Source organism: Flavobacterium zubiriense, assembly GCF_041729725.1.
Classification (GTDB): Bacteria; Bacteroidota; Bacteroidia; order Flavobacteriales; family Flavobacteriaceae; genus Flavobacterium; species Flavobacterium zubiriense.
This window is the reverse complement of record NZ_JBCFQL010000016.1, coordinates 57,672-99,110: the sequence shown is the minus strand read 5'-3', so window position 1 is coordinate 99,110 and position 41,439 is coordinate 57,672. Positions and strand designations below refer to the sequence as shown.

Sequence of the window (41,439 nt, the reverse complement as noted above, 5' to 3'; positions counted from 1 at the left end):
CTCTTACAGAATATTTATTAAAAAACAATGAAATAAATAAAGAACATCTTAAAGATTGGTTTAGAGTTATTAGAAATATTCTCTCACGAGGAAGTGTAGAAAAAGGAGGTAATAGACCGGATATTATTAGAAGTCCAGAAACATTTGATGGTGTTATTAATTTAATTTCAGAATTATCAGAAGGCTCAGGAGATATTTACAATCATTTAAGTACTAAGCAAAAATTAAATTCAACATTTGCAAAAGAACAAATTGAAGAAGAATTAGTTAAATCTAAACTAATTATTTTTTCATCAGATTCCAAAGATGACATAAACTCTATGGAAGACTTGAACTTTTTCAAAGGGAGAATTTCTTTTGCTTTGAAATGCATTCAATATGAAAACAATCCTGAAAGCTTTGATTTAATTAATTTTAATAAAGTTTATAATGTAATCAAAAAATATTTTGATGACGAAAGCAATGATAAAGTTTCAAATGACATTAGAAGAGCATTATTAACAATTGAAGTGGGTGGGAACTATAATTTTTATGGCTATTGGTGGTCATACTGGTATGTTGGTGATGCGAACAAAAGATGTTTAATTGATAACTATAGAGAACTAGAATATTACATATACAATACTGAGTATTCCGTTTATATGAAAAAATTAATTATTCAATTAACTAATGATGAAATTTCACAAATTATTGAAAAATTTAATCCTCCAACAAGTATGCCTAATTGGAAAGTTAGATTAATCAAAGAATCAGACCTCTTAGATAAAAAGAGTAAATCAAATTACATAGCTATTTCTCATGATGAAAAATTTTGCTATTTATTAAAAAGCAAAAGACCAAGGGATATTAAAGGCTGTGATAAAATAATATAAACCCAATCCCTAATGATAGGGATTGGGTTCTTTTTAACTCAAAAACCAAGAGTAGTTAGAACTACCACTTAGTGCATCTGAGACACCTTCAGAAAAGCTGAAGGCATTCACTCCTCTTTCAAGGAAAGTGTCAACATAACTGGTCTTATTAGAGCCAGTCAACAAATTATAAAACTCCCACATACTTATATCACCATTAGCGTTTCTGCAAAAACTTTCATCTTGGTAGTAATCCTTAGCTACTGTACTTATATGACCATCATTCAAGAGTAGCTCAGGTATTAGAGCCTTCTCTTTTTTAGGTAGGTAATTGTACAATCTTGCTTTGCCAATAATTTGAGCAAAATCCCTTTCAGAAAGAGAATAGTCAACTAGGCTTTTCATAGTGCTTAAATGCTGATTTGCATTATAACCCTGTATTACTTGAAGCATTTTATCCTCTAGGTCTAAATAACTCATGGCTCTAATCTCACTCTGGAAACCATCTGTGTTTACACAAAGATTACAGCATACCATATTTTGGAAACCTATGAAGAATTTAAACTTTTCATAAGTTTTCTTGTTATAAAGGTTCTCTAGGTTGTAGCTTCTAACACCTCCTATTGTGAGTGACAACTTGTTCCCATTTATGGTTTCAGTTATACCCGGAATTCTTACAATAAAAGCCATCCTCTCAAAATAAGAAGTTCTCTGATGCTCTTGCAAATCTTTAGCAGCAATATGTAAAGCATCAGGTGTTCTGCCTTTAATTTGGTGGCTTACTCTGATTTCAGGAGTGTCCACATTTTCATTTGGGAACATCTTACTAATAGCTGACAATGCGGTTTCTATAAACTCCTGATGGCTCAATGTAATTTCATTGTCTTTGGTGAATACAGGTATCACGCATTTTTCTTTTAAATGAAAAAGGCTAACCTCTTCTGTGTTAGCCTCGATGAAAGGTGATTTTTGTATACTATTTGAAAATTCTAGTGTAGCACCTGGAGCATTTAAATTAGTAATATCTACAGGTTCAAGAAAAACTTTTTCATATTCTCCAAAATTTGTACTTGTATTTTCTAAATTAGATTCAATAAAAGAAGTATTGGAGTGTGTTTGTGTAGATATTATATCTTTAGGGATTCCAGGTGAAATCGAAAGAGTTTCCCCTTTTCTAATTTCAGTGAGTTCTATTTCCATTTGATGATACTTTTGAAGTTAGTTCTTGTAAAAGATTTTTCTTGGCTATAAAGTCCTGTTCAATAGTTTTAGCCAACTCTAGGTTTTCATTATAAAGGACTAAAAGTTCAGATTGACTATTGCACTCATTTACTTTTACCTGTAGTTCTCCTTTAGTCATGTTGCTGTTGCACCAGTCTAAAATCTTTTTACCTGTATTCGAGTTAATAACAAATTGAGGCTTTCCTTCAAACAAGTTAGTCCTATCTTTAGAAGCAGTTGCAAAATGTTTATAATCGATGTCAAATACTATGGTAAATTCGTAACTAATCTCATCTCTTTGGATTGCCTTCAGACCTACTTTTTCAGGAACCATTTTCCCGTTTCTTTCACTCAACACATAGTCTTGTTTTACGCGCATTGTGCAAATGATATGAACATCACTTTGAAGAATTTTTTCTACAAATGCTTTTTGTCTTGGAGTTATTTTGTTCCAGTTTGTAAATGAGTTTCCAGTAAGGGAAGCATGATAATCCAATAAGAAATCCCAGCAATGGCTGATGCTATCAAGAATTATCACTTCCATCCCCGACTTAATGCATAAGTCTATTGCCTCAATATATCTTTCAGGAGAATGAGGAGACTCCAGGTTCAGAACATTGTAACTACCTATATGAGCATACAGATTACTTGAACCTGCTTCTGTATCTATAATAGCTACTTTAGAAAGGTTTCCATTGGTTAGACCTTGAGCTAATAATAAAGCACTGTAACTTTTCCCTGCCCCTGATGGAGCTTGCAAAGCCATTTTAATTTTGGCTTTGCTTCTTGCTGATTTTTTTAATTCCATGATTTATAATTTTAAAGATTAATATTTATAATTTTAAAGTTTGAAATGAAATAAGGTTCACTAAGCAGACACCCTTATTTTATTTTTTGCATTATAAATAGGTGAGGGTTCTTGCAATAGTTTTTCATTAGCATCATCAATAACATTATTGTCAAAATCTTTTAAATAAGCAGTAGTTATTCCAACATTTTGATGCCCCATAGATTGACTTATCATATCTATTGATACTCCAGATTCCTTAAGATTAGTAGCGTAGCTATGTCTTGCAACATAGCTTGTAACGGTACTTTCTATCTCCTGTATTTCAGCAATTTTTTTTAAGTCACTATTGAATTTTTTCAGCGTTTTTGCTTTTCTATTCTCAATCTGAATAGGTGTTAAGCCTTCCTTTAATAGTATGGGAAATACATAGTCAGTTTTGGTGTTTATATGCTTGTATTCTTCCAGAATGATTCTGACAGGTTCCAGGATTTTTACACTGAAATTACCTTTAGTTTTAGAACGGGTATAAACAATTCTTCCATTTTGTACATTACTCCATCTTAATTTCATAATATCAAAGAAATTGATGCCAGATGTATAATAAGAAAACAAAAAGAGTTTTTTTGACTCTGCTAAATGAGGATACTTGAACTCATCTAAATCTTCAATTTTTCGAATCTCAGCTCTTGATAGAGCTTTCTTTATTCCTGAACCTTTTAACTTTGAAACTTTGTAAGCTTTAAATGGATAGTGCTTTTCATCTACTATTCCTCTTTTAATTGCATCATTATACAATGCTCTCAATTCTCTCATTCTCACTCCAATTCCACCATCTTTGCTTCCAGTAGCTCTTAAGTGAGTTTCGTATTTGTCAAGCATTTCAACAGAAATGTCCCTAAATTTCAATTGATTGTTTTTAGCAAACTTGTAGAAGGAATTCATAGTGTCTAAATAGGCTCTTGCATTTCCAGTTCTTCCAGCTTTGTTTAAATCAGCAATCTTATCCTCCCAAAATGTTCTTACAGATGTATTACTATCTTTTTTACCTCTAAATTTGTTTTCAAATTGAGTAAGTGTAAAGTCAATTTCTTCAATATTGAATTCATCAATTACTTTAAAAGCTTTTTCTTTTAGTTTTAGGAGTACTCTGTTTCTTTGAACATGGTTTGGATGACTCTTTTTAAATTGTGCATTAGTTTCATCCCAATCTTTCTTTATGCATTCCATACCTAAGGAAATCAGTTTAGGTTTTCTGTCTTTTATGATTTTTAGAACTACAGGAAACAATCCTTCTTTTGATGCTTTGTCTCTCAATAATATTTTTATACTTGCCATTTTTTTATTTTTTTGTAATGTGACAAATTCCCTATATACAAAGTGTAGAATTTGTCACATTTTGAATTAATGATTAATTAGGTAAATGAATTTTTGGATTAGTAATTTTCGCAGATAACAATTTGTGTTCAACAAATCATTCTTTTCAAGAAGTCTTTCAAATTCTTTTCTATGTCTAGATTTGGTTTGCTGATGCTTACCTCTGATTTCTTCAGTCCAAAATATTGGGTTGGTATATCTGCTCAACTTATCATAGTCGTTTTTTTCTAAGATTGAAGCCTCATCAAAATCATCTACTATTGTTAACTCATCGAATCTTTTAAGTAAATACATAAAAAGTCTTCTAAGATTTCCTTTGGATTTTAAGTCTTCAAGATTAGATACCCCAAGAGCCTGAAACTCCTTAGCTTTAATAAATTTGATTTCAAATCTGAGTATGTTCTCTCCTAAGCCAAACTGTTTTCCTTTATCATAAACCTTTATAAAGTAATTATTGTGACTGAACTGTTTTAATTCACCTTTACCACGATAATCATTACTTGAACCTCCTTCAAGCTTGTGCATTAAGAAATTTCGTCTTACAAGTAATTCAGGCAGTTTGTCTATTACAATGTTAATCCCAAATTCTAATTGTGTCAGTTTTGTCGAATTTGCATCTACTATTTTTTTTGACAAAAAATCAATGGTGTCACATACAGTTGAATAACTGAAGTTGTTATGATTTTGCTCATCTCCAGTAGCATTGAAATTGTGCAGTTTATGCAATGAATTTTTTACATATCCTGAATTTTTAGAAATACCTACATCCATTGAACCTACATTAGTTGTATATGGATATTTAACTTCCCCAGTATGATAATCCATTACTGTATTAACTGTATTAAAATTTCCTTCGGATAAGACATGATTTTCTAATCTAAATTTGTCTCTGTAGAATAACCTTACAAAATCTATCATGACCTAGATTTTTTAGTTCTTCCCAAATAATTTTCTACTTCTAAATCACACTCGTTAACTGAGCTTACTTTACTATTGAGAACCCAACTATCAAGCTCAGTTCTGCGGAAATATATCTTTTTACCCCCTGGTACATAAAAACATATCTCTTTATTGCTTGTCATTTTATAAAGACAAGATTTTGATAATTGCAGATAAGCTGCCGCTTCTTCAAGAGATAAAATCTCTTTGCTTAAAATGTACTGTCTCTTAATTAAGACTTCTAATTTTTCTAATTTTTTTAGGATAATTTCCATCACTGTTTAGGTTATGGATATGCGCATATCTCTATTTATATTGAAGCAAATTAAGCGCATAAAAAAACCCTCATTCCAAAAGTGTAATGAGGGTGTAAGCAAAAGTGTAAGGTAAAATGTAAGATGGCTAATCAAGATTAAATATAGTATTCATGACAGCCTTAAAACAAAAGAATAGAACCCTTTAGATTAAAAATTGGTAATATTGCTTAAAAAAGCACTAACTACTTTGTCAAAGTTTTCTGTGGTTGAAACTTCACCTGAAAAAATCCAATAATCAAGTTCTGATTTTCTAAAAAGAATTCTCTTTTCTTCATTAGCATAGAATGGGATTTCATCATTAGAAATTTTGTCATACAACTTACTTTTTGATAAACTTAAATAATGCATTGCCTCTTCTAAATTCAACATCTCTTCTTTTAGATATTGTAACTTTCTTGACTCATCTTGAACTTTTTTCAATAATTCTAACAAATGTTCCTTAGAAAGGATTTCATTGTAAATTTCCATTGCTTTTATAGTTTATGGATATGATTAACATATCCTGATTAAGCCACAAAGAAATGCAATGAAAAAAGGGGCGTCAATGGAGTGTAAGGAGAGTGTAAGATGAAATGTAAGGTTATTTCAAATACTGCTTTTTAAGTAAATTGATTTCGTTTTGAATTTTGATAAGGTCAGTATTCTGTTTGTCTTTATTTCTTGAAAGTGCAGTATATAGATCGGTACTGGTCAAAATTTTACCTTGTTTATTTAAAAAACTCCTGCTTTTTTCAATTGTAGTTGAATTAAAGTTTTCAAAAAAAGATTCTATTTCTTTAAGAAAGAATGCAACATTTGCGTTAGGTTTAATAAAGTGAATTTTACTTTCGGGTTCTGGCTTAGTAGAGGTAAAAACTTCATTAAATAAATCTTCTGAAGTTTCGACATCATCTATTAAATCTAAACTTATAGCAACATCATAAAGTTTCTCAAAAAAAGAATTAGTAATTTCTGATTTAACTTGAAAAAAAGAAAATATGCTATCAGGATTGTTAGTAAGTTTTCTGAAAGCTTTATGGGTTAATTGGTAATGGGAGTATCTTATGTTAATGTAAGAAATTATAGAAATCAACTCGGTTCTTATTTCAGGATAAGTATTGTTTTCGTCAGTGTCATATTTTACTATCAAGGAATATAATAGATTCAATTGGTGGATAAGGAATTTATTCGCCTCCATCTCTTCCATTTTTACAAGTGATTTATTAAGTGAATCAAAAGCTAGTTTGGTATTGAATTTAAGAACTCTTGCTAAGTAATTCTCAATATGAATCATATCAGAGATATCATCTTTATGTACCCAAGCAGTAAATGTAAACTCACGGTTTTCTTCATTAATAAACTTATATCCCTTAGTGAATGAATTTTCAGTATAGAAACTACCTAGGACTAATTTGAGTCCATCAAAGAAAAGAAGTTGATTGAAAAATTCTAAAGGGGATTCTGTTGTACTTTCTGTAATTCCAAGCATACTTTTGATTTTGGAATAAATATAGAGAAAAAGATAAAGAAGAATTGGAAATGTTTGACCTATGTTTAACCTGTAAAAACAAAAAAGCCTTTACATTGCTGTAAAGGCTTTCTCTAGGAAGCTCCCTCTCTTGGGCTCGAACCAAGGACCCTCTGATTAACAGTCAGATGCTCTAACCAACTGAGCTAAGAAGGAAACTATATAAGTTTACATGTGTACAGGTATGTTTGTGTGCTTAGTAAGAACGTTGTGTTTGTTTGTCTAAGCGGTTGCAAATATAAGACGTTTTTTCAATGTAGCAAACAAAAAATGAAAAAAATTTCGATTTTTTTTACCTGCCTACAATCGCTTTATAAATGTCATTTCCATTAGCAAATACTAACAATGTGATAAGTAAAACAAAACCAACCATTTGTGCATTCTCTAGGAATTTGTCACTTGGTTTTTTACCAGAAACAATTTCGTATAATAAAAACATTACATGACCTCCATCTAGTGCCGGAATAGGCAATAAGTTCATTACACCAAGCATAATCGATAACAAAGCGGTAATGGTCCAAAACACTTCCCAGCTCCACGTACTTGGAAAAATATTATAAATAGCTGCAAATCCTCCTACTTGTTTGTAAGCTCCAGTATCAGGATTGAAAATCATTTTCAATTGTTTTCCGTAACCTACTAATTGATTTTTTCCTTTTTCAATTCCAACAGGTATAGATTCTATGAAACTGAATTTTTGAGTACTTACTTTATAATAGCCTAATTTCTCTAAAGAATCCATTCCTAAACCTCCAAGCTGTACGCCTAGCATTCCTTCTTTGTTTACTATAACGTTGACTTGTGTTTCTTTTTGGTCACGTAAAATAGTTGCAGGGATTGTTTTTCCTTTGTTGTTGTCAAGGATAGTTTTAGCTTCATCAAAATATTTTGTTTTTTGACCGTTTAATGAAAGCAAAATATCTTTGGGTTGTAAAGCCGTGTTTTTAGAATCTTCAGCAATAGCACCAATTACAAACGGCATTCTTATAGAAACGATTGATCCTTTTTCAAATTTAGATAATTGATCAATAAAATCAGTTGGCATTTTAATTGTTTGTTGCGCACCGTTTCTTTCAATAAGAATCTCTTTTCCCATTGCAATTTCCATGTTGATGTCATTATCAAATTTGACAATTTCAGTACCATCAACTGCAAGAATTTTATCTCCTGTTTTAAAACCCGCATTAATCATGGCAGGATTTTCAATCAAAAGTCCGTCTTTGAAATCTTCCATAGCAATATAAGTATCGCCATAAGCAAATGCCATCCCAATATAAATAATGAAAGCCAAAATAAAGTTGACTGTAACGCCACCCAACATAATAATCAAACGTTGCCAGGCTGGTTTAGAACGAAATTCCCAAGGTTGTGGAGGCAAAGCCATCTGTTCTTTGTCCATACTCTCGTCAATCATACCAGAAATTTTCACATAACCACCTAGCGGTAACCATCCAATTCCGTATTCGGTTTCACCAATTTTCTTTTTAAGCAACGAATATTTTACGTCAAAAAACAAATAGAATTTTTCGACTCTGGTTTTGAATAATTTGGCAGGAATAAAATGCCCTAATTCGTGTAATATAATCAGTAATGATAAACTCAATAGGAATTGAGAAAGCTTGATAATGATCTCCATTTTTTAGTTTTGGTTCTTAATATGATGCACAAAAGTAAGGTTTTATGTTTTAGTTGCAAAGGTTTAGAATTTTACTCCATAATAAATGTTTGTTAATAATTTTCATTTTGCTTTTCGAAGTGTAACTTTACGTTTCTCTAAAAAATAAATAGTATGGCTTCTCAATTATTTTCTCCTATACAAATTAAAGATACTACTCTTAAAAACCGAATTGTTATTTCTCCAATGTGCCAATATTCATCAACAGATGGTTTTGCTAACGACTGGCATTTGGTGCATTTGGGCAGTCGTGCCAGCGGCGGAGCGGGATTAATTATTCAGGAAGCGACTGCGGTGGCTCCCGAAGGCCGAATTTCGCCCGAAGATTTAGGAATCTGGAAAGACGAACATATCGAAAAACTGAAAGTGATTACCGCTTTTATCAAAAGTCAAAATGCTGTTCCGGGAATTCAATTGGCACATGCTGGAAGAAAAGCCAGTGTTTCATCCCCTTGGAAAGGAAATAAAAAACTCGATGCTTCACAAGGCGGATGGCAAACCGTAGCGCCATCGGCAATTGGGTATCATGATGATGAAACGCCAGTTGCTTTAGATAAAAACGGCATCCAAAAAGTGATTTCCGATTTTAAAGCAGCAACTAAAAGAGCAGTTCAGGCAGGTTACGAAGTACTCGAAATTCATGCGGCTCATGGCTATTTAAATCATCAGTTTTTATCGCCATTATCAAATAGCAGAACGGATGAATACGGCGGAAGTTTTGAAAACCGAATCCGTTTAACAATAGAAGTTCTTGAGGCAGTACAAACCGAATGGCCTGCTAATTTGCCTTTGTTTGTTCGAATTTCAGCCACTGATTGGGCGGAAGGCGGTTGGAATAGTGAAGAATCTATCGCACTTTCGAAAATCCTAAAAGAAAAAGGAGTTGATTTAATTGATGTTTCTTCGGGAGGAGCAGTTTCGCATCAAAAAATTACATTAGAACCGGGTTACCAAGTTCCTTTTGCTGAAAAAATTAAAAAAGAAACTGGAATTTTAACGGGAGCGGTTGGTTTAATTTCCGAAGCGTATCAGGCAGAAGAAATCCTAACGAGCGGAAAAGCCGATTTGGTTTTGTTTGCCAGAGAGTCATTGCGCGACCCTAATTTGGGATTAAATTTTGCAAAAGCATTAGCAACCGATGTTCCTTGGCCTCCACAATACGAAAGAGCAAAAAAGTAATCTGTGAATCTGCGGTAAAATATTTTAACCGCAAAGAGAGCAAAGGTTTTCGCAAAGTTTACAAAGATTTTAAAATAATTCGAGCATTCGTGGCTAAGAAAATCTATGTTAATCTGTTGAATCCTTTTAATCTGTGTTCAAATTGCAAGAAGAAATTGTCAAAAAAAATAATTAAATATATGAAAACAATAAAAGCAGCCTTACTTTCTTATGGAATGTCGGGGAAAGTATTTCAAGCACCATTTTTAGAATTACATCCCGGTTTTGAATTATTAGGTTCCTGGGAAAGAAGCAAAAAATTAATTCAGGTTGATTATCCTCATGTGAAGAGTTATGCGTCTATTGACGAAATTTTAGCAAACGACGAAATTGATTTGGTAGTTGTAAATACGCCAATTGATACCCATTTTGAATATGCTAAAAGAGTTTTGGAAGCAGGAAAACACGCCATTGTCGAAAAAGCATTTACTACAACAGTTGCCGAAGCTCAGGAATTAGCAACTTTAGCCCAAGAAAAAGGATTGAAGTTGGCCGTTTTCCAAAACAGAAGATGGGACAGCGATTTGAAAACCGTACGCCAAATTTTATTAGACGGCACTCTGGGTGAAATTGTAGAAGCCGAATTCCACTTTGACCGTTACAACCCTATTTTGAGTCCAAAACAGCATAAGGAAACGGTGAATTCAGGTTCGGGAATTTTGAAAGATTTAGGACCGCATTTAATCGATCAGGCTTTGTATTTGTTTGGTTTTCCAAAAGCTATTTTTGCCGATATTAGAACCACGCGTGAAAATTCGGTTGTGGATGACTGGGTAGATATTTTGTTGTATTATCCTGATTTTAGAGTGCGTTTGAAAGCAAGTTTCTTTGTACGCGAACCAAATCCTGCCTATGTAATTCACGGTAAAAAAGGTTCATTCTTAAAACCACGTGGTGATGTACAAGAAGACGATTTGAAAGTAATGAAGAAACCAAATTTAGATTCCTGGGGTACAGAACCGCTGGAAAAAGAAGGTTTTTTACACACCGAAATTGAGGGTAAAATCATGCACGGAAAAATCCCAACGCTTCAAGGGAATTATTATGATTTTTTTGATGGAGTGTATAATTCTATTGTTAATAATACTCCGGAACCCGTTACTGCTCAGGATGGCGCAAGAGTAATGCAAATTATAGAAGCTGCAATTGAAAGTAATAGGGAAAAAAGAGTGGTTGATTTGTAATATATTCTTCGATTAGAATTATTAACCGCAGATTCGCAGATTTTATTTAATCTGCGAATCTGCGGTTTCTGTTTTAAGAAATATAGTTCTTATTTACTAAATCTAATTGTCCTTAGCTTTCGCAGTCGAGTGTCAAATGTTTGAAGAATACGTAAAAAGAAAAGCTGTTTGATCCGCCGCGGCGGAGAGTTCTTTTCTTTTAGTATTCGAAAACTAATTTGACCGACGAGAAAGCGTAAGACTTGATTTTTTTGTTTCTTTTTTGATCAAGCAAAAAAGAAAATTATTAAACCATGAATTTATCATTTAAAATAACATATGATTAATGGGTAAAAATTAAATTCAAACTATTCTCAATGTTTTTGTTTAATGACCGAAAAAACATTCGAATTGACATTTTAATAATTAAAACACAAGGCAGTATTCCATAAACTTATAAACGATAACGATGTATTATTAGGTGCTATAAACCAAATAGTTAAAAACCAAGCTTCCTTTTCGTATTTTTGCGGCTGTAAATCCATAAAAACTCAAAGCCTTTGTTACGATTAAATTTTATAGGAAACTTTAGAGCGCAAGGAAAAATCAAGAAGAGTTTTAGAAATGCCAAACTCTCTTATCTTAATAGAGTGCGTATTGCGGTTTCGTCTTTTTATTTTGGCATGGGATTGTGTTTTGCAACCTGGGCGAGCCGAATTCCCGATCTTAAAATGACCTTAAATCTAAGTGATGCCGATTTAGGTTCTATTTTATTTGCGCTTCCAGTGGGACAATTGACCATGATGGCGTTTTCGGGGAAATTAGTTACGCGTTATGGAAGTCATCGTTTGGTTATTTTGTCCTTGGGTATGTATGCATTTTGTATGACTAATCTCGGTTTGGCTACCAATGCTTGGCAATTAGCTTTAGGTTTGTACTTTTTTGGAATTTTCGGAAACATGAATAATATAGCCGTAAACACGCAAGGCGTTTATACCGAACAACTTTTCAAAAAAACCATCATGGCTTCTTTTCATGGCGTGTGGAGTTTTGCAGGTTTTACAGGTGCTTTGGTAGGATTAGGAATGTTAGCTTTAAACCTATCGCCCTATCATCATTTTATTTTTGTTGCAATAATTACGGTATTGCTTATTGCTTTCAATTATAAATATTTGGTTAAAGCCAAAGAAAAACGAAAAGTTACGGAGAAGAAAAAATTATTTTCAAAACCTGATATGTCTTTAGTCTGGCTGGGAATTATTGGTTTTGGATCCATGGCAAGTGAAGGGATTATGTTTGACTGGAGCGGAATTTACTTTAAAGATATTGTCGAAGCTCCAGGGCCTTTAATCATTTTAGGATACACTTCTTTTATGATTATGATGGCAACGGGACGTTTTCTAGGCGACGGAATGATTAATAAATTTGGACGAAAAAGTGTCATACAAACCGGAGGAGCATTAATTTCGGCGGGACTTTTTACCGCAGTATTTTTTCCTTATTTAATTCCATCCACTATAGGTTTTATGTTAGTAGGATTAGGCGTTTCGACTATTGTGCCTACGCTTTATAGTATTGCTGGAAAACACCCAACAATTCCTCCTGGCGAAGCACTAACAGCCGTTTCCAGTGTGAGTTTCCTAGGGTTTTTAATGGGACCACCCGTAATTGGGTACATCGCTGAGTTGTTTGGTCTTCGATTTTCATTTGCTTTTATTGGTATCTTCGGAATTATCATTGCTTTTCTTGTTCCAAGAATTAAAGTGATTCAATAGCTTTTTATTAGGAGCTGTTTCCTGCTATCCGCTGCAATCTTGTTTGCCGAACTCCGGCAAACAAGGATTTCCACTTCTATCAGGGCTAGTGATGAACAAAGTTTATAATGTTTTGTTGTGATATGAATTCCTTATTAAATAGTTAGCTCTATGGAGTTTGCTGATTATTGCTATAAACGGAGAGTCCCGAAAAGACTTTAAATAACTCCGCGAGGAGATATATGTGTAGAAACAGATGTTTTTTCCATTGTTAGCTCCGTAGGAGCGATCTGTTTTAAAGTGTTCTTTAGGTCAGCCCAAGAAAAAAATAAAAAAACATCAAAAAAAATCTCAAGTTAATAATTTTTTCTTATTTTTAATTCGTTAAAAAGTGCTAACTGACTTTTATAAGTTGTTTAATACCACTACTTTTTATATTGGTTGAGTCGTTTTAGGCTTAATCCTATTTCCAAAAATAATAATCCATACTAATGAGAATATTCCTTTTTGGGAATGTTTTTTTATGCTTAGAAACTACTTTTTTTCTAGTTGTAGGATAGTGTAATGTTCTTTTGTAAACAAAGAATATTTGCAGTTAATTTTTTGGGTTTATGAAATGTTTTCTTGTTTTACTTTTGGGTATTGGTGCACTTCATTTAGGATTAGCACAAGATCAAGCTCGAATTTCAGCCAAGGTTTTAGATGCTAAAACACTAAAACCAATAGTTGCTGCCGTGGTTTCTATTCAAAACTCTAATTTTACCCAATTGACTAATTCTGAAGGAATTGTTGTTTTTGAGTCCATTCCAGCAGCCAATTATTTAGTGCTTTTTCATAGTCAAGGCTACAAAGATGCCTTGTTTCCCGTTTCAATTGAAAATACTTTAGCAATAGATTTGGGAACTATTTTATTAGAATTAGATCAGGTTTTAGACCAGCAAGCCGCTTTGATTCAGCTTTTTGAAGACGATTTAACGGATGACAACAGCAGTTCCGAAAATACTTCAGGATTATTGCAATCCTCCAGAGATGCTTTTTTGCAAGCTGCGGCTTTCAATTGGGGACAAGCTCGGTTTAGAATTCGTGGTTTGGATAGTGAAAATGCAACTACGATGATTAACGGTGTTACCATGAACAAACTCTATGACGGCAGACCACAATGGAATAATTGGGGCGGACTCAATGATGCTACTCGAAATCAGGAATTTTCCATTGGAACTGCTCCGTCCGATTATACTTTTGGAGGAATTTTAGGAACGCAGCAAATTAATACCCGAGCCTCTATTTACAGAAAAGGAAACCGAATCACATTATCAGGAACTAATACCAATTACACTGGTCGCATTATGGCTACGCATGCTTCGGGGATGAGTAATTCGGGTTGGGCTTATGTTATTTCGGCAGGAAAGCGTTATGCTCAGGAAGGCCATTTTGAAGGTACTAATTATGATGCAAATTCTCTTTTTCTAAGTATCGAAAAGAAATTAAACGACCAACATTCGATTAATATTTCAGGATTTTATACCCCAAACGAGCGCGGAAAAAATTCGCCCAATACCGCCGAAGTAACTCATTTAACCAGCGAGACCTACAATTCATATTGGGGTTACCAAAACGGAGAAAAAAGAAATGCCCGAGTAAGAACGGTGGAAGAACCTATTGTGATGTTGAATCATTATTTTAAAATAAACGATCATACTAATTTGAATTCGGCGGTATTGTATCAGTTTGGAAAAGTAGGCAATAGCAATATTGATTTTCAAAATGCCAATAGTCCTGATCCCACTTATTTTAGAAAAATGCCGAGTTATTATACGTCTTTGTATGCTGCTGATAATGGAGAATTCTCTGGTGCTTTTACTCCGGATTATGAGAATGCTGAACAAAGTAGAATAGCATTTTTGGCTAATCCTCAAATGGATTGGGAAGCGATGTACCGAGCCAATCAAAATCCTGTAGTGGATGCCAATTCGAACATTATTGGCTATGAAGCCGCTCAAAGTCATTATGCGTTGTATGAAGATCGAGCTGATGATAAAACCATGGCATTTAATTCTAACTTTAATTCTCAGGTTTCTGAAAATTTGATAGTAAACGCGGGAATTTTATTTCGGGATTTGAAATCGCATAATTATCAAAAGGTAGTGGATTTGTTAGGTGGTGCTTTTTTTGAAGATATTGATGGATTTTACAGCGGAACTCAAGCCCAATCTGATTTAAACAATCCAAATCGCCAAGTCAGGGTTGGTGATGCCTACGGTTACAATTATAAACTTTCGGCCACTGTTTTAGAAGCTTTTACACAATTTAAATTTTCGTACAACAACATCGATTTTTATCTGGCACAATCTTTTTCGAAAACAAATTACCAACGCCAAGGCTTGTATAAAAACGGAATTTATGAAACGATTTCTTTTGGCAAAAGTCCGAAAATAGACTTTGAAAATTTCGGTTTCAAAGGCGGAATTCTTTTTAAAATTTCAGGCAAGCAATCCTTAAGTTTTAATGCCGCTCATTTGATTAAAGCGCCTAATTTGAGAAGTAGTTTTTCGAATGCCCGATTAAATAATACGATAGTTGATGGTTTAGAAAGTGAAACACTCAACAGTCTGGATGCGACCTATGTTTTTAGAACACCAAAACTAAAAACAAGATTGACAGCGTATTATTCGACCATAAAAAATGCTACTAGAATCAGTTTTTTTTATGCCGAAGGAATTTTTGATAATGAAGCAGGATATACCAATACCAATGCTTTTGTGAGTCAGACGTTGACGCATTTGGATCGAAAAAACCTTGGAGCCGAGTTGAGTTTTGAATACCAAATTAATCCGACTTTAAAAACCACTTTTTCGGCAGGGTATGGACAATTTACTTTTGATAGTAATCCGAATGTGAGTATTAATAATGATGCGGTGGCTTCGGTAGAAAACACCAATCCGTCTTTTGATTTTGGTACGGCACTTTTAAAAAATTACAAACAAGCGGGAATGCCGCAACAAGCCTACAGTTTGGGGTTAGAATACCGCGATCCTAAATATTGGTGGATAGGTGCAAATGTCAATTACCTGGCGGAGAATTATATTGATGTTTCGCCTATTTCTAGAACCAATCGGTTTTATACCAATCCAGCCAGTGGATTTCCTTTTCCCGAAGCAACCGAAGCAAGAGCCGCGGAATTGTTAAAGCAACAAAAATTTGATCCTGTACAATTGCTCAATTTTATTGGTGGAAAGTCTTGGAGAATTAAAGGAAAATATTTGGGTTTGTTTGTGAGCATCAATAATGTATTGGATAGCAAATACAAAACAGGTGGTTATGAGCAGGCTCGAAATGCTAATTTCAGGCAACTCAATCAGGATGTTTCTAGCGGGACGCCTTCTTTTGGCAACAAATATTTTTATGGTTATGGTAGAACGTATTTTGTAAATCTCAATTTTGGTTTCTAATTTAAAATTTAGCTATTATGAAAAATAATATTTTTTCAGTTTTGTTAATGATTTTGTGGTTGGTACTTATGCAATCTTGTGCTAATGATGAGGTTCAAATTCCGGTGTTAAACTGCAAACAGCCTGATATTGCTGTCAACAAAACACTAGCTGAAATAAAGGGAACTGCTGCCGAAATTGTTGCCCAATATCCGTATGACGATGTGATTGAAGGCTATGTAGTTTCTAGCGATGAAAACGGGAATTTTTTTAAAACAATTTCGTTTCAAACCTTGGCTACAGCCACAACTCCTGCTCAAGGATTTTCCGTTCCTGTTGATGTGACCAATTTGTATGTAGATTACCGTCTGGGAAATAAAGTGTATATCAAGTTAAAAAATCAATACACAGACCTGAATTATGGTGGCTTGCGTATTGGTAGTTTGTATGTGAGTCCGTTTAATCAAGGCGGTGTGGGGCGACTTTCGCAAAATGACTACAAAAAAGTGTTGCAGGCTTCTTGTACGAATGTGAAAGAAGAACAGTTGCTGCGTACTATTGATTTGGGCGAAATTAACGATAGTCACTTGAATACGCTGATTGAATTATCGGATGTGCAATTTATAGAATCGGCTATTGGGCGTCATTATTTTGAAGAAACCAATAATGTGGGCGGAGCGACCAACTGGAATTTAGTCGATAAAAATGGCAATCAACTGATTTTTAGAACTAGTAGTTTTGCCGATTTTTCTAAAAATATTGTGCCTGAAGGAAGTGGAAAAGTGCGAGGCGTATTAACTAAATATGCCACCGATTATCAATTAATAGCTAGAAAAGAAACCGATGTTAATATGTCTGGAAAACGCAACATTCCTTTTTTTGTTGAAGATTTTCAGAGTGTTTCAGATGGAACTAATTTGAGTTTGCCTGGTTGGAGTAATATTATACAAGCGGGAGCTATAGTTTGGAAAGGTGGTATTACATCGACAAATGGTTATGCTGAATTTGCTATAACCGGAACTAAGGTAGTGTCGAATATTGTTTGGCTTATTTCGCCAAAAATTGACATGGATACACACACTAATGAAACGCTTTCCTTTAGAACGGCACAGCATCATTTAGACGTAGATTCGCCACTAAATACGCTTGAAGTTTATATTTCTACTAATTTTGATGGACATAATACTAACACAGCTACATGGATTCCGGTTGCAGCAAAAATTCCTAATCAAGCCACACCTTGGAATGAATTTATTGGTTCGGGAGCGATAGACTTGTCTGCTTATACTGGAAAAATTAATATTGCTTTCAGGTATGTTGGTTCAGGAAGAGATTTAGCTTTGGATGGAGCCTTTATGGTAGATGATGTTCAGGTTTATGGGGATTAGAGGCTGTTTGTATTTATTTTTAAAAAATAAATTTTGTTTTCTACCTTCCCTAAAGGATGGAAAGTTTTAAACAGTTACCAATTTGTTGATTGTTTTATAAAAAAAAACAGCTCGTATTTTTTACGAGCTGCCTTATTACTATTAACTCGTTGGGTGAAATTGTTTTTGGATATAAATTTTCGTCAGTTCGAGTGAATTTTCATAAAACGCGACAGCTTTTTCGGAAAATTTGTATCGAGAACAAGAAAATATTGAATAGAAAACGGTTCTCGATACATTTTTCGCTTCATTTCATTACGCAAAAAACACTCGAACTGACGTTTTTGATAATTTCACCCAACGGGTTACTATTAAAAAAATAGTAGCCTAATATTATTGATACGTATAACTCAAAATAGAACTGGAGTAGGAACCATTTTTATCAATAGTATTGATTTTTATTCGATAAATCGAATTTAATTTGGCGTCAAAATCAGCAACAGATGTCGCTGTTTGATTTGTTAAGGAAACTAGGATATTGTTGTCTTCTTTGATTTCGATATCATATTTTAATTCGTTTGTATTCGAATCCTCATCTTTTCCTATCCAGGAAAGTGTAGCCCTACTTGTATTGCTGTTTACATTAAAGTTGATTACGGCTGCATACGGCACATAATTTCCTACGGGATTTCCAGGTGTGATAAAAGAATGTGTAGCACTAGTGTTTTCACCATCGTTGTTTTTAGCAGTTACTGTCCAAGAATAGCTTTTTCCTTTATCAAGAATAAGCTTGTAATTAGTTGCTGTAAGCGTTTGACTTGCTATTTCTGTACCAGACTGATTTACTTTTAAAATGTAGCTGTTGGCATGAGCCGTTGCTGACCAGGTGAAACTAATTTCTGCTTTGTTAACGTTATTTGCAACTACTGCAAAATCACTACAGGTTTCACCATTTAGGGGCAAAGCCAAAGCTGGTTTTGCGGGTAAGTTTACCACTGGTTCCTCGGGAGAATCGCTTCCGCCACTGCCACAAGAAACCATCAGTCCTAATCCTATAAAAAGGAATATTGTTTTTATATTTATAATTTTCATATACGTATAATTTAATTTGTCAGCGGTCATATATGTTATCGCCTTTTTATTTTTCGGTATTTGCTTGTACAAATTTTTAATTAGTAGCGATTTCATTTCAAAATAACTTTAAATGTTTCTACGGTTGTTCCCTGAGTAATTTTTACTAAATACATCCCTGCGGCATTTCCTTTTAAATCGATACTTTTTCCATTTTCGGCATTGGTCTCTATAATTAATGCACCTGTACTTGTGAATACTTGTACAAGACCTTTACTAACATTGTTAATTGTAATTATATCAGAAGTTGGATTAGGATTTACTGTTAAAATCGGGCTCATACTAAACTGGTCTTCTACAGTTACTTGACAGTCGCTATTAGTTGCAATTGTTACATTATTAGTTTCTTGAAGTAAAGCGGCATCAATTACAATTTTAGAAGTTTCATTAGTTGTAGTTGTATAATTTTTTGAAACTCCATTTACGGTAACAATATATTCTTTGCTTCCGGAAACGGTATAGCTAACGGTTTTATTTGCTTCTACTCTTTTAGCAGTAATGGCACCAATTTCGTTAACTACTACACCAAAGCTTTGTTCGAAAGCGATGGAAGGAATTGCAACTGTAATTTGGTATGTTCCTGCTGCAAGGTTTTCTCGTTCCCAATTCTTTGTTGTAGTTATTTCAACATTTTGAAAAGATTGGTCAACTCCATTCCCTTTAATAGCAATTGTATACAAATATACATTCATATTAGTAGCAATATTAATTTTACCATTGGCTTTGCCAGGACAACTTGGTGTTTCAACATACACTTTAATTATTGGAGTGGTATGATTGAATTTTACTTTGGTTGCTGCAGTTGTAATTTGTGGTGCAGCATTTCCAGCCAAATCACTAATTTCAATTGTAAAAGGAATTATACCTGCAACATCGGTAGTTTTCATAGTATAGGTTGCTGAAAAACTAGTCGTTGCAATAGTGTTGACAGCTACACTTTGACCAGCAATAGTTATTGTAGGTGTTTTAACGGCTTCTGAAGTGGTAAAGTTTAATGTAACAACATCTCCTTCTTTTGCAATGCCGTTATTTGCATTATTTGAAGTAAAAGTAAGCGTTGGTAATGTAGGTACTGTTCGATCAAAAGTGACTGTTTTTGCATCTGTTGATGTATTAACTGCTGTACCAGTATTCCCTGCCAAATCTTTAAATTGGATTACAAATGGGATGACTCCTTGGGTATCAGAATTTGTCAATTGGTAGGTTGCGCTATAGTTGTTGCTTCCAAGACTGTTTGCTATTACTGTTTTTCCAGCAATACTTACTCCAGTGACAGTACTGTTTTCAGAAGCTGTAAAGGTTAAGCTTACTGTTTCGCCTGTTTTTGCTAAAGTAGTTGTAGCATTATTAGAGGCAATACTTACGGCAGTCAAAGTTGGCACAGTTTTATCAAATGTTACTGTTTTTGAGTTAGTTGTTGCTATAACCGGAGCTACTGTATCGCCTAGGTTATCTTTAAATTGGATTGCAAATGAGATAACTCCTTCGGTATCTGTATTGGTCAATTGGTAGTTTGCGCTGTAATTGTTGTTTCCAAGATTGCTTGCCATTACAGTATGACCAGCTATTGTTACGTTTATATCGCTTATACTTGCTGTTGCTGTAAAGTTCAAGGTAACAATATCTCCTGTTTTTGCTAATGTAGTAGTAGCATTGTTAGAAGCAATTGTTACGGTATTAAGAGCTGAGGTGTTTTTGTAATAAGTAACTCCAATAGCAGCGGTTGTTACTTGAGTGCCAGTATTGGCCGCAAGATCACTAAAGTTAATGGTGAAAGGAATATTACCTTCGGTATCTGAAGCGGTCATAGTGTAAGTTGCTGTAAAATTTGTTGATGATACTGCAGTTACTGTTGCGCTTTGTCCAGCAATAGTTACTATTGGTGTTTCGATAGCTTCAGATGCTGTAAAGTTTAGAGTGACAATACTTCCTGTTTTTGCAATAGCATTATTAGTGCTATTCGAAGTAAATGTAACTGCAGTTAATGTAGGTGCAGTTTTGTCAAAAGTAACTGTTTTTGCATCTGTTGTTGCGCTAACTGTTGTGCCAGTATTTCCTGCAAGATCTTTAAATTGAATTGCAAATGGAATGACTCCTTCGGTATCGGTACTAATTAATTGGTAAGCGGCACTGTAATTGTTGTTACCAAGGTCAGTTGTTGTTACAGATTGCCCAGCAATTGATGTTTGTATAGTGGTAATACTTTCGGAAGCAGTAAAATTGATAGTAATTGTATTTGCTGTTTTTGCTAATGTTGGTTTGGTATTATTAGATGCAATAGTTACACTAGTTAGCGTTGGATTAGTGTTGTCGAAAGTATAGCTTTCACCAGCTGTAAATCCGCTTGTTATTGCAGTACTTGATTCATCAACAATTCCAGTACCAATAGCATTTACATCTAAACGTAGTGTTCCATCACCGCTAATAGTATTTACAGTTACATCATAAGACGCTGCGGTGATAGCGGTTATGGATGCTATTGTTCCAGTTGCAGTTCCAGTTGTAGTTAAGGTAAAATCGCTACTATCAACTCCAGTAACATTTGCGGAGAAGACAACATTATAAATAACGCTGTTTGCGTTTGTAGATGCAGTAGTAGGTGTTTTTCTTGTTATTGAAGAAACACTAACTGTAGATTGACCTGCTATTGCAATTTTTGCCGTAGGAATGTTATTTACATCCATATCGTATCCTATGTAATAACTGGTATATGGTGGTTGGTTATAACCAGAATTTTGCCAGGCAATTGCGGTACGATATTGTGGATCGTGCATTAATGTTGGAATACGATAATTACTAGCCAAATCGGTTGTGAAAATGACAAGTGCTGAATTGTCATTTTTGCGTAAAATAATTTCCTCTCTCCAGTCACCTAAGATATCCGCTTGCAAGGTAGGATTGCTTTTAGTACTGTTATTTGTTGATAGTCCTGTAGCTGTTTTATCATAGATTGTAAATAAACGACCCGCACTTTTAGTAGTAGGATTCCATTTATCGATATAGCCTCTATCAAACAATTCTCGTCCTAAATCGCCATCCCACCAAATTCCAGAATTATAGGAAGGGACATTGTTGCTAATTACATTTCCTTTGGCATCATATACACTACCCCCAGCAGAACCCCACATTTCGTAACCTTTGTAGTTAGGGTCTAAATCGGCAGCCATAGCACGACCAACGTCTCCAGTGGTTGGAATCCCCCAATTGGTTTTTCCGGTTTTTGCATCGTATTGTCTCAGTCCCATACCATCATATTCCCCTGGAGACTCTAGACAAATCCAAATTTCTTGCCCTGGACGATCTAAATCCATATCGGTCATGTGTAAGGCATCTCCATGCCCCATTTTGTATGTCCAAAGTGGTTTTCCATCATCGTTAATCGCACTGGAACCATTTATGATTTCATCTTTTCCATCTCCATCAATATCGCCAATTGTCATTTGATGATTCCCTTGCCCTGAATACGCATTGTATTCTGGATGTGCTGGATCTTTACTGTCAAATTTCCATAGCAGTGTAAGTTGTCCATTTCGCCAATTGTAAGCTGTACGAACTAATCTATTATAGTAACCTCGACCTACAACTAGACTGGGTCTGGCTCCATCAAGATAAGCAACGGCAGATACAAATCGGTCTTGGCGATTACCATAATTATCTCCCCAATCGGCAACATTATCTCGAGCTGGTTGATAGGGTACAGTTGCCATTGCAGCACCTGTTAGCCCATTAAAAACGGTTAGGAATTCAGGTCCTTGTTGTACCCATCCGTAAGTATTACGATAATCAACAGTAGCATTTCCAATGACAGTTCCTTGACCATCAATCGTACCATCGGCAGTTTTTAAAATAATTTCGGCTTTACCGTCACCATCAAAATCATAGACCATAAATGGGTTGTAATGTGGCCCAGCATTTACGTTGATTCCTAGGTCAATACGCCATAATCTAGTACCGTCTAATTTATAACAGTCAAAAATTTCTTTACCGCTGTAACCGCCGGCGTTGTCATTGACAAGGGTAGGTTGCCATTTTAATATAATTTCATAAACTCCGTCGCCATCAACATCACCCACCGAAGCATCATTGGCAGTATAAGTATATGCACGTCCATCGGGTACAGTACCTCCAGGCGGTATTTGAATAGGAACTTCTAGTTGGTTTTTTGCCCAAACAGTAACGGGTGTTGTTTCGTTTCCTTCAACTCCATTTATTATGGGTTTAATACTGTAAATATTATTGTTAGCAGTAGTACCGTCGGTATAATTAGTTGCATTAGTAATAGGAGAAGTATTAATCTTCACTCCATTGCGATAGACGTTGAAAGCAATGCTTGAAGGATCGTCTCCTAGTAATCTCCAGCTCAAAAATACGGTTCCAGAAGTTTTTTGAACTGCTATAAGTCCTCTGTTTAAAAACTCAACTTGTTTAGGGGTAGAAACCACTGCATCCGTTATTTGGGAAGTGTTTAGTCGAACTGTATTTCCATAAGAAGCAGTATTTCCATTAACGGCATAGGCTCTGGTGTAATAAAAAGTTCCCGGATTAAGTCCAGTAAGTGTAACAGAGAAATTACCAATGCCTCCGGTAACATCAGCTATTTTAGAATTAGCTGTGGTTGGATTTGGATTTGAAGTACTGTAAACAACACCTCTTTCAGTAATCTCTTGACCTCCATCTGACGTAATATTTCCGCCTGCTACCGCTGTAGTTGAGGTTATATTAGTAATACTATTAGTAGTAAGTACGGCTGGCGGCGGTGGTGGAGTGTACAATCTTACAATAGGGGTATTTATACTGTTTGAATTTGCTTTTGTATAAACCACATAAGGATAGGGAGCGCTTCCTATAGCAATGGCTGGCCAGCTCGTTGGTTCATCAATACCTCTGGTAACAGTAGGGTCTTTCAATTCAGTCCAAGTTGTACTTCCTGCTGCCAGAAAACGTACTCTTGTTGGAAATACATTTGTTGATGCAGTATAATCTATAAATGAGCAATACAGATTTCCAGATTTGTCATTTATTAAACTAATATTGGGGGAGTCTCTAGCAGCAAGATAAGTACCTGAACTCCATGTGTCATTTGTTTTATCGTATAAAATAGCTGTAGCTCTATTATTAGCTCCAGAGGCAATATTAAAATATACAATACAAAGTGAATTATTATCTCTAACAGCAATGTTGGTATGGCGTATGCCAATAGTTGGAATAGGATTACTAGTTACCAAAGACCATGAATTACCATTAAAACCATACAAAGTCATATTGCCTGTAGTTGAGTTAGTAGCAGCTAATTTTGAATAAACTAACCAAGGTTTGTCAGTAGGATCGATTGCTAAACTTACAGCAGCAGTAAAGTCTGTCGAAACAGCTCCAGTACCTACTGTTTCCCATGCTGTTTCATTGAATTTTTTGACATAAGGAAGCATACCTGCTTCACTAAAAGCAATATAAGGAACATTAAATGAATCAAAGGCCATAGAACAGCGTTGAGTTGAACTATATTGCCCTACAGCACTCATGCCATTTGCATTTCCAGTAGAAACGTAAAGGGTGTTGCTGTCTTCAGGATTTAATGGATTCCAAACTCCATTAGTAGCATCAAATTTTTTGACAGCTAATTTAGAACCCGCAGAAAGATCAATATAAGTAACATACAAATCGCCAATAGAGTTCGCATGAATACGGGTGTAAGAAGCACTAGTACTCAAGTTTGCGCCAACTTGCTCCCAAGTCCCATTGGCTAAACGTTTTTTTACTTTGGGTACTCCGCTTTCTGTAAATACCACATAAGGAGTAAAATTTCCTCCCTCATTTACCACAGCTATGCTGGTGTGAGAGGAGGCTACTGCAGACACTTGTTCTTCGTTACCTAATACATTCCATTGCTGTGCAAAGGAGGAAAAGCAATTCAACAAAAAACATACCGTCAAGCTAATTTTAAAACATAAGAGACGATAAGAAAAAGTAGTTTTTCTAGTCATATATAATTTGGTTATTGGTTAATAGTTAACTGCTAATTTAATTAGCTGTCAGTTAATTAGTGTCCTGTGGTGTCTTGTAGTGTCCTGAAATCAATACAGGTTAGTTAAGTAATAACAGTATTTTACGGTTAAATTTTTTTTACGTAACAGATAATTTTCACATGGATAGTTCTATTTTATTATATTTGGCTTCTCTAAAAAAAAACACCATGAAACATTTATTATCGGCATTGTTGATTATTACATTTTTTATTTCTTGTAAAAAGGAAAGTAACAGTAATAATACCAGCGAAGCTCCAAGTGAAATTCCGTATGTTGCCAAAAACGAAAAGCAAATTGAAGAGTATGTTGCTGAAAAAAAATTAAAAGGAATCAAAAGTGATTCAGGATTATACTATGTAATCAACGAGCCAGGTACAGGTGCTCAAGCCACTCCGCAGTCTAATGTTACTGTAGCTTACAAAGGTTATTTTATGGATGGAAAAGTATTTGATCAAAGTGATGACAAAGGAATTTCTTTTGGTTTGAATCAGGTGGTTAAAGGTTGGACAGAAGGAATATCTTATTTAAAAGAAGGCGGAAGTGCTTTACTAATAATTCCTGCAAAACTAGGATATGGAGGAAATGATTATGCCAGTATTCCTGGAGGTTCTGTATTAATTTTTGAAGTAAAATTGATTTCTGTAAATTAATTTTTCTACTAAGTGCCTGTTTAAAATTCATCAAAATTAATTTCCCAATTCCGCCGCCGCGGAAGTAATTTTGATGAATTTTCAAGAAATTTTCCACCCTTTAGGGACGGGGAAAAAGAAAATTTATTTTTTTAAATAAATTTAAATACGCTCTAAAAAAGATAAGAAACGGCAATTCCACCATAATAATTTCGTGGATTACCAGGGTAATAGAATCGTGCTGGTGTATTTCCAAAACCAACGGCATTAGTCAAAATACTAGCCGCATAATGACGGTTTAATGCGTTATTAATTCCAGCACTGAATTCTGTTTTTACATGTTTAAATAATGTAAACGCATAGACCGTTTTTATATCTAACAGTTGGTAATAATCAGTATATTTTGTGTTGGCATCATTCATAGGCGTTTCTCCTACGGTTCTAAAAGAGGTGTTGAGACGAAATCCTTTAAATCCGCTAAAATCTAAGCCCAAATTCAGTTGTGTTTTAGGAACTCCCGTGAGCGCATTTCCTGAATAATCGTTCTCGCCATCGATAAAATTTTTGTATTTAAAATGATTGATGGTTCCAGAGACATAACTACTCAACTGCCATTTTGACGATTTTAAAATGCTGTAATTCACAAGCAATTCAATTCCTTTGTGACTGGTTTCTCCAGCATTGATACCTACATATTGGTCGTTGGCAGTTCGTCTGGCAACTAATAAGTTGGTTATTGGAGTATAATAAAATGCAATTTCAGTATACACGCGGTTTAGCCAATTGCCTTTGAAACCCATTTCGTAATTCCAACCTATTTCTGGTTTTAAACTTGTGTTAATGGTTCCTTCGGGAGTTAGTGTTTCGGCAACTGAAGGTATTGAAAATCCTTTGCTTACTGAAAAATAAGTGTTTTTATCCTTGGCAATTTTATAAGAAAGTCCCATTCTAGGAGACCAAACATTTCCAAAAGAAGAAGGGTTATCTGGATTTGTATTGTTTTCCGGAAGAAGTGTTTCTAATGAATATCGGGTCGAATTCAAAGCCAATCCACTTTCTAAATACAACTTGGGAGTTAATTGCATTTGCAGTTCGAAAAAATAATTGATATACTTTCGATCTTGATGTATGGTACTAAATTCATCACCCTTGATGCTCCCTTGACCTGGTTGGGATTGGTACAGATTTTTGAAAAGTGAGACCCCTTGTTTCTCAGCTAAAAACTCGGTTCCAAGGCTCATTTCAAAAGGAAGTTGAAACAAAACATTTTTGTAGTTTAGGTTGGCTCGAAATCCTAAAGTATTTGTTTTGTCTTTTAAAATATCAAAAGGGCGGTCTTCATTTCCTTTTTTAAAATTGGAAAAAATACTAGTTTTTACGAACCATTTTTCTGTAAACTGATGCTTGTATCCTATTCCCATCATAAATTTGTCGTAGGATTCATTGCCTTTGGCAGCAGCCCAGGTTGCAGCTGCTTTTTCAGGTTGATTCAAGAAGTCACTTTCATTTATTGAACTTGGGATAAACGCTTTTAGTCTTGTGAAAATTACCAAATAAGTCAAACTACCTTTTTGGCTAATTTGTTGTTTTCCGTGTACGTTAAAAGATTTTCGGTCGTAGGCACTATTGTCTCTAAAACCATCATTTTGCAAATGAGTATAGCCCGCAAAGAGATTTGATTTTTGATTACTATAACCTGCTAATAAGCTTTGCTTGATTAGTCCAAAACTACCAAAAGTAGTGTTTGATTTCCCAAAAGATTCCTGAGCTGTTTCTCTAGGCAACAAATGAATTACCCCGCCCAAACCAGAACCAAAACTGGTCGAATTAGGACCTTTGATGATTTCGATACTCCCTATGGATTCTAAATCAATATCTTCAACAGTGGTTTCTCCTTCACCATTTGTTAAAGGAATATCTTCAAAATACGCTTTTATTTTCGTTGTTCCGTATTGAGATCGGGCACCAATTCCTCGAATACTTATTCTATTAGTATTCAAAGAACCTTGCTGCATAAACACTCCTGGGATTGTATTTAAAATGGGAGTCAGAATTACACCGTCATTTTTAGCAAGGTCATTTTGGGTAATAACTGAAACTGCCGAGGTAGCATTTTGAAGCGAAGTTTTTATAGGTGTTCCTTGGAGCATTATTTCCGTAAGGGTAATAGTGTCTTTTTGAACTTGACCCAAAAGAATGCTTTTGGAAAACAAAAGGATAAAAAACAGGAGAGCAAGAGTAGTTTTTTTCAACGATTTTTGATTTATAAAGGAAAAAGTAAAGATATTTATTTGAGTTTAATTCTACCCAACTAATTATAAATTTCACAAAACCAATGATTAATAAATAGCTTTAGGCATAGTATTGCATTTTTATAAACAGATAAGTTCTATTACTATCTAGCAAATCATTAAATTTGTAACCTTATTTAGAGACATGTTAGAAAAAGAAGTAATAAATTTCGAAAAAACAGCCATTGTTGGCGTTGTAACTCAAAATCAGAGTGAAGAAAAACTTAATGAGTATTTAGACGAATTAGAGTTTTTAACCTTTACCGCAGGTGGTCAGGTGGTGAAACGTTTTTTTCAAAAAGTAGATAAACCCAATCCTAAAACTTTTTTGGGAACAGGAAAGATAGATGAAATTAATCTTTATGTGAAAGAAAACGGAATTTCGACTATCATATTTGATGACGAATTAACGCCTTCGCAACAAAAAAATATTTCCAAAATTATTGATTGTAAGATTCTCGATAGAACCAATTTGATTCTCGATATTTTTGCCCAAAGAGCTGAAACATCATACGCCAGAACCCAAGTAGAACTAGCGCAATGTATCTATTTGTTACCGCGTCTTTCAGGATTATGGACTCACTTGGAACGTCAAAAAGGGGGAATCGGTATGCGTGGTCCTGGAGAAACGGAGATTGAAACCGACCGTCGTATTGTGCGTGATCGAATTTCGTTGTTAAAAGAAAAAATTAAAGCAATCGACAAGCAAATGGGAACGCAACGCAGCAATCGCGGCGCTATGGTTCGTGTGGCTTTAGTGGGTTATACCAATGTGGGAAAATCGACTTTGATGAATGCCATTGGAAAAAGTGATGTTTTTGTCGAAAATAAATTGTTTGCCACGCTGGACACTACTGTTCGAAAAGTGGTCATCAAAAATTTACCTTTCTTACTTTCGGACACGGTAGGTTTTATTCGAAAATTACCAACACAATTGGTTGATTCGTTCAAGAGTACATTGGATGAGGTTCGTGAAGCCGATTTGTTGTTGCATGTAGTTGATATTTCGCATCCGGATTTTGAAGATCATATTGCTTCGGTAAACCAAATTTTATCTGATATTAAAGCGGGAGATAAACCTGTTATTATGGTTTTCAATAAAATTGATGCTTACAGGCATTTAACCATTGACGAAGATGATTTAATAACCGAAAAAACCACAAAACATTACACCTTAGAAGAGTGGAAATCGACTTGGATGAATCGTGTAGGAGAGCAAAACGCTTTGTTTATTTCGGCTACGAATAAAGAAAATTTTGAAGAGTTTAGAGAAAGAGTGTATGAAGCGGTAAGACAAATTCATATTACTCGTTTTCCATACAATAAATTCCTTTATCCTGATTACAAGGATGCGATTGAAAAAGAAGAAACAGAATAGTTTTTCTCGAAATATAAAAATCCCTTTTGAAATAATTTTCAAAAGGGATTTTTTTGTATGATTAGTTTTTAAACTAAAAACCGTAATTAACTCCTAATCCAAATATTTCTCTTACCTGAACACCTTTTATAGCATTATCATCATAGATTGTTTGTAAAGCAATATTTGCCGAAAGGTATTTGTTGATTTTCATCACTACATTCATTTGATAATCGATATCAACATTTTGCGGATCTTCTAAATAATTTGAATATAGATTTAAACGATTCTCTATAGAAACATTTGCAATGGCATTGAATTTATAATAAGCAGAAATACTGGCTCCAAATTCAAAACGGGTATTGTCTCCTTGTAAAACACCAAAAGAAGATCCCAGATCTGTAAAATGTTTATGAACCATAATTAACTTTCCAGCTGCAGGAGCGATGTTAATACTTGCATTGTCATTTTTTTTCCACAAGAAACCGGGTCCAAATTGAAAAAAGGCAGGTGAGAAAAAATGAGAAATTTTCACACCATTCATGTCAAGGCCTAAATCCATTTGCGATTTAAAATTAAAATACATCGAATAATACCAGTTTTTAGCTTTTGCTTTTTTACCCCAAAGTGAATTCAATTCTAACCGATCGTCGGTTTTTGCGGTAGTTGCGTTTCCTTTAATTTTGCTCAATCCATACGCCAAAATGAATTTGTTATCCCAAACCACATCACCTTTCTTATAATTCAAATCGTAGTTTAAGCCAAAATTCCCTGCTAAGTTTGAAATTCCACCGCCAAGCCATTGTTTGTTATACGCTGATTGATTTAATAACAAAGACATGTTTCCGCTGCTTTTCCAAAATTTTGTGGTGTCTACTACGGTTTCTTGTGCTTGCATTGTAAAGGTTGTTACAATTAAAACAAGAGATAAAATTGCTTTTTTCATGGAAGATGGTATTTGGTTTTGGTTATTTTTTGGCTTTATACAACGGAACTGCTGAGCAGGCCTCTCCATACATAATACTTCTGGCAAAAGGTTGTAAATAATGTGCCACCAAAACATAAGCACGCGTAGGAACTGGTTTTTTAGAACAACCTTTAATAATTACCGATTTGTTTTCGTAAGCGCTATAATCTATTTTAGTGAGCAATTCTTCATACAATGCCGCATCCATATCTTCACTGTTTCCGTCAATGACTTTTTTAGCATAAGGTGCTAATTGTATTGCAACTAAAATAGAAGACCAAGCCGGAACAATGGCATCGGTGCTGCAATTTATTGCTACAAAATGGTCTTGGTATTGAGTCCAGTCATGGTTTTTTAGTTCTTCTCTAAAGTCTTTTTCTCTTAATAAAAATCCTTCGAGCAACCATTGCGAAATATCAATTTGCGTACGAATCCCCTTTGGGTAGTAATCTTCAAGATCGAATACTTCCAAGGCACTATTAGCCACTTTGTTAATTATTTCTTCCATTTCTTAATTTTTAAGTAATCAGTATTCAGTTTTTTAGTGATCAGTTACTAACTGAATACTAAAAAACTCATCACTGTAGACTCTTATTAAAGCATTCCCAATTCTAATTTTGCTTCTTCACTCATTAAATCTTTGCTCCAAGGCGGATCAAAAGTAATCTCTACTTCGGCACCTTTTATATGCTCTATTGATTTTACTTTTTCTTCAACTTCTCTTGGTAAACTTTCGGCCACAGGACAGTTTGGAGAGGTCAGTGTCATTAAGATTTTTACTTCGAAATCCGTATTTACCATTACATCATAAATCAATCCTAGCTCGTAAATATCTACAGGAATCTCAGGATCGTAAATGGTTTTTAACTTTTTTACAATTGCTTCTCCTAATTCGTTGGTGTCTATTTCTTGTTCCATTTTGTTTTTGTTTTTTGTTAAATTATAGGACTTGTTTTTTTAAACATATAAGTCATACTAGTTTTTGTTTTCTATTTTTTAGGTCATTTTAGTTTCTCTTACTTATATGACTTATATGTTAAAACCTATTTTTTAGCATCGAATGCCAAAGCATACATTTTAATATTTTTTATCATTGATACCAAACCGTTTGCTCTTGTAGGCGACAAATGTTCTTTTAGTCCTATTTCGTCAATAAAATCCATTTCGGCATCAATGATGTCTTTTGGAGTTTGGTTTGAAAAAACACGGATTAAAATGGCAATAATTCCTTTGGTTAATATGGCGTCACTATCGGCGGTAAAAACTATTTTTTCGTCATTTTGTTCGCCTTGCAGCCACACTTTAGATTGACAACCTTTAATTAAATTTTCTTCAATCTTAGATTCTTCTTTGATTAATGGAAGATTTTTTCCCAGTTCGATGATGTATTCATAACGTTGCATCCAATCATCAAACATGGAGAATTCGTCTACAATTTCTTCTTGTATCTTTTTAATTTTCATCGTTTTGTTTTGCAAATGAATTAATTTTTGTCACTATTTTTTTTATTTCATAAGGAGGAAATCCATGGTCAAAACTTTGTGATTCATAGCTTTTTCCTTCGTAATTTATTTTTAAATTTGCTATAGCCGCACCATCATAAAAACGTTTTTCTGTGGGTGATTTTAAATCTTTTATTTCTTCTAAATCCACTTCCTGAAAAATTTCGACCAATTCTTTCCAGTCATCGTCATAAATTTTAATTTGAACAGCTTCTTCTTTTCTATCGGTTTTTATACTAACAATTTGTTTTTCGATGCTAATTTCCTGATAATAACCTCTGGTATTTGCCGTATAGGTAATTTGTGCTGTTTCAATATTTTGTTTTGCCTTGTTTTCACAGCCTTTGCCTAAAAAAAGAGTCAGTAATAGTAGCGATAGTAATTTCATAATTTCGTTTTATGATAACATTAATTGTGCTTTTTTGACTGCTTCCACTAAGACATCAATTTCTTCTTTTGTATTATAAAAAGAGAACGAAGCTCTTATGGTTCCTGGGATTTCGTAGAAATTCATAATTGGTTGTGCACAATGATGACCTGTACGTACAGCAATTCCTAACTTGTCAATAATAGTACCAATATCATACGGATGAATTCCTTCGATATTAAACGAAACAACTGAAGTTTTTGCTGCAGAATTTCCATAGATACGCAAACCTTCAATTTCTAATAAACGCTTCGTTGCATACGCTAACAATTCTAATTCTTGTTGTTGGATGTTTTCAAAACCTACTTCATTCATGTAATCAATGGCAGTTCCTAGAACAATTCCTCCAGCAATATTAGGCGTTCCTGCTTCAAATTTATGAGGCAATTCGGCATAAGTAGTTTTTTCGAAAGTCACTTCCTTAATCATTTCGCCCCCACCTTGATAAGGCGGTAATTTATTTAGCCAAGCTTCTTTTCCATACAAAATTCCAGTTCCTGTTGGACCACACATTTTATGTCCTGAAAAAGCATAAAAATCGCAATCCAAAGCTTGAACATCGGGTTTTAAATGCGGCACGGCTTGGGCTCCGTCGATTAATATTGCAGCACCTACTTCATGCGCTTTATCAATCATGTATTTGATAGGATTGATAATTCCTAAAGCATTTGAGATATGATTTACCGTGACAATTTTGGTCTTAACCGAAAGTAACTTGTCATATTGGGACATAATCAACTCTCCGTTTTCATCCATCGGAATGACTTTTAGAGTAGCTCCTGTTTTTTCGCATAACATTTGCCAAGGCACAATATTGCTATGGTGTTCTAAAGCTGAAACCAAGACTTCATCGCCAGGTTTTAAAATAGAAGCAAATCCATTGGCAACCAAATTAATCCCAAAAGTAGTTCCTGAAGTAAAAAGTACTTCATGAGCGTGTTTGGCATTAATATGATGTTGAACTTTGCCACGAGCAATTTCATAAGCATCAGTTGCTAATTGGCTTAAAGTATGCACGCCACGGTGAATATTAGCATTAATCTCCTGATAATATTTTGCAATGGCGTCAATAACCACCTGAGGTTTTTGCGAAGTAGCTCCGTTGTCGAAATATACTAAGGGTTTTCCGTTTACTTTTTCGTTAAGAATAGGAAAATCGGCTCTTATTTTTTGAATGTCTAACATAATTATGTTGAAAAGATGGTATTACAAAAGTACTAAAACTAAAATTGTTTTTTGCTGCAATTGTTCGTTTTGATTGATTGTAGTATCAGTTTAATTTATGGAAAGATTTTTCTATAATAAAAACCAATATTACTTAATCGAAATTTCATAAAACGACAAAAGGCACAAAGTTTAATTATTATACTTTGTGCCCTTTGTGTAAAATGGAGTAATTAAAACTACAAATCAAATCCTAATTTCACGCCTAATTTCATAGCGATGATGGTTGTAATTCTTTGTTTTAATTCTGGTATTTTAATGTTTTCAATAACGGCATTAGAAAACGCATACATCAACAAAGCTTTAGCTTCTTTTTTAGGAATTCCGCGTTGTTGCATGTAGAATAAAGCAGTTTCGTCTAATTGCCCCACAGTACAACCGTGAGAACATTTTACATCATCAGCAAAAATTTCCAATTGCGGTTTTGCATTGATGGTCGCTTTGTCACTCAATAAAATGTTATTGCTTTTTTGGAACGCATTCGTTTTTTGCGCTTCTTTTTCTACATATACTTTTCCGTTAAAAACGCCTGTAGAGCGATCAGAGAAGATTCCTTTATAATCTTGGAAACTCTCACAATTTGGCTCAGCATGCTTTACTAAAGTGTAGTGGTCTACGTGTTGCTTGTCGCCAATAATGGTTATTCCGTTTAACGTACTTGTCAATCTTTCGCCATAATGGTAAAAATTCAAGTTGTTTCTGGTTAGGTTTCCACCAAAAGAAAAAGTATGAACCGAAGCGTGACTTTCTTTTTGTTGCGAAACGTAAGTGTTGTCAATTAGATTGGCTTGGTGATTGTCATTTTGAATTTTGTAATAATCCACAATGGCACGTTTTTGAGCAAATATTTCTGTAACCGAATTGGTTAAAACAGGATTGTCGCTTAAACTTTGGTGACGTTCAATAATTTGCACATGAGAATTCTCGCCTACAATTACTAAGTTTCTAGGCTGAACCATTAATGCTGATTCGTTTCCTGTTGAGAAGTACATGATCTCAATAGGTTTATCGGCCACTTTGCTTTTTGGAATGTTGATGTAAGCTCCTTCACAAGCAAAAGCGGTGTTTAATGAAGTTAAACTATCCTCTTTATTGGCAATTTTGTTAAAATAGTTATCAATAACCATTTTGTATTTTGGTTTTGTCAATGCCGAAGACATCAAACAAACATCGATTCCATCGTGAGTAGTGGAAGAGAGGTGAGAGCTAAATATACCGTCAATAAAAACCACTTTATACGTATCGATTTCGTGAATAAAGTATTTTTTTACCTGGTTGAATTCTACTGCACTATCTTTTTTTGGAAAAACTGTAAAGTCATTTTTTAGAATGGCATTTAGCGAAGTATATTTCCAAGCTTCGTCTTTTTTAGAAGGGAAGCCTTTTGTTTCAAAGTTTTTTAGAGCCGAAGTTCGTACATCATGAAGTTCAGACTGAACATCAACGCGTTCTTCAAAGGCCATGAACGATGAGATTAATTTTTCTTTTAATTCCATTTTTGTAGTTATAAGTTAGGAGTTATAAGTTAGGAGTTTTGCAAACTGCAAACTGTAAACTGCAAACTAATTTTACGCTTCTTGTTCTTGTTTAATCCAGTCGTATCCTTTTTCTTCTAATTCTAAAGCCAGGCTAGCATCACCAGATTTTACAATTTTCCCATTGTATAATACGTGAACAAAATCAGGAACAATATATTCTAATAATCTTTGGTAGTGCGTAATTACTATAACAGCATTTTTATCGCTTTTCAATTTGTTTACTCCATTAGCAACAATTCGTAAAGCATCAATATCCAATCCAGAATCGGTTTCATCAAGAATAGCCAGTTTAGGCTCTAACATTGCCATTTGGAAAATCTCATTACGTTTTTTCTCTCCACCAGAGAAACCTTCGTTAAGAGAACGTGATAAAAATTTTCTATCAATTTCTAATAATTCTGATTTTTCACGAATTACTTTCAGCATTTGGTTAGCGGGCATTTCTTCCTGACCGTTAGCTTTACGGGTTTCGTTGATAGCTGTTTTCATGAAGTTTGTTACCGAAACTCCTGGAATTTCAACTGGATATTGGAACGAAAGAAATACTCCTTTGTGTGCTCTTTCTTCAGGAGCTAATTCAGAAATATCTTCGTTTTCCAATAGGATTTCACCTTGGGTAACATCAAAATTTTCGTTTCCAGCAATAATTGCCGAAAGGGTACTTTTTCCAGCTCCATTTGGTCCCATTATCGCATGAACTTCTCCTGCTTTTATTTCTAAATTAATTCCTTTAAGAATTTCTTTATCACCTATCGAGGCGTGTAGATTTTTTATTGATAACATCTTTTTAATTTGAAAATTAGTTAATTTGGAAATTTTAAAATTCCAATATTGCTATTTTTGTTTTGACGTAATTATTATTTTATTTACAATTTTTGAAATTGTAGAAAGTTGTTCAATTAAATTATCAACGTCAGGATAATTATTTGAAAACTTACATAGTTGTAGCCAATATGTTGTTTCTTCTATTTCTTTCGCCGAAATTTTAAACTTATGAATAAAATCAGCTTTACTTTCGGCGTTTTGTGCTTCTCTGATATTTGCCCCAATTGAAGTGCCAGATTTTAAGAGTTGATTTGCAATTACAAACTTTTTGTTTTCTTGTAAATCATCACAATATTTGATGATTTCTAACGCAAATTTAAAAGTTAGTGTTACAATTATGTTCTCTTTGTTTTCCATTTACAAATTTTCCATTTAGTAAATTTTCAAATCGACTATCCTACTGATCCTTCAAGAGAAATTTCTAATAATTTTTGCGCTTCAACGGCAAACTCCATTGGCAACTTGTTTAATACATCTTTACTGAAACCATTTACAATTAAGGCAATGGCTTTTTCAGTTGGAATTCCACGTTGGTTGCAATAGAAAACCTGATCTTCACCAATTTTAGATGTAGTTGCTTCGTGTTCTATTTTAGCCGTTGGATTTTTACTTTCGATGTAAGGGAAAGTATGTGCTCCACAATTGTTCCCCATTAATAAGGAATCACATTGAGAAAAGTTACGAGCATTATCGGCTCTAGCGCTAATTTGCACTAATCCTCTATAGCTATTTTGCGATTTTCCAGCCGAAATACCTTTAGAAATAATGGTTGATTTAGTGTTTTTTCCTAAATGAATCATTTTTGTTCCCGTATCGGCTTGTTGGTAATTATTTGTTACAGCAATCGAATAGAATTCACCTACTGAGTTGTCTCCTTTTAAAATAACGGAAGGATATTTCCAGGTTATCGCTGAACCCGTTTCTACTTGTGTCCAGGAAATTTTAGCATTGTTTTCGCAAATTCCTCTTTTGGTTACAAAATTATAAACCCCACCTTTTCCTTCTTTGTTTCCGGGGAACCAGTTTTGAACGGTAGAATATTTAATTTCGGCATCTTCAAGAGCAATAAGCTCCACTACTGCAGCGTGCAATTGGTTTTCATCACGACTTGGAGCAGTACAGCCTTCTAAATAGGAAACATAACTACCTGCATCGGCAATAAGTAATGTTCTTTCAAACTGACCTGTTCCCGCTTGATTGATACGGAAATAAGTTGAAAGTTCCATTGGACATTTTACGCCTTTTGGAATATAACAAAAAGAACCGTCAGAGAAAACAGCCGAATTTAAAGCGGCATAAAAGTTGTCTTTTTGTGGAACAACAGTTCCTAAATATTTACGAACTAATTCAGGATGTTCTTTGATGGCTTCAGAAATACTCATGAAGATAATTCCTTTTTCACCCAATGTTTTTTTGAATGTTGTAGCTACCGAAACCGAATCTACTACAATATCCATTGCCACATTGTTCATCATTTTTTGCTCATCGACAGAAATACCCAGCTTTTTGTACATTTCCAAAAGTTCTGGATCAACATCGTCAAGCGTTTTGTTTGGGTCTATTGTTTTTGGTGCCGAATAATAAGAGATTGCCTGAAAATCAGGTTTGGTATACTGTACATTGGCCCATTCTGGTTCTATCATTTCTTCCCAGGCCCTGAAGGCTTCAATGCGCCAATCGGTCATCCATTGAGGTTCCTCTTTTTTATGTGAAATGGCACGAACAATGTCTTCATTTAGCCCAATAGGAAACGTCTCCGATTCTAGATTGGTGTAAAATCCGTACTCGTACTCTTTCGTTTCGAGTTCGATTTTTAAATCGTCTTCTGTATATTTACTCATTTTTTTTGTCTTAAAGTTTTAAAGTCTAAAGTTTTAAAGTCATGCTAAGTCTTTCGACTTTATGACATTTGGCTTTATGACTATAGAGAGAATGATTCTCCACAACCACAAGTTCTCGTTGCATTTGGATTATTAAAAACAAAACCTTTTCCGTTTAATCCACCTGAGAATTCAAGAATAGTTCCGGCTAGATATAAGAAAGATTTTTTTTCTACAGCAATAGTTATATCGTTGTCTACAAATATTTTGTCGTCTTCTCCTTTGTTTTTGTCGAATTTTAAATCGTAGGATAAGCCCGAACATCCGCCGCTTTTAACACCTACTCTTACATAATCTGTGGCGGCATCAAAACCATCATCTTTCATCAAGTCGATGATTTTCTTTTTGGCAGTATCAGAAACCTTTATCATTGTGTGTTGATTTTGTCTAAATTAACTGCAAAGATAAGGCATAAAAACGGTAATGTACAATAGATAACATTTTTATAACCAATCTGTAAATAGAAATTATTTATTTTATTTCATTTAGTAAAAAAAATAGTATATTTTTATGCGCATTTTTTAACCTAAAAAAAATTTTAAATTATGGAAAACCACCTAGAAATGAATCAAAATTACCAACTTGAATTCAACGGAAAAGGCAGTGATTTTTTTGGAATCATCATCGTCAACTGGCTACTCACCATTATTACACTTGGGATTTATTATCCCTGGGCAAAGGCTAAACAACTTCAGTTTATGTATAGTGCTACTTCTTTAAATGGAGATTCTTTTGCATTTCATGGAACTGGAAAAGAGATGTTTAAGGGGTTTGTTAAGGTAATTGGATTTTTTGTTTTAATTGGTGTAATTGCTTATATATTAGTTGATTTGTTTAATAATCCTTTACTTGGTCCTCTATTATTTTATGGTATATTAATTATTTTGTCACCAATTGCCATTCACGGTTCTTACCGTTACAGAATGTCTCGTACTTCTTGGAGAGGAATTCGTTTTGGATACAGGGGAGATAGAAAAGAGTTTATAATGTTGTTTTTCAAATGGATATTTTTTACCATAATTACACTTGGAATTTATGGTGCTTGGATGGCAATTAATATGCGTAAATATCTATTAGGAAATGTCCGTTTTGGTGATGCTGAATTTCATTATGATGGTGATGGAGGTGAATATTTTATGCTTAATCTAAAAGGCTATTTTTTAACCATTATTACTTTAGGAATCTATAGTTTTTGGTGGCAGAAAGATTTGTTTGAATATTATGTAAACAATTTGAATTTAAAGAAAAACAATGAAAAAATTAATTTTACTTCAACAGCATCAGGAGGTGATTTTTTTGGTTTAGTGATGGTTAATCTTTTTATTTTAATTTTTACTCTTGGCTTAGGTTATGCTTGGGTAGCAACGCGCACTATGAAGTTTATTTTTAATCATGTAGCCCTAGATGGCAATTTTGATTTGAACACATTGACCCAAACCGAAGAAAATTATAAAGACGCTACAGGTGAGGATTTAAGCGATTTCTTAGATTTAGATGCTGTAATGTAATTTTATGAAAAAAAACACAATAGCTTTTTTCTACGATGGAAACACCTCTGTTCCGCAACAAATTGATTTAGTGTTAGTGGAATCAAAAGGTGTTTTTTGTTTTCAATCGAATGATGGAGTGAATCACAATTGGGTAATTAAGAAAGTTACTTTTAGCAAGAGACCATCTGGAATACACTTAGAGTATGGAGTTGAATTAATTCAGCATATTAAAATAGAAGATGCTAATTTTATCCAAGCCATTCAGGATTTTAGAAAACAAGAAGGACAAATAAGTGTGTACCAAAAACTTATTGATTTAGGTACTGCTTTGCACTTAGTGATTGCAGTACTAATCATGGGAATCATTGGACTTTGCTACTGGTATGTAATTCCTTGGGTAGGCGAAAAATCAGTTGCATTAATCCCAACTGAATATGACAACCAACTAGGAAATTCAGCTTGGATTAGCAACGAATATTTTGTAACTGTAGATTCGTCTAAAACTAAAATATTAAATGATTTTGCTCAAAAATTAGATTTAAAAAACACAAAGGAATTAAAATTCACAGTTGTAAAATCAGATGAAGTAAATGCCTTTGCATTACCTGATGGCAACATTGTTGTTTTTACAGGAATTCTTAAAGAAATGAAAAATTACGATGAGCTTGTAGGTTTGCTTGGTCACGAAGCATCACATGTCAATAATAGACATTCAATGAAAATGCTCTGTCGAAGTGTATCCGGATATTTATTTGTTTCACTTATTTTAGGTGATGCCAATGGAGTAATGGCGGTTATTGGAGATAATGTAAACAGTTTGCAGTCGCTTTCGTTTTCTAGAGAATTTGAGCATCAAGCTGATTCAGATGGTTTTAAAATATTAGCAGCAAATAAGGTAAATCCCGAAGGAATGTCTAATTTGTTCAAACGATTACAAAAACAGCATTCCGTTTCGATTCCAGAGTTTTTAAGCTCACATCCGATTACAGAAAACCGAATTGATTATATTGAAAAAATGATTAAAAATCAAAAATTTCAAATAGCGGCTAATCCACAATTAGAAAAATTGTTTGCCGAATTAAAGCAATAAAAATTTTCGGAATAAAAAGGTACTGATTCAACAATAGAACTACAATTATTTAGTAGTTTTATTGTTGAATCTTTTATTTTGTACTCTAATGAAACTTTACCCCATAGAAACAGGAAATTTTAAATTGGATGGAGGCGCTATGTTTGGTGTAGTTCCCAAAACAATTTGGAACAAAACCAATCCAGCCGATACTAATAATTTAATTGATATTGCTGCTCGTTGTTTGTTAATAGAAGACTGCAATCGGTTGATTTTGATTGACACTGGAATGGGAAATAAACAATCGGAGAAATTTTTTGGCTATTATTCACTTTGGGGAAGTCACTCCATGGATCAATCCTTGGCACAATTTGGTTTTCATCGCGATGATATTACTGATGTGTTTTTGACCCATTTGCATTTTGATCATTGCGGAGGTTGTATTCAATGGAACGATAATAAAACAGGCTACGAACCTGCTTTTAAAAATGCTAAATTTTGGTCGAATGAAAATCATTGGCAATGGGCTACCGAACCCAATTCTCGTGAAAAAGCTTCTTTCCTGTCCGAAAATATTTTGCCCATGCAAGAAAGCGGTCAGTTGCATTTCATCAAAAGAAATGAAGGCGATTTTCTGGAAAAATCAGAATTGGATTTTGGAATTTTCTTTGTCGATGGACATACCGAAAAACAGATGATTCCGCACATTCAATACAAAGGAAAAACCATCGTTTTTTGTGCTGATTTGTTGCCAACAGCTGGGCATATTCCTCTTCCGTATGTCATGGGTTATGATACCAGACCGTTATTAACCATGGATGAAAAAGCAAAATTTTTAAACGCAGCGGCCGATAATAATTACTATTTGTTTCTGGAACACGATGCACATAACCCAATAATTACCGTGAAGCATACCGAAAAAGGAGTGCGCCTGAATGAAGTTTTTTCTTGTCGGGATATCTTAATCTAGTGTTAATCCTTATTTTTTTTCGAAAAGAAAAATTATTTTTAATCTATATTTGAAACGCACTAAATAATTAATATACATGAATACGATAAAACCGATCTGTCTTTCTTTATTATCTGCTCTAGTTTTAGCAGGATGTGGAGCACAAAAATTACCAAATTATAAATCCATAACCCAAATAACGGCTCCAGTAAATGTTACCAAAAAGCAGCCTTTAACTGAAACGCAGTTAAAGCGTTGGAGTCATTATGATATTATAAAAGATACGGTTCCAGGAATGAGCGTGGATAGGGCTTATGCCGAATTATTGAAAAATCGAAAGTCAGAAAAAGTAATTGTTGGAATTGTAGATTCGGGAGTAGATATTGAACACGAAGATTTAAAATCGGTGGTTTGGACTAATCCTAAAGAAATTCCCGGAAACGGAATTGACGATGACAAAAACGGTTTTATTGACGATATTCACGGATGGAATTTTCTGGGTGATATTACCAAAGAGCATTTAGAATACGAAA

Annotated in this window: 34 protein-coding genes and 1 tRNA gene (1 of these 35 cut by a window edge); 12 read left to right on the top strand and 23 right to left on the bottom strand. The window is 34.2% G+C overall.

Going from position 1 to position 41,439, the window contains the following annotated elements; genetic code table 11:
- A partial coding sequence (locus AAGV28_RS14290; RefSeq protein ID WP_373407431.1) for a hypothetical protein occupies positions 1-872 on the top strand: 872 nt, incomplete at its 5' end.
- 33 nt (positions 873-905) lie between these two features.
- Here the strand turns inward: AAGV28_RS14290 and AAGV28_RS14285 are convergent.
- From AAGV28_RS14285 to rseP, 9 genes are all read right to left on the bottom strand, one after another.
- Positions 906-2,051: a DUF3871 family protein gene (locus tag AAGV28_RS14285; RefSeq protein ID WP_373407430.1), complete on the bottom strand. Its 1,146-nt coding sequence runs from the start codon at positions 2,049-2,051 to the stop codon at positions 906-908.
- A complete protein-coding gene (locus tag AAGV28_RS14280; protein ID WP_373407429.1) occupies positions 2,032-2,880 on the bottom strand; it encodes an AAA family ATPase in 849 nt (282 codons plus the stop codon). The genes AAGV28_RS14285 and AAGV28_RS14280 overlap by 20 nt, the downstream gene beginning before the upstream one ends.
- A 60-nt stretch (positions 2,881-2,940) precedes the next feature.
- Positions 2,941-4,197 carry a phage integrase SAM-like domain-containing protein gene (locus AAGV28_RS14275; RefSeq protein WP_373407428.1) on the bottom strand — a complete coding sequence of 419 codons (1,257 nt, stop codon included), beginning with the start codon at positions 4,195-4,197 and terminating at the stop codon, positions 2,941-2,943.
- Between the two features lie 66 nt (positions 4,198-4,263).
- A complete protein-coding gene (locus AAGV28_RS14270; RefSeq protein WP_373407427.1) occupies positions 4,264-5,154 on the bottom strand; it encodes a hypothetical protein in 891 nt (296 codons plus the stop codon).
- Entirely contained in the window at positions 5,151-5,450 is a 300-nt protein-coding gene (locus AAGV28_RS14265; protein WP_373407426.1) for a helix-turn-helix transcriptional regulator, read from the bottom strand. The genes AAGV28_RS14270 and AAGV28_RS14265 overlap by 4 nt, the downstream gene beginning before the upstream one ends.
- Before the next feature lie 189 nt (positions 5,451-5,639).
- A complete protein-coding gene (locus tag AAGV28_RS14260; protein WP_373407425.1) occupies positions 5,640-5,960 on the bottom strand; it encodes a helix-turn-helix transcriptional regulator in 321 nt (106 codons plus the stop codon).
- 112 nt (positions 5,961-6,072) lie between these two features.
- A complete protein-coding gene (locus AAGV28_RS14255) occupies positions 6,073-6,960 on the bottom strand; it encodes a DUF6617 family protein (RefSeq protein ID WP_373407424.1) in 888 nt (295 codons plus the stop codon).
- Positions 6,961-7,081: 121 nt separating this feature from the next.
- A tRNA-Asn gene (locus AAGV28_RS14250) sits at positions 7,082-7,155 on the bottom strand.
- 136 nt (positions 7,156-7,291) lie between these two features.
- Entirely contained in the window at positions 7,292-8,635 is a 1,344-nt protein-coding gene (rseP, locus tag AAGV28_RS14245) for an RIP metalloprotease RseP (protein WP_373407423.1), read from the bottom strand.
- A gap of 153 nt (positions 8,636-8,788) precedes the next feature.
- Between rseP and AAGV28_RS14240 the strand changes: the two genes are divergently transcribed.
- The 5 genes from AAGV28_RS14240 (at position 8,789) to AAGV28_RS14220 (ending at position 17,625) form a co-directional block, all read left to right on the top strand.
- On the top strand, positions 8,789-9,853 hold the full coding sequence (locus AAGV28_RS14240) for an NADH:flavin oxidoreductase/NADH oxidase (protein ID WP_373407422.1): 1,065 nt from the start codon (positions 8,789-8,791) through the stop codon (positions 9,851-9,853).
- 179 nt (positions 9,854-10,032) lie between these two features.
- Entirely contained in the window at positions 10,033-11,076 is a 1,044-nt protein-coding gene (locus AAGV28_RS14235; protein WP_373407421.1) for a Gfo/Idh/MocA family protein, read from the top strand.
- Positions 11,077-11,615: 539 nt separating this feature from the next.
- Complete coding sequence (locus AAGV28_RS14230) at positions 11,616-12,830, top strand: MFS transporter (protein ID WP_373407420.1); 1,215 nt, start codon at positions 11,616-11,618, stop codon at positions 12,828-12,830.
- A 590-nt stretch (positions 12,831-13,420) separates the two neighbouring features.
- Positions 13,421-16,258, top strand: a complete 2,838-nt coding sequence (locus AAGV28_RS14225; RefSeq protein WP_373407419.1) for a TonB-dependent receptor domain-containing protein — start codon at positions 13,421-13,423, stop codon at positions 16,256-16,258.
- Positions 16,259-16,275: 17 nt separating this feature from the next.
- Entirely contained in the window at positions 16,276-17,625 is a 1,350-nt protein-coding gene (locus AAGV28_RS14220; protein WP_373407418.1) for a DUF5689 domain-containing protein, read from the top strand.
- A 372-nt stretch (positions 17,626-17,997) separates the two neighbouring features.
- Here the strand turns inward: AAGV28_RS14220 and AAGV28_RS14215 are convergent, their stop codons facing one another.
- Positions 17,998-18,696 carry a hypothetical protein gene (locus AAGV28_RS14215; RefSeq protein ID WP_373407417.1) on the bottom strand — a complete coding sequence of 233 codons (699 nt, stop codon included), beginning with the start codon at positions 18,694-18,696 and terminating at the stop codon, positions 17,998-18,000.
- A gap of 92 nt (positions 18,697-18,788) precedes the next feature.
- Positions 18,789-24,716 carry a rhamnogalacturonan lyase family protein gene (locus tag AAGV28_RS14210; protein WP_373407416.1) on the bottom strand — a complete coding sequence of 1,976 codons (5,928 nt, stop codon included), beginning with the start codon at positions 24,714-24,716 and terminating at the stop codon, positions 18,789-18,791.
- A gap of 209 nt (positions 24,717-24,925) precedes the next feature.
- Here AAGV28_RS14210 and AAGV28_RS14205 point away from each other — a divergent pair, with 209 nt between their 5' ends.
- A complete protein-coding gene (locus AAGV28_RS14205; RefSeq protein WP_373407415.1) occupies positions 24,926-25,408 on the top strand; it encodes an FKBP-type peptidyl-prolyl cis-trans isomerase in 483 nt (160 codons plus the stop codon).
- A 152-nt stretch (positions 25,409-25,560) separates the two neighbouring features.
- On the opposite strand, the gene AAGV28_RS14200 is transcribed toward AAGV28_RS14205, so the two are convergent.
- On the bottom strand, positions 25,561-27,579 hold the full coding sequence (locus AAGV28_RS14200; RefSeq protein WP_373407414.1) for a TonB-dependent receptor family protein: 2,019 nt from the start codon (positions 27,577-27,579) through the stop codon (positions 25,561-25,563).
- Between the two features lie 244 nt (positions 27,580-27,823).
- On the opposite strand from AAGV28_RS14200, the gene hflX reads away from it, so the two are divergent.
- On the top strand, positions 27,824-29,056 hold the full coding sequence (hflX, locus tag AAGV28_RS14195) for a GTPase HflX (protein WP_373407413.1): 1,233 nt from the start codon (positions 27,824-27,826) through the stop codon (positions 29,054-29,056).
- 73 nt (positions 29,057-29,129) lie between these two features.
- Here hflX and AAGV28_RS14190 read toward each other — a convergent pair whose 3' ends face one another.
- The 11 genes from AAGV28_RS14190 to AAGV28_RS14140 form a co-directional block, all read right to left on the bottom strand.
- The gene (locus tag AAGV28_RS14190; protein ID WP_373407412.1) at positions 29,130-29,981 is read right to left on the bottom strand and encodes a DUF3078 domain-containing protein; all 852 of its coding nucleotides are present in this window, start codon (positions 29,979-29,981) and stop codon (positions 29,130-29,132) included.
- A 22-nt stretch (positions 29,982-30,003) separates the two neighbouring features.
- Positions 30,004-30,510, bottom strand: a complete 507-nt coding sequence (locus AAGV28_RS14185) for a DUF2480 family protein (protein WP_373407411.1) — start codon at positions 30,508-30,510, stop codon at positions 30,004-30,006.
- An 86-nt stretch (positions 30,511-30,596) separates the two neighbouring features.
- Complete coding sequence (locus tag AAGV28_RS14180) at positions 30,597-30,920, bottom strand: SUF system Fe-S cluster assembly protein (protein WP_373407410.1); 324 nt, start codon at positions 30,918-30,920, stop codon at positions 30,597-30,599.
- 125 nt (positions 30,921-31,045) lie between these two features.
- On the bottom strand, positions 31,046-31,465 hold the full coding sequence (locus AAGV28_RS14175; protein WP_373407409.1) for a SufE family protein: 420 nt from the start codon (positions 31,463-31,465) through the stop codon (positions 31,046-31,048).
- A complete protein-coding gene (locus AAGV28_RS14170) occupies positions 31,455-31,892 on the bottom strand; it encodes a hypothetical protein (RefSeq protein WP_373407408.1) in 438 nt (145 codons plus the stop codon). The genes AAGV28_RS14175 and AAGV28_RS14170 overlap by 11 nt, the downstream gene beginning before the upstream one ends.
- A 9-nt stretch (positions 31,893-31,901) precedes the next feature.
- The gene (locus tag AAGV28_RS14165) at positions 31,902-33,116 is read right to left on the bottom strand and encodes an aminotransferase class V-fold PLP-dependent enzyme (RefSeq protein ID WP_373407407.1); all 1,215 of its coding nucleotides are present in this window, start codon (positions 33,114-33,116) and stop codon (positions 31,902-31,904) included.
- Positions 33,117-33,334: 218 nt separating this feature from the next.
- Positions 33,335-34,651, bottom strand: coding sequence for a Fe-S cluster assembly protein SufD (gene sufD, locus AAGV28_RS14160; RefSeq protein ID WP_373407406.1), 1,317 nt, complete (start codon positions 34,649-34,651; stop codon positions 33,335-33,337).
- A gap of 72 nt (positions 34,652-34,723) precedes the next feature.
- The gene (sufC, locus tag AAGV28_RS14155; RefSeq protein WP_373407405.1) at positions 34,724-35,476 is read right to left on the bottom strand and encodes a Fe-S cluster assembly ATPase SufC; all 753 of its coding nucleotides are present in this window, start codon (positions 35,474-35,476) and stop codon (positions 34,724-34,726) included.
- 51 nt (positions 35,477-35,527) lie between these two features.
- Positions 35,528-35,875 (bottom strand): four helix bundle protein, encoded by a 348-nt coding sequence (locus AAGV28_RS14150; RefSeq protein WP_373407404.1) that lies wholly within the window; start codon positions 35,873-35,875, stop codon positions 35,528-35,530.
- 35 nt (positions 35,876-35,910) lie between these two features.
- Positions 35,911-37,359, bottom strand: coding sequence for a Fe-S cluster assembly protein SufB (sufB, locus tag AAGV28_RS14145; protein WP_373407403.1), 1,449 nt, complete (start codon positions 37,357-37,359; stop codon positions 35,911-35,913).
- An 80-nt stretch (positions 37,360-37,439) separates the two neighbouring features.
- The gene (locus AAGV28_RS14140) at positions 37,440-37,769 is read right to left on the bottom strand and encodes a HesB/IscA family protein (protein WP_373407402.1); all 330 of its coding nucleotides are present in this window, start codon (positions 37,767-37,769) and stop codon (positions 37,440-37,442) included.
- Positions 37,770-37,943: 174 nt separating this feature from the next.
- On the opposite strand from AAGV28_RS14140, the gene AAGV28_RS14135 reads away from it, so the two are divergent.
- From AAGV28_RS14135 to AAGV28_RS14120, 4 genes are all read left to right on the top strand, one after another.
- Complete coding sequence (locus AAGV28_RS14135) at positions 37,944-38,906, top strand: YjgN family protein (protein WP_373407401.1); 963 nt, start codon at positions 37,944-37,946, stop codon at positions 38,904-38,906.
- Between the two features lie 4 nt (positions 38,907-38,910).
- The gene (locus AAGV28_RS14130; protein ID WP_373407400.1) at positions 38,911-39,978 is read left to right on the top strand and encodes a M48 family metallopeptidase; all 1,068 of its coding nucleotides are present in this window, start codon (positions 38,911-38,913) and stop codon (positions 39,976-39,978) included.
- Between the two features lie 88 nt (positions 39,979-40,066).
- Positions 40,067-40,927: an MBL fold metallo-hydrolase gene (locus AAGV28_RS14125; protein WP_373407399.1), complete on the top strand. Its 861-nt coding sequence runs from the start codon at positions 40,067-40,069 to the stop codon at positions 40,925-40,927.
- 76 nt (positions 40,928-41,003) lie between these two features.
- On the top strand, positions 41,004-41,439 hold the start of the coding sequence (locus tag AAGV28_RS14120; RefSeq protein ID WP_373407398.1) for a S8 family peptidase. Its footprint extends 1,187 nt past the window's final position; the window shows 436 of its 1,623 coding nt (coding positions 1-436); the start codon lies at positions 41,004-41,006; its stop codon lies beyond the right edge, outside the window.

What these genes read in the sequence shown, in the direction of transcription:
- AAGV28_RS14150 (WP_373407404.1), bottom strand. Translation starts at nt 35,875, where the DNA reads ATGGAAAACAAAGAGAACATAATTGTAACACTAACTTTTAAATTTGCG.
- AAGV28_RS14165 (WP_373407407.1), bottom strand. Translation starts at nt 33,116, where the DNA reads ATGTTAGACATTCAAAAAATAAGAGCCGATTTTCCTATTCTTAACGAA.
- AAGV28_RS14235 (WP_373407421.1), top strand. Translation starts at nt 10,033, where the DNA reads ATGAAAACAATAAAAGCAGCCTTACTTTCTTATGGAATGTCGGGGAAA.
- AAGV28_RS14270 (WP_373407427.1), bottom strand. Translation starts at nt 5,154, where the DNA reads ATGATAGATTTTGTAAGGTTATTCTACAGAGACAAATTTAGATTAGAA.
- AAGV28_RS14185 (WP_373407411.1), bottom strand. Translation starts at nt 30,510, where the DNA reads ATGGAAGAAATAATTAACAAAGTGGCTAATAGTGCCTTGGAAGTATTC.
- AAGV28_RS14205 (WP_373407415.1), top strand. Translation starts at nt 24,926, where the DNA reads ATGAAACATTTATTATCGGCATTGTTGATTATTACATTTTTTATTTCT.
- AAGV28_RS14140 (WP_373407402.1), bottom strand. Translation starts at nt 37,769, where the DNA reads ATGATAAAGGTTTCTGATACTGCCAAAAAGAAAATCATCGACTTGATG.
- AAGV28_RS14215 (WP_373407417.1), bottom strand. Translation starts at nt 18,696, where the DNA reads ATGAAAATTATAAATATAAAAACAATATTCCTTTTTATAGGATTAGGA.
- AAGV28_RS14225 (WP_373407419.1), top strand. Translation starts at nt 13,421, where the DNA reads ATGAAATGTTTTCTTGTTTTACTTTTGGGTATTGGTGCACTTCATTTA.
- sufD (WP_373407406.1), bottom strand. Translation starts at nt 34,651, where the DNA reads ATGGAATTAAAAGAAAAATTAATCTCATCGTTCATGGCCTTTGAAGAA.
- AAGV28_RS14240 (WP_373407422.1), top strand. Translation starts at nt 8,789, where the DNA reads ATGGCTTCTCAATTATTTTCTCCTATACAAATTAAAGATACTACTCTT.
- AAGV28_RS14210 (WP_373407416.1), bottom strand. Translation starts at nt 24,716, where the DNA reads ATGACTAGAAAAACTACTTTTTCTTATCGTCTCTTATGTTTTAAAATT.
- AAGV28_RS14255 (WP_373407424.1), bottom strand. Translation starts at nt 6,960, where the DNA reads ATGCTTGGAATTACAGAAAGTACAACAGAATCCCCTTTAGAATTTTTC.
- AAGV28_RS14125 (WP_373407399.1), top strand. Translation starts at nt 40,067, where the DNA reads ATGAAACTTTACCCCATAGAAACAGGAAATTTTAAATTGGATGGAGGC.
- rseP (WP_373407423.1), bottom strand. Translation starts at nt 8,635, where the DNA reads ATGGAGATCATTATCAAGCTTTCTCAATTCCTATTGAGTTTATCATTA.
- AAGV28_RS14280 (WP_373407429.1), bottom strand. Translation starts at nt 2,880, where the DNA reads ATGGAATTAAAAAAATCAGCAAGAAGCAAAGCCAAAATTAAAATGGCT.
- AAGV28_RS14285 (WP_373407430.1), bottom strand. Translation starts at nt 2,051, where the DNA reads ATGGAAATAGAACTCACTGAAATTAGAAAAGGGGAAACTCTTTCGATT.
- AAGV28_RS14260 (WP_373407425.1), bottom strand. Translation starts at nt 5,960, where the DNA reads ATGGAAATTTACAATGAAATCCTTTCTAAGGAACATTTGTTAGAATTA.
- sufB (WP_373407403.1), bottom strand. Translation starts at nt 37,359, where the DNA reads ATGAGTAAATATACAGAAGACGATTTAAAAATCGAACTCGAAACGAAA.
- AAGV28_RS14275 (WP_373407428.1), bottom strand. Translation starts at nt 4,197, where the DNA reads ATGGCAAGTATAAAAATATTATTGAGAGACAAAGCATCAAAAGAAGGA.
- sufC (WP_373407405.1), bottom strand. Translation starts at nt 35,476, where the DNA reads ATGTTATCAATAAAAAATCTACACGCCTCGATAGGTGATAAAGAAATT.
- AAGV28_RS14175 (WP_373407409.1), bottom strand. Translation starts at nt 31,465, where the DNA reads ATGAAAATTAAAAAGATACAAGAAGAAATTGTAGACGAATTCTCCATG.
- AAGV28_RS14130 (WP_373407400.1), top strand. Translation starts at nt 38,911, where the DNA reads ATGAAAAAAAACACAATAGCTTTTTTCTACGATGGAAACACCTCTGTT.
- hflX (WP_373407413.1), top strand. Translation starts at nt 27,824, where the DNA reads ATGTTAGAAAAAGAAGTAATAAATTTCGAAAAAACAGCCATTGTTGGC.
- AAGV28_RS14190 (WP_373407412.1), bottom strand. Translation starts at nt 29,981, where the DNA reads ATGAAAAAAGCAATTTTATCTCTTGTTTTAATTGTAACAACCTTTACA.
- AAGV28_RS14220 (WP_373407418.1), top strand. Translation starts at nt 16,276, where the DNA reads ATGAAAAATAATATTTTTTCAGTTTTGTTAATGATTTTGTGGTTGGTA.
- AAGV28_RS14135 (WP_373407401.1), top strand. Translation starts at nt 37,944, where the DNA reads ATGGAAAACCACCTAGAAATGAATCAAAATTACCAACTTGAATTCAAC.
- AAGV28_RS14265 (WP_373407426.1), bottom strand. Translation starts at nt 5,450, where the DNA reads ATGGAAATTATCCTAAAAAAATTAGAAAAATTAGAAGTCTTAATTAAG.
- AAGV28_RS14180 (WP_373407410.1), bottom strand. Translation starts at nt 30,920, where the DNA reads ATGGAACAAGAAATAGACACCAACGAATTAGGAGAAGCAATTGTAAAA.
- AAGV28_RS14170 (WP_373407408.1), bottom strand. Translation starts at nt 31,892, where the DNA reads ATGAAATTACTATCGCTACTATTACTGACTCTTTTTTTAGGCAAAGGC.